Below are 56353 nucleotides of genomic sequence, written 5' to 3' on the forward strand. Positions count from 1 at the left end.
GCGCGTTTTCCCAGGCGCGCCAGGATCTGCCCGGGCTGACATTGGCGATGCTCAATGCCAGTGATTTCATTCGCGGTTGGGGTTGGCTGTGCCTCAGTGCTTTAATCGCGGGTTTCTGGGGCTGGCGTGTGTACCTGCGCAACCCGCTGGCGCGTCTGGGTTGGCATCGTCGCGTGTTGCGCCTGCCGCTGATCGGGCGTTTTGTACTTGGGCTCAATACCGCACGGTTTGCCTCGACCCTGGCGATTCTCGGCGGCGCCGGGGTGCCGCTGTTGCGTGCATTGGAAGCGGCACGCCAGACCTTGTCCAACGACTGCCTGAGCCAGTGCGTCAACGACGCCACTGCCAAGGTGCGCGAAGGCGTCAGCCTGGCCACGGCGCTGGCAGTCGAGAAAGTATTTCCACCACTGCTGATCCACCTGATCGCCAGCGGCGAAAAGACCGGCTCGCTGCCGCCGATGCTCGATCGCGCCGCGCAGACACTGTCCCGCGATATCGAGCGCCGGGCGATGGGTATGACCGCACTGCTGGAGCCACTGATGATCGTGGTGATGGGCGCGGTGGTGCTGGTGATCGTGATGGCGGTGCTGTTGCCGATCATCGAGATCAACCAACTGGTGCAGTAGCAAAAAAGCCCTCGTCACCGAGGGCTTTTCATTTCACGAAGGTGACACCGCTGCTTAGAGCTTACCGGCGCCGGCCTTGGCCTTGACGTCGGCGGCGACCTTATCGGCAGCCAGCGGAGTGTAGCTGTACGGTGGGGTCCAGCCGATGCTCGAACTCCACGAGCAGCTCAATGCGCTGCCGTTGAGGGTCGAGCCGGTGTCGCGGTAGACGCTGCCACCGTAATCGCCGGCGATCTTGTCGCAACCGCTGATACCGGCGATCTCGAAGGCGTTACGCTCGGAGAAGATCTTCGAGTTCTTGCCCACACCGTGAGCGTACGAGAACGGGTACACCTTATGGCTGGTGCTGCCCACATGGTAGTTGTTGTACAGATGCACCTGGCCGAAACGCACGCGCGGCGCACGGGCAGAGATATTCTCAAACAGGCTGTTGTGGATGGTGACCTTGAGCTTGCCGTCGTCGGTGGTGCGGCTGTCGCTGGAACCGATCAGGTTGTTCTTCTCGTGCGACTTGAACGCCGAGTACGAGATGGTCACGTAGTTGGCGCCGTTTTTTACATCCAGCGCGCCGTCGTGATGCTGCTTCGGACGGCCGTTGGCACTGCCGTTCTGGTCATCGGTACGGCGGCCATCGGTGAAGGTCACGTGATCGACCCACACGTTATTGGCGCCCTCGATGGTCAGGCCATCGTATTCCGAGTTCCAGTTGCCGGCGCTGCCGTCCGTGGGGTCCCACTTCGGCTCGGGATCCCAAGGGTTTTCGATGGTGATGTTGCGGATGATGACGTCGTTTTCCTTGGCATAGAAGAAACCCTCACGGATCTCGGCATTGCTGGTGGTACCGACGATGGTGGTTTTGCCAGGAATATCCAGGCGACCGCGTACCTTCATATCAGCAGTCGTCGTATAAGCCTTGCCTTCGCTGATATCGATGATGCCGGTGATCTTGATGATGCGGCCGTTGGTGCCCACCGACGCGCTCAGTGCGGTTTTCAGCTCCGCCGCGTTTTTTGCCGTGTAGATATTATTCGCCGCAGCTCGCGAGCCGCCCTTGGTGCCGCCGTTCTGAGTGGCCCAACCAGTGGTGGCCGAATCCAGCCAGATGTCCGCGGCATGCGCAGGAACGCTGGAAAACAGCAGGGCACCGATAACGGCACTGGCCAGTTTTGAGGCAGTGAAGGTTGAGGGGGTTGTCATGAGTAATCAGATCCTTGATTAACTTGAGTGTTTAAACGCGCACAGGCATGCGCGTTTCTCGAGCGGACGTCCTTGCCACTGGTGCAGCGAATCGAACGTCCGCTGCATGAGAAATACTATCATGCGTGTATTCGTTGTCGTACAACTGTTTGTAAAATTAACGAGTAAAAAGTTTTATTGACTAAAACAAAATATCGGATAATTATTCCTGTGCATCTGCTCCCATGCAGAGTCATCTTCAGGGTTATCCCGATGAGCCTTAAAACCCCGTCTGTACTGGCGACTCTTTACGTCGAGGCCAATGAGTCGTGCTTTGCAACCCCCGTGGCACCTGTGCTGATGCAGGGCTTCCCGGCCGAGCCGAATCACCGGGTAACGTGGCACAACTGGATGCGCGCGCCCTTCAGCCAGTGGGGGTTCCGTCATCTGGCGCGGCTGCGTCCCACGATTGATGTGGCGGCGGGTTCAAGGCCTGCCGGTCAGCTCAAGGAAGCGCCCACAGCGCTGGACCCGCTGTGTTTCGACAGCGAATGCGGGCTCAGCATCAGCGTGATCGAACACCTTGTGGCCAGCCAGACCGACGCTTTTTTAGTGATGCAGGGCGACACGGTGTTGTTCGAGCGCTACTTCAACGGCCAGCGCGCGGATGACCGGCACATCATGTTTTCGGTGACCAAGTCGCTGATCGGCACCCTCGGCGAACAACTGGTTTCCAACGGCATGCTCAAGCCTGAGCTGTCCGCCGCGTACTACGTGCCTGAGCTGGTGGGCAGTGCGTTTGGCGATGCCACCGTGCGCCAGTTGTTCGATATGGCCGTGGGCATCGACTACAGCGAGGTGTATGACGATCCCGCCTCCGAGAGTTCGCAGTACGGTTATGCCTGCGGTTTCCAGCCGGCACCGGCGCCATACGCCCAGTTTGAATCGCTGTACCAATACCTGCCGTCACTGAAAAAACGTGGCGCACACGGCGGCTTTTTCCATTACGTGACCGCCACCACCGAAGTCCTGGCATGGGTCATGGAACGTGCCTCGGGCCAGGCGTGCAGTCAGATGCTGGAACAGATCTGGGGGCGCTTGGGGTGCGAACGCGACGGTTATTTTATGGCCGATCCCTGGGGCCGTAACGTTGCCGGGGCGGGCTTCAGTGCCACCTTGAGAGACATGGCGCGCTTCGGTCGCCTGCTGGCCAACGACGGTCGCCAGGACGGGGTCGAGCTGTTGTCGCCCGAGACTGTGGCGCGTATCGCCGCCGGTTCTGATCCGGCGATCTACGCGCAAAATGCCGAGTTCTCCAGCTGGACGCCCGGTGCGTCCTATCGCAGCCAGTGGTACGTGTTCAACGACCACAGCCAGGCCCTGATGGCTGGGGGGATCCACGGCCAATACCTGTTTATCGATAAGCCGTCCGGCGTGGTGATCGTCAAGCAATCGTCGCTCACCGATGCAGTCAGCCCGTTCGATAACGACAGCGTGCGCATGCTGCGCGCGATCGCCGCCCACCTGAGTCGCTGACCCACGCCCAAAAAATAAGAGTCTTGCGTTCTATTCACCTGGCTTGCCCAGGTGTTGGCGGCGCTCTGCGTCGCCATTGACTGCCCTGTAACAACAATAATTCCACAGGAGCTTCTTATGGTTTTCACCAAGCGTTTTTCCCGAGCGCTGTTAGCGCTCGGCTTACCCTTGACCACCCACGTCGCGCTGGCGGGCTACACCTTTGAGGACGGCGATCTCAAGGGTGAAGTCAATCTCACCGTGGGCGGGGCGACGCTGTTTACCCGTGGCGTCAACTTCGGCAGCGGCCAGGTCGATGCGCGCAACGGAAAAAACGGCGGCGCCAGAATCAACTGGCAAGAGGTCTACGTAAAGCCGGGGGTCAAGCTTGAGTATGCGTTGCAACCGGATTTCAGCCTGCTCGCGGGCGGTTCCCTGGTGGCGGCGAGCACCTTCGGCGATGGCGATGCGGGAGGCTTCAGCCGCAGTTCCGACGGCAAGGTCGCAGCCGAAGAACTCTACGGCGGTTTTCGCGCCGGCGAGTGGAAGTTCACCGCCGGCCGCCAGAACTACATGATCGGTACGGGGTTCATCGTCATGGACGGTAACCTCGACCAGTACAAGGACGGCGCCTACTGGCTCGGCCCGCGAACTGCGTTCAAGGACTCAGCGATCCTGGCCTGGGATCATGACGCGCTGAAGTCCCAGGCCTTCACCTTGCGTACCGATGACGACTTGGGCGATTTCCGCATGACCGGCGTGAACGTGGATTACAACCTCGATGACCAGGTTACGCTCGGCGCCATGGCCATGAAGGTCAATGCCCTTGGCCCCCGGGGCAGCACGCTGCCGCGCCGTCGGGACGGGATGCAGGTGTACAACGTCAGGGCGCTCAACGCCAAGGTGCCCGGCGTCCAGGCGCTGACCCTGAATGCCGAATACGCGCTGGAGCGCGGCAGCGGCGAGGGTGTCGACTACGATGCCAACGCCTGGTATGCCCAGGCCGACTATGCCTTCACTACCTTGCCGCTGACGCCGATCATTGGCTACCGCTACGCGAGCTTTTCCGGCGACGACAACCTTACCGACAACCGCCAGAAAGCCTGGGATTCACTGAGCAAGGGCTTTGTCGACTGGAGCACGTGGCTGGTCGGGGATGTGGTCGGCAACTACCTGCTGTTCAACAGCAACGAAAACGTCCAGCAGGTCTCCCTCAAGACCCACCTCAACGACACCCTGACCCTCGGCGCGATTCACTACCAGTTCTGGCTGGACGAGAAAAACTATATGGGCACGCCGGTCAGCGATCGGCGCTTTGCTGACGAAAGTGTGGTTTTCCTCGACTGGACACCCACGCCGTCGTTCTATACGTCGCTGTCCTACAACTGGGTCAAGCCACTGGCCGCCGCCAAACAGGTGTTCGGCAACGACCAGATGTTCAGTGCGCTGGAACTGTATTTCACCTACCGCTATTAAGTGCTGCGAGCCATCGCGGCCGCGCTGGAGTGTTTTGATCATGAACAGATTTTTGCGTAACACCGTGCTGGGCACTGTCGCCTCGTTGCTCATCAGTGGTTTTTGCCTGGCTGAAGAACGCACCGTACGGATCTACAACTGGATCGAATACCTGCCACCCGAAGTGCTCAAGAGTTTCCAGGAAGAAACCGGCATTCGCCCGATTTACGATGTGTTCGACAGTGCCGAAACCATGGAGTCCAAGCTGCTGACGGGCAACTCCGGGTATGACGTGGTGTTCCCCGGCACCGCCAACCTGGGGCACTTGATCACGGCCGGGGCCGTGCAGCCGCTGGACCGCCAGCAGTTGCCGAACTGGCAGCACCTGGACCCGCAGTTCATGCAATCCCTGGAAGCCGTGGGTGACACCGGCAACCGCTACGCCGTGCCTTACCTATGGGGCACCACATTGATCGGCTACAACGTCGACAAGGTGCGCAAGGCCCTGGGTCCCGACGTGCAGATGAACAGCTGGGACATCATCTTCAAGGAAGAAAACCTCGCCAAGCTCGCCAGTTGTGGCGTGGGTTTCCTCGACGCCGGCAACGAGATCCTGCCGATTGCCTTGCACTACAAGGGCCTCGACCCCAATAGCCAAAAGCGTGAGGACTATGTGCAAGCCCAGGCCGTGATGATGAAGATTCGCCCTTACGTCACTTACTTCAATTCGTCGCGCTACGGCATGGACCTGGCCAACGGTGATATCTGTGTGGGCGTGGGCTGGTCCGGCGGTGTCGCATTGGCCACGCGACTGGCAGATGCCGCCGGCAAGGGCGTCAAGGTCGAGATGGCACTGCCCAAGGAAGGCGCGCCGATGTGGGCGGACGTGATGATGATCCCGGCCAAGGCACCCGACCTGGCGGAGGCCCATGCGTTCATCAATTACATCCTGCGCCCGGACGTGATTGCGCGCATCAGCAACAGGATCGGCTACCCCAACCCGAACAAGGACGCCACTGCGCTGGTGGACGCCAGCATCCGCAACGACCCCAACATGTATGTGCCGGAGGAAGCGCGCAAGACCCTGTTCGCCCTGGAACCGATTCCGGCCGCCGTGGAGCGCATCCGTACCCGCACCTGGACGGCCATCAAGAGCAACCGCTGATCAGTGTGGCCCGGTGCGTGCGCGTCGGGCCTGGAGCTTGCCATGACTGAACGGATTGACATTGCCCCCAACTTGCAGCGGGTGCTGACCCTTCGCGTCGCGATAGGGCCGGGCGTGATGCTGGGCGACAGCGTTGAAGGCCTGCGCTGCAATTACCCGATTGTGGGCGGGGATTTCGATGGGGTCGGCATCAGCGGCCAGGTCCTGGCGGGCGGAGAAGATTGCTTTCTTTTGCGCCCCGATGGCATCGGTCAACTGGATGCCCGCTACAGCGTGAGGACCGACGAAGGCGAGGTGATCAACATCCGTAACCGGGGTGTGCTGAGCATGACTGAGTACGGACGCCAACTGGAGCGCGACGGCCAATGGCCGATTCCTGAGACGGAGTACCGCTGCACCTGCACCCCGGTGTTTCAGGTGCCCAAGGGGCGGCTGGACTGGCTCACCCGTTCAAGTTTTATCGGCCTGGTGCATTACCCGGGCGCCGACCAGGTGGTGATTCGTTGCTATCGCTTTTACTGAGGCCCGGCCCTGGAAGCTGTCAGGCCTGCATGCCGTAGAACAGCAGCTCGGTGATACGCCTGACCTGGGTCGAGTGCGCGTCGATATCCGGGTGTTCCTGGTTCACCAGCCTGAACAGTTGCAGGTGCGAATAGTCGTTCAACAGGAACGCGGCCAATTCCACATCGAGTTGCGGGCGCAGCTTGCCGGCCCGTTGCAGTTCCCGCAGCAGTTCGCTGATTTGCGCCCTGAGCGCATCGTTCATGGCGCGATAACCGGCCGGCAGTTCATTGCTGCCGCCGAACAGGATCAGCGGCAGCAGTTCACGCCAGAGGCTGGGGTGCATGACTTCCAGGGCATAGCCGGTGAGCAGGCTTTCCAGGTGGCACAGCGCTTCGACCGGATCGTCGATTGTGTGGATCTCGCGGCGGGTGTCGCTGATTGCGCGCTGATCGGCGTGGTGCAGGATTTCCAGGATGATTTCCTGCTTGTTGCCGAAGTACTTGAACACCGTCGGCGGCGACACCCCGGCCTGGCTGGCGATCTGTTCGATGGTGGTGTTCTGGAAACCCTGGCGCTCAAACAGCTCGATCGCGGCCTTGCTGATAGCTTGCCGGCGTTCGGCTTTCTGACGTTCACGCAGTCCGCTCACAGGAGATCCTTGTCACGAGTAAAAAGAGGGGCGCTTATCGCCCCGGTATCCCTGCAAAATACTTAATTGGGTAAAGCTTTTAAAGCACTAATTGGCATTCAAGGGATTTGCCGCTGATGCTTCTTCAACCGGTAGGCAAATTGAGCGCGGCTGAGCCCCACAAGCCTGGCGGCGGCGGCCAGGTTGCCGGCGTTGCGTTGCAGGGCTTCATTGAGCAGGCGCGATTCAAGGCCTTCGATGGAAAACCCCGGTTCCAGTTGGCCAAGGGTGTCGAACAGTGCCAGGCACGGCGGCGGTGCGCTGTTGGACAGGCTGCCGTGGTCGTCGAGGCCGTAGGGATCGGCCGGCATCGGTTCGTTGCGAAACAGGTGCACCAGGTCAATGGGTTGGCCTTCGTCACTGGCGATCAGGCCGCGTTCGATCAGGTTTTGCAGTTCGCGCACATTGCCCGCGAAGTCATAGCGCAGCAACACCTTCAGGGCGCGCATGGTCAGGCCCGCCGGCGTTCGCGCGTATTCCTGGCAGAAGCGCGTGAGGAACGCATTGATCAACAGCGGGATGTCGTCCCGGCGTTCGCGCAGCGGGGGTAGGGCGATGGGGTAGACATTCAAGCGGTAGAACAGGTCTTCACGAAAGCTGCCGTCAGCCACGGCTTTACGCAGGTCGAGATTGGTGGCAGCCACCACGCGCACATCCACCTTGATACCGCGCACTCCGCCGACCCGTTCGATTTCCCGTTCCTGCAAGGCCCGCAGCAACTTGCTTTGCCCGGCCAGGCTGAGGCTGGTGATTTCATCCAGAAACAGCGTGCCGCCCTGGGCCCGTTCGAAACGTCCAGGCCGCGAGTGCGTCGCGCCGGTATAGGCGCCGCGTTCGACACCGAACAGTTCGGCCTCGATCAGGTTGTCCGGAATGGCGGCGCAATTGAGCGCCACGAACGGGCTGTCCTGGCGGCGGCTGAGCTGGTGCAACTGGCGCGCAAACATCTCCTTGCCGACCCCTGACTCGCCGCTGATCAGCACGGTCGCGGGCGTCAATGCGACCCGTTGCAAAGCTTGCATCGCGGCGTTGAAGGCTGCGCTGGCGCCCACCAACGGTTGCGGCTGAGTGACTCCGCCATTGCTGCGCAGCGGGCTGGCGGGCGTGGGGGCGACAGGGCCGGCGACGGCCTGGGACACATTCAGGTAACGCAGGTCCTGCTCGACGTCACCCCATTGCTCCGCGGTCTTGCCGATCACCCGGCAACAGCGGTGGCCCATGCCCCGGCATTCCACCTCGCGGAAAATCACCATTTGCCCGAACAGGCCACTGACAAAACCGATCGCATAGCCGGTTTCAGTCCAGCACACCGGGTCCTGGCCGATGCCGTAGGCGCCCACGTGTTCATCGGCCTCGCAGGAGTGGTGCCAGAGGAACTCGCCTTCATAGAACCCCGAGTCGGCATCGAACTTGAAGTGCAGCGGTTCAACCTTGGTCATGCCTTCCAGGGTGTGCAGGTGGGTCCCGGCGCGGAACACCGCGGCGGCATCGGCCTGTGGCCAGCGCTCGCGGATCAACCGCGCGTCCCGCGCGCCGGAGACATAACCGGTGCGGGTGAACAGGCCACGCGCCTGCTCCAGCCCCAGGCGCTCGATGACTTCCCGGCGCAGGGCACCGAACGACGAACCGTGCAGCAACACCATGCGTTGATCGTTGAGCCAGATACGCCCGTCTTCGGGCGAGAAGAACAGGCAGTCAGTCAGTTCCGCCGGGGTGGGCGAGCTGCTGTCACTGAGTTGGCGGCTGTCGCCGCGCGGATGGTAGGGCGCGCTGGCCACCCGGTCGTCGGGCAGCGCGCTGGGGGGATTAGTCATTGTTATGCCCCTGCAAAGCGAGTGATCGATATGAGTAACTGCTCAGATAGTTATTAAACATAACCTTATCAATTGAACAAGTGGCAGCGCTGCGGTTTTTGCAGTCGATTGGCGGGTGAGGTATGAGCGGTGTGTGCCAGGCCCCGTCCCAGAGCCCTCGATGCTTTATGTCAGCGTTGTTGCGTGCAAGCGGCACAGCCTTTGCTCAAGGCTTGATGCGGCGTTTGCACCCTGTGCAGGCGATGACAATTACAAGAACCGGGAGTTGCCATGTCAGTACCTGAAACCACCCACTTGCTACAGCGGGCCATTGCGTCCGAATGCCTGTTCAACGGCGACTGGATACCCGCCTCGGGGTCCGTGATCCCGGTGATCGAACCCGCCACCGGCGAACCCCTGATGCGCTGCGCCATGGCCAACCCGGCCGACATCGCCGTCGCCTGCCGCAGCGCGGCGTTGGCGCAGCCGGCCTGGGCAGCACTCGGCCCACGGGAGCGCGCCGAGGTGTTTCGCAAGGCGGCGGACCTGGCCCAGCAGTCCTTTGCCGAACTGGCGCTGTACGTCGCGCGGGAAACCGGCGGCGCGTTGTTCAAGGGTGAACACGAAGTGCGCGAAGCGATTGTGCTGCTGCATCAGGCGGCGGGGCTGTTGTCCCAACCTCACGGGCTGGTGCTGCCCAGTGCGGCCGGTCGCCTGTCCTATGCCCGGCGTCAGCCCCATGGCGTGGTCGGGGTGATTTCACCGTTCAATTTTCCGCTGGTGCTGTCGCTGCGCTCGGTGGCGCCGGCCCTGGCGGCGGGCAATGCGGTGGTGCTCAAGCCCGACCCGCAGACCCCGGTCAGCGGTGGTTTTCTCATCGCCCGGCTGTTCGAGGAGGCGGGTTTGCCCAAGGGCCTGCTGCAGGTGTTGCCCGGCGCCGCGCCGGCGGGTGAGGCGCTGTGCCGCGATCCGAATGTGCAGATGATTGCGTTCACCGGGTCGACGGCGGCGGGGCGCAAAGTCGCCGAAGTGGCCGGACGACACCTGAAAAAAGTCGCGCTGGAACTGGGCGGCAAAAACCCGCTGATCATTCTCGAAGACGCCGACCTCGACCTGGCCGCGAGCAATGCCGCCTGGGGCGCCTGGCTGCACCAGGGGCAAATCTGCATGGCCACCGGCTTGATTCTCGCCCATGAATCCATCGCCGAACGCCTCACGCGCAAGTTGGTGGACAAGGCCCGGGCGTTGACCGTGGGCAATGCCGCCCGCGGTGAAGCCGCGCTCGGCCCGTTGATCAACCAACGGCAATTGCAGCGCGTGCACGAGATCGTCAGCGACAGCCTGCAAGCGGGCGCACGGTTGGAGGCGGGTGGCGAATACGACCAATTGTTCTACCAGCCCACCGTGCTCAGCGGTGTGCGGCCAGGGATGCGCGCGTTTGAGGATGAAATCTTCGGGCCGGTGGCCACGGTGGTCAGTTTTGCCACGGACGACGAGGCCATCGAGCTGGCCAACCGCACCGAGTACGGCCTCTCGGCCGCCATCATTTCACCGTCGGTCGGGCGTGCCATGGCCATCGGCGAGCGGCTTGACTGCGGCCTGCTGCACATCAATGACCAGACCGTCGCCGACGAATGCATCAACCCCTTTGGTGGGCGAGGCGCTTCCGGTAATGGCGGCAGCGTAGGCGGGCCGGCCGATTGGGACGAGTACAGCCAGTGGCAGTGGGTCACGGTGAAGAACACTGCACCTGTCTATCCGTTCTGAGCCCTGGCTCATCGCTTTGATCCACCTATGCCTATACAAAAACAAGAGGGCTTGAACATGAACCTGCACAACAAAACCCTGGTCGTCACCGGCGTCGCCTCCGGCATTGGCGCCGAGCTGGCGCGGCTCGCGCGCTTCCAGGGTGCCACGGTGATCGGCGTTGATCGCCATGCACCGCAACTGACCCTGGATGGCTTCTTCCAGGCTGACCTGGGCGATCCGGCCAGCATCGATGCCCTGGTGGCACGCCTGCCGGCGCGGGTCGATGGGCTGTGCAACATCGCCGGCGTGCCCGGTACCGCGCCCGTGCAGGCGGTGGCCACGGTCAATTACCTGGGGTTGCGGCACCTGACTCAAGCGCTGCTGCCACGCATGGCGGCGGGCGGCAGCATCGTCAATGTCGCTTCGGTGCTCGGTGCGCAGTGGCCGCAACGCCTGGAGCTGCACAAGGCCCTGGCCGTGACGCAAAGCTTCGAGGCCGGGCAGCAATGGCTGGCGGCCAATCCGGTGGAGCAGGCCAGCTGTTATCAGTACTTCAAGGAGGCGCTGATCGTGTGGAGCTTCCAGCAATCCCAGGCCTGGTTTCGCGATCACGCGGTGCGTATCAACTGCGTGGCGCCGGGGCCGGTGTTTACCCCGATTCTCGACGATTTTGTCAGCATGCTCGGGCCGGAGCGGGTGGCCGCGGACAGCCAGCGCATGACCCGTCCGGCCCTGGCCGATGAGGTGGCGGCGGTGATCGCCTTCCTGTGCTCCGACGCCGCGCGCTGGGTCAACGGGGTCAATCTGCCGGTGGACGGTGGGTTGGCGGCGACCTACGTGTAGGGGTTGCTACAGCGGTAAGCCCCGGTGCGGATCCACCGTGCCGGGGGTCTTGAACAACAACAAAAATACAGGACATACAAGATGCTCAAGCCTATCTTGCGGGCGGCTGCGGCCGGGACCTTTATCGCACTGTCATCGACTGCACATGCTTACGACTTGCCCGGCCTCAACCTGGGCAGTACCAGTTTCTACGACGGCTCACCGGCACCCGCCGGCCCTGGGTGGTATTTGGAGGAATACCTGACGTACTCCCGGGCCAGCCGTTTCAATGATGCCAACGGCCACAAGCTGGCACTGCCCAACCAGGACGTGGAAGTGGTGGCGCCTACCACGCAGATCATCTACCTCGGCCAACCCTTGGCGAATGGCGCGATGCCCGGATTCACCCTGATCAACACCTCCCTGGCCCATGTGGATGTCGACGACGGGTTGAACAATGCGGCCCTGAGTTCTCGCGCCGGCTTTGGTGATGTGATTGTGGGGCCCTTCCTGCAACTGCCGACCCTGAGCCGTGCCGATGGCAGCCCGCTGTTGACCCAGCGTATCGAAGCCGATATCTCGGTGCCGGTGGGCGCCTATGACCGCAAGCGCTCGATCAACCCAGGCAGTAATTTCTGGTCATTCAACCCGTATTACGCGGCGACGTACTGGTTCAGCCCGAAGTGGTCGACGAGCGGGCGGTTCATGTACCTGTGGAATGGCAAGAACGATGATCCGCAGGCAGGCTTCGGGGATGTTTCCGATACCCAGGCCGGGCAGGCGTTGCATGCCAACCTGACCCTGCAATATGCCGTGAGCCAGCAACTGAGCGTGGGGGTTAACGGCTACTGGTTGAAGCAGATCACCGATACCCAGGTCGATGGGCACGCCGTGAGCGGGCGTCGGGAGAAGGTCTGGGCCATCGGCCCAGGCCTGGTCTACGGGTTCAGCAAGGAAGACGTGCTATCGGTAAATGCCTACTTCGAGCAGCAGGCGGAGAACCGCACGCAGGGCAACAAACTGGTGCTCAATTGGCTGCATAAGTTCTAGTGGGCGCCGTACGCACCATCACGCTGATGATGGTCAGTGCGGCAATCACCACCCCGGGGGAGGTCGCCAGCAGTACCCCGGCGGTGCCGGCGCCGGCGGCGAGCAGTTGCCCGGCCGCCAGCGGCCCGGCCACCGAACCCAGGCGGCCGACGGCCACCGCGGCACCGACACCGGTGGCGCGCACCGAGGTCGGGTAGGAGGGCGGTGCCGATGCGTACAGCACCAACTGCGCGGCCATCACGAACAGGCCGGCGGCAAAACCGGCGATGGCCATGGGCACGATGCCCACCGACAACCCGACCCCGGCCAACGCTGCGAGCAATCCGGCATACACGCCCAGCACCACTTTGACGGCATTGCAGCGGTCCAGCAGCACGCCACCGAGCAGCGAACCGAGGGCGCCGCCGATATTGAAGAGCATTTGCACCATGCCCGCCTGGGGCTTGCTGAAACCTTGCTCCAGCAACAGCGACGGCAGCCAGTTAAGCAGCATGTACATCACGGTCAGGGTGAAGAAATAGCTGAGCCACAAGGCCAGTGTGGTGCGGGCGCGACCTTCGCCGAACAGCGCCTGGCCGGTAGAAGGGCGGGCGCCGTGCGGAGTGTCGCGCTGTTGGCGAAAGGCGCTGGACTCCGGCAGCAGCAGGATCATCAACGGTACGGCGAGCAACGGCGCCAGGCCACCGATGATAAAGGTGGTCTGCCAGTGCTCACTGGAAAACATCGCCACCACCGCGGCCAATGCGCCACCCAGCGGCACCCCGCAGTACATCACGCTGATGGCCGTGCCCCGGTTGCGTTCGCTCACTGCTTCGGCGCACAGCGCGATCAGGTTGGGCAGTGCGGCGCCCAGGCCCAGGCCGGTGAGAAAGCGCACCAGCAACAGGCTGGCGTAGCTGTCGACAAACGCGGTGCTCAGGGAAAACAGCCCGAACAGCAGCACGGCACCCACCAGGATTTTCTTGCGTCCGATGCGGTCGGCGACCCAGCCGCCGAAGAACGCCCCCGGCAGCAGGCCGATGATGCCGACGCTGAACACCCAGCCGAGCATCTTCGGATCCAGGGCGAACGTTTGACGTAACCCGGCGGCGGCAGTGCCGGCGGCCTGCAGATCGAACCCTTCGATCAGCGCAACGATAAAGCACAACGCAATAGTCAGCGTCGAACGACGCGATGGACTGTCCATGGGCAAACCTCATTGTTGTTTTTGTTGTGGTGACGAGCGCGAGTGGCTGCTGGTGATTAAGATAACAAAGATAACTAAAAAATGAATCGTGGATTAATCTGCCCATAAAACATGAATAAATTCATGTAATTCATAGGCTTGTGATGTTGATCCATATGCAGCTAAAAAATAGATAGCTTTATTAATGTTCGATTATCGCTCAGTTGTGGTTGACGGGCACCGTCGGCTGTTTCCATTCTTGGCTCGCGAAGCCGACCGGGCCGAGCGTGTGCCACCCCAAAAACAACAACAAAAAATGGACATCGAACATGCCAGAACTCCCTATGGAACACGCCGTTGCAGCGGCGCCCGTCGCCTGTGTGTCGAACAATACCCCACGCCTGCTCATGGCATGCCTGGCCTTGAGCGTGCTGCCCACTTCGCTGTGGGCCGCAGGCTTTATCGACGACAGCCACGGCACCTTGACCTTGCGCAATTACTACCTGGACCGCGACTACAAGGACGACGGGGCGAAGACCGCCGCGCGGGAATGGGCCCAGGCGTTCATCCTCAACCTGGAATCGGGCTACACCCCGGGCCCGGTGGGCTTCGGCCTGGATGTGCGCGGGTTGATGGGGGTCAAGCTCGACTCGTCGCCGGACCGCAGCGGCACCGAGTTGCTGCCGGTGTCGGCCAGCGACAAGCGCGCCGCCGATGAGTACTCGCGCCTGGCCCCGACTGCCAAGCTGCGGTTTGCGCAAACGACAGTGAAGGCCGGCGATGTGTCGATCTTCCTGCCGTTCGCCTTTGCCAGTCCGTCGCGCCTGCTGCCGCAAACCTTTCGCGGCACCACCTTGAGCTCCAAGGACATCGAGGGCCTGACCTTCAACACCGGCTACATCGACCGCATCAACAAGCGCGACTCCACCGACTACCAGGCCATGACCATCGCTTCGCCCAACCGGCGTTTCAACGCCACCGCCACCACGTCGCACCTGGCGTATGTGGGCGGGGACTATCAGGTCAACAAAGACCTCAGCCTGCGCGTCTATCACTCCCAGGTCGCCGACCTCTACCAGCAGGACACCCTGGCGCTGTTGCACAACCTGCCGCTGGGCGATGGCGTGCTCACCAGCGACCTGCGCAGTTTTTTCAGCCGCGAGGATGGCAGTGCCCAGGCGGGCAACGTGGATAACCGCAACCTCTCGGCGCTGTTCGGCTACCGCCTCGGCGGCCATCGCGTCAGCCTTGGCTACATGCACTCAAGCGGGGAGACGGCCACACCCTATATCTCCGGCACCGAGTTGATGGGCATGAGCGAGCTGACCATGAGCTCGGACTTTCTCAACGCCAAGGAGCGCACCTGGCAGGCTATCTACGACTATGACTTCGCCGCAGCGGGTGTGCCGGGGTTGAAGACTCGGCTGCGCTATGTGCGCGGCGACAACATCGAACTGGCCGCTTTCAATGCCGAGGACCGCAAGGAGCGCGAGTTCCAGATGGAGTTGGGCTATGTGATCCAGGACGGCCCGCTGAAGAACGTCGGGTTCATGGCGCGCAAGTCGATCTACCGCAATGACTTCCCGAGCGGCGCGGCGTTTCGCGATGAAAACCAGACCCGTTTCCTGGTGCTCTACACCGTGGCGCTCTGGTAAGCCGCTCAGTCCTGGTAGACCTTCTTCAGCAGGCGCAGCAGCTCTTCACGTTCCTGGCCGTCGAGGGCGGCCGTGGCGTCCAGGTCACTCTGGGCGGCGATGGCCTTGAGTTCCTTGAGCAGGGTTTCGCCGCTCTTGCTGAGGAAGATCCCGTAGGAGCGCTTGTCCGGCTTGCAGCGTACGCGCACGGCGAGGGCGCGGCTTTCCAGCTTGTTCAGCAACGGCACTACCTGGGGCGGCTCGATGGCCAGTGCGCGAGCCAGGTCGGCCTGCATCAGCCCGGGGTTCTGCTCGATGATCGCCAGGGCCGAGAACTGTGCAGGGCGCAGGTCGTGGTCCGACAGCCGGCCGATCAGGTTCTGGAACAGCTTGAGCTGGGCGCGGCGCATGGCGTAGCCGATCAGATCGTCGAGGGCTGAATCCAGCGGCGGCCGTACCTCGTCGTTGTCGGGCAGGGCCTGGCTGGCGGCGGCGATGGTGGAAGGCTTGGCCATTGGCAGTGCAATCCTCAAAGGGTGGAGGTTAAGAAGGCTATCTAGTTTGCCGGGGTTAACGCGCCATGGCTATGCCGGCTTTTCACAACGCCTGGAAAACGCAGGTTTCATCGCGTAAAAATATTGGTTATCCGTATTAATAGTTAATTGACATAACTATATTTGCGGTTTAATTTCGAATCATCTTCAAACCCCAGAACAAGAGCGTACCGCCATGAGCAATTACGAAGGCCGTTGGACCACTGTCAAGGTTGAGATCGAAGAAGGCATCGCCTGGGTCATTCTCAATCGTCCGGAAAAACGCAACGCCATGAGCCCGACCCTGAACCGGGAAATGATCGACGTTCTTGAAACCCTCGAGCAGGACCCTGCCGCCGGCGTGCTGGTGCTGACTGGCGCGGGTGAAGCCTGGACCGCCGGCATGGACCTCAAGGAATACTTTCGCGAGGTGGACGCCGGCCCGGAAATCCTCCAGGAAAAAATCCGCCGCGAAGCCTCGCAATGGCAATGGAAACTGCTGCGCATGTACGCCAAACCCACCATCGCCATGGTCAATGGCTGGTGCTTCGGCGGTGGCTTCAGCCCGCTGGTGGCCTGCGACCTGGCGATCTGTGCGGATGAAGCCACCTTCGGCCTCTCGGAAATCAACTGGGGCATCCCGCCGGGCAACCTGGTGAGCAAGGCCATGGCCGACACCGTGGGCCATCGCCAATCGCTGTACTACATCATGACCGGCAAGACCTTTGGCGGGCAGAAAGCCGCCGAAATGGGCCTGGTCAACGAAAGCGTGCCGCTGGCTCAACTGCGCGACGTGACCATCGAACTGGCGCGCAACCTGCTGGAGAAAAACCCGGTGGTGCTGCGTGCCGCCAAGCATGGCTTCAAGCGCTGCCGCGAATTGACCTGGGAGCAGAACGAGGATTACCTCTACGCCAAGCTCGATCAGTCGCGCCTGCTCGACACCGAAGGCGGTCGCGAGCAGGGCATGAAGCAGTTCCTCGACGACAAGAGCATCAAGCCTGGCCTGCAGGCGTATAAACGCTGAAGGGCGCGGCCGCCTGGCCGCGCCGTTGTACCCTGCTTGAACGTATTCCCGATAAAGACAATAAAGAGGAATCACCATGCTGGACGTGCCCCTGTTGATCGGCGGCCAGTCGTGCCCCGCCCGTGACGGTCGAACCTTCGAGCGCCGCAACCCGGTGACCGGTGAAGTGGTCTCGCGGGTGGCTGCCGCCACCCTGGAAGATGCCGACGCCGCCGTAGCGGCCGCCCACGCCGCATTCCCCGCGTGGGCGGCGCTGGCGCCCAACGAACGCCGCACTCGGCTGCTCAAGGCAGCCGAGCAGTTGCAGGCCCGCAGCGCCGAATTCATTGCCGCCGCCGGCGAGACCGGCGCCATGGCCAACTGGTATGGCTTCAACGTGCGCCTGGCGGCCAATATGCTGCGCGAAGCGGCGTCGATGACCACCCAGATCACCGGTGAAGTGATCCCCTCCGATGTCCCCGGCAGTTTCGCCATGGCCTTGCGTCAACCTTGCGGCGTGGTGCTGGGTATCGCGCCGTGGAATGCCCCGGTGATCCTCGCCACACGTGCCATCGCCATGCCGTTGGCCTGCGGCAACACCGTGGTGCTCAAGGCCTCGGAGCTGAGCCCGGCGGTGCACCGCCTGATTGGCCAGGTGTTGCAGGACGCCGGCCTGGGCGATGGCGTGGTCAATGTCATCAGCAATGCCCCGGCGGATGCCGCTGCGATTGTCGAGCGCCTGATCGCCAACCCGGCCGTGCGCCGGGTCAACTTCACCGGCTCGACCCATGTGGGGCGGATTGTCGGCGAGCTCTCGGCGCGTCACCTCAAGCCGGCGTTGCTGGAACTGGGCGGCAAGGCGCCGTTGCTGGTGCTCGACGACGCCGACCTCGACGCGGCGGTGGCAGCGGCGGCCTTTGGCGCCTATTTCAACCAGGGCCAGATTTGCATGTCCACCGAGCGCCTGATTGTCGATGCCAAGGTCGCCGATGCGTTCACCGCCAAGCTCGCGGCCAAGGTCGCGACCCTGCGCGCGGGCGATCCCGTGGCGGCGGATTCGGTCCTGGGTTCCCTGGTGGATGCCGGCGCTGGCACACGCATCAAGGCCCTGATCGACGATGCCCTCGCCAAGGGCGCGCGGCTGGTGGTGGGTGGCCAACTGGACGGCAGCATCCTGCAGCCGACTCTGATCGATGGCGTTACCGAGCATATGCGCCTGTACCGCGAAGAATCCTTCGGCCCGGTGGCGGTGCTGCTGCGTGGTGACGGGGATGAAGCGTTGCTGCGCCTGGCCAACGACTCCGAGTTCGGCCTCTCGGCGGCGATCTTCAGCCGTGACACCGGGCGTGCACTGGCCCTGGCGCAGCGGGTCGAGTCGGGCATTTGCCATATCAACGGCCCGACCGTGCATGACGAGGCGCAGATGCCGTTTGGCGGGGTCAAGTCCAGCGGCTACGGCAGCTTTGGCGGCAAGGCCTCGATCGAGCACTTCACGCAATTGCGCTGGGTGACCTTGCAGAACGGGCCACGGCATTACCCGATCTGAGCAGGCGTCGCGACATAACAATAACAAGGCGGCGTTGATCCGCCTTGCTGGAGGACACCCTTGTGAGTTCCGAATTCAGACCGCAACCCCAGCCCGCACCGCGATACCGCGAGGTCTCCATTGGCCACGCAGCGGTGGCGGTCACTGAAGAACACGGCGTGCTGCATATGCGCTCCCTGGAGCCCCTGGCCGAGTTGCCGGCGCGCCTGCTCGATCGCCTGGTGCATTGGGCCCAGGTGCGCCCCGAGCAGACGTTTATCGCGGCACGCCAGGCCGGTGGTGATTGGCGCCGGGTCAGCTACCGCGAGATGCTCGACAGCGTGCGTGCGATTGCCCAGGGCCTGTTGAGTTACGGGCTCTCGGCGCACAAGCCGCTGGCCTTGCTGTCGGGCAATGACATCGAGCATTTGCAGGTCGCCCTCGGCGCGATGTACGCCGGTATTCCCTACTGCCCGGTATCGCCGGCGTATTCGTTGTTGTCCCAGGATTTCGCCAAGCTGCGGCATGTGTGCGACCTGCTGCAACCGGGGCTGGTGTTCGTCAGCGATGCGGCGGCTTACCAGCGCGCCATCGACGCTGTCTTGCCGGCCGAGACCCCGCTGATCAGCGTGCGCGGCCACCTGCCTGGGCGCACTCAGGTCAGCTTCGCCAGCCTGCTGGAAACGCCGGGCGGCGCTGAGGCCGACGCGGCGTTCCAGGCCACCGGCCCCGACAGCATCGCCAAGTTTCTCTTCACCTCGGGCTCGACCAAATTGCCCAAGGCCGTGGTCACCACCCAGCGCATGCTCTGCGCCAACCAGCAAATGCTGTTGCAGACATTTCCGGTGTTCGGTGAGGAACCGCCGGTACTGGTGGACTGGCTGCCGTGGAACCATACGTTTGGCGGTAGCCATAACGTCGGCATCGTGCTCTACAACGGCGGCACCTTTTACCTCGACGACGGCAAGCCCACGGTCCAGGGCTTTGCCGAGACCCTGCGCAACCTCAAGGAGGTTTCGCCCACGGCCTATTTGACGGTGCCCAAGGGCTGGGAAGAATTGGTCAACGCCCTGGAACAGGACGCCGAGTTGCGCGAACGGTTTTTTGCGCGGATGAAACTGTTCTTCTTCGCCGCCGCCGGCCTGTCGCAAAGTATCTGGGATCGCCTCGACCGCGTGGCTGAACAGCACTGCGGTGAACGTATCCGCATGATGGCCGGGCTGGGCATGACCGAAGCCGCGCCGTCCTGCACCTTCACCACCGGGCCGTTGTCCATGGCCGGCTATATCGGCTTGCCTGCGCCCGGCTGCGAGGTGCGCCTGGTGCCGTTGGACGGCAAGTTCGAAGGGCGCTTCCGCGGGCCGCACATCATGCCGGGGTACTGGCGGGCGCCGGAGCAAACCGCCGAGGTGTTCGACGACCAGGGTTTCTACTGTTCAGGTGACGCGATCAAGCTCGCCGACCCGCACCAGCCGCAATTGGGGCTGATGTTCGACGGGCGCATCGCCGAGGATTTCAAGTTGTCTTCCGGGGTGTTTGTCAGTGTCGGCCCGTTGCGCAATCGCGCGGTGCTCGATGGCGCGCCCTATGTGCAAGACCTGGTGATTGCTGCGCCGGACCGCGAATGCCTGGGCGCCCTGGTATTCCCCCGGCTCTACGAGTGCCGTCGGCTGGCCGGCTTGAGCGCCGACGCCAGCGACGCCGAGGTGCTGGCCAGCGCGCCGGTACGCCAGTGGTTCGGCGACTGGTTGCAGCGCCTCAACCGCGAGGCCACCGGCAATGCCAGTCGCCTGGAATGGATTGCCCTGCTCGACGAGCCAGCGTCCATCGATCGCGGGGAAATCACCGACAAAGGCTCGATCAACCAGCGCGCCGTGCTGCAATGGCGCGCGGCCAGGGTCGAGGCGCTGTATCGCGGTGAAGACCCTGCGATCCTGCGCGCCGGGCCCAAGCCTTGAACAGCGCCGGGCAGTACTCGGCGTTTGCCGATGCGGTGATTTTCGAGGCGGTGCGCACGCCGTGGGTCGACCTTGGCGGCGCACTGTCCCAGGTGTCGCCCATCGATCTGGGCATCAAGGTCGGCCGTGAAGTGTTGGCCCGGGCCGGCATCGACCCCCTGGCGGTGGACAGCGTGCTGGCCGGCTCCATGGCCCAGGCCAGTTTCGATGCCTACTTGCTGCCACGGCATATCGGCCTGTACAGCGGGGTGGCGCAAGCAGTCCCGGCACTGGGGGTGCAGCGCATCTGCGCCACCGGTTTCGAACTGCTGCGCCAGGCCGCTGAACAGGTGCGCGACGAGGTGCAACTGGCCCTGTGCGTGGCCAGTGAATCCATGTCGCGCAACCCGATTGCGGCCTACACCCATCGGGATGGGTTTCGACTCGGCGGCGAAGTGCAATTCAAGGATTTTCTCTGGGAGGCCCTGTACGACCCGGCCCCCGGCCTGGACATGATCGCCACCGCCGACAACCTGGCGCGCCGTTATGGCCTGAGCCGCAAGGCCGTGGACCGCCACGCCTGCGACAGCCATCAGCGCGCCTTGCAAGCGCAATGTGACGGCGCGTGGGCGGAAGAAATCGTCACGGTCGATAACCAGGTGTTCGAGCTTGAGGGGTACCAGCCCAGGGGCATCAGCTTGGCGCGTCGGGCGAGTGCCGTCAGCGCCGACAGCCACCCACGTCCCACCGACCTTAATGCCCTGGCACGCTTGCGCGCCGTGCATCCAGGCGGCGTGCAAACCGCCGGCAACAGTTGCGCGGTGGTCGATGGCGCGGCGGCGGCTTTGGTGGGGCGTGCCTCGGCCTGCACACGTCCGGCCCTGGCGCGGCTGCTGGCCAGCGCGGTGGTCGGCGTGGCCCCCGAGTTCATGGGCATCGGCCCGGCACCGGCGATCCGCCTGCTGCTGCAACGCAGCGGCTTGAACCTGAGTGACATCGGCCGCTTCGAGATCAACGAAGCCCAGGCCGCCCAGGTACTGGCGGTGGCCCATGAACTGGAGCTGGACAGCACCCGCCTCAACGTCCAGGGCGGCTCGCTTGCCCTGGGGCATCCCCTGGCCGCTACCGGCCTGCGCCTGGTGATGACCCTGGCCCGGCAACTGCGCCAGCACAACCTGCGCTACGGGATTGCCGCAGCGTGCGTGGGCGGCGGGCAGGGCATGGCGTTGCTGATCGAGAACCCTGCTTACCGCGCTTGATGGTTTTTCTTAGTCGATGAGGTGTCCCGATGTGGAGCTATGAGGCGCCCCTGGGCGATATGCAATTTGTCCTGGAACACTGGCTGCAGGCGCCCGATACCTGGCAGCGCCACCCGGCATTCGCGGCCCTGGACCTGCCGCTGGCGGTACAGGTGCTGGAGGAGGCGGCACGCTTCAGTCAGGGCGTGCTGGCGCCGTTGAATAGCAGCGGTGATCGCCAGGGCTGCCGCTGGCAGGCGGGCCGGGTCAGCACCCCGGACGGCTTCGTCGAGGCCTATCGCGCCTATGTCGAAGGGGGCTGGCCGGCGCTGGCGTGTGCCGAGGTACACGGCGGCCAGGGCTTGCCGCAACTGCTCGATGCGGCGCTGCAAGAGATGCTCTATGCCAGCAACCACGCCTGGGCCATGTACACCGGCATCGCCCACGGCGCCTACCTGTGCCTCAAGACCCACGCCGCTCCTTGGTTGCAGGCGCGCTACCTGCCCGACATTGTCAGTGGCCAGGCCTTGCCTACCATGTGCCTGACCGAGTCCCAGGCCGGCAGCGATGTCGGCTTGCTGCGCTGTCGCGCGCAGCCCCAGGCGGATGGCAGTTATCGCCTCAGCGGCAGCAAGCTGTTTATCTCCGGCGGCGAGCATGACCTCACGGCGAATATCCTGCACCTGGTGCTGGCGCGCCTGCCCGATGCGCCGCCGGGCAGCCGTGGTATTTCACTGTTCCTGGTGCCCAAGCAACTGGACGATGGCCAGGCCAATGGCGTGCACTGCGACGGCATCGAACACAAGATGGGCATCAAGGGCAGCGCCACCTGTTCCCTGGTGTTCGACGCCGCCCAGGGCTGGCTGATCGGCGAGGCCCATCGCGGCCTGGCTGCGATGTTCGTGATGATGAATTCGGCGCGCCTGCATGTGGGCCTGCAAGGCCTGGGGCATGTCGAGGCGGCCTGGCAGAACGCCCGCCAGTACGCCGCCGAGCGCTTGCAGATGCGTGCGCCATGCCGGCCGGAAGAGGTGGTCGCCCAGGCGGCTGACCCGATCCGTTATCATCCGGCCATGCGCCGCGTGTTGCTGGAGCTGCGCACGACCAGCGAGGGCATGCGCGCCATCGGGTATTGGGCGGCGCACCTGCTTGATCAGGCCGAGCATGACCAGGACTCGTCGGCCGCCCGCTTGGCGCCGCTGCTGACGCCCATCATCAAGGCGTTTTTCACCGAACAGGGCTTTCGCCAGGCCAGCCATGGGCTGCAGGTGTTCGGCGGTTACGGCTACGTCACCGAGTTCGCCATCGAGCAAACCCTGCGCGACAGTCGCATCGCGATGATCTACGAGGGCAGTAACGAGATCCAGGCCAATGACCTGTTGCTGCGCAAGGTGCTGGGGGATGAGGGGCGAGCCTTTGGCCTGCTGCTGGCCGAGTTGCGCGCCGAGGCCGGGCAGGGCGCGCAGTATGAGGAATGCGCAGGCTTTTCCGGCGCGTTGGCCAACCTGTGCGACGCGTTGGCCAGGGTGGTGCACGCCATCCGTGAACGCACCCACGAGGACAGTGAATACCCCTATCGGGCGGCGCCGGATTTCCTCCAGCTCTGTGGCGTCGCGTTGCTGGCCTTTGCCTGGGCGCGGGCCGCGCGGGTCTCCAGGGCCCTGCGCGAAGACGATCCGCTGCGTGCCGCCAAGCTGCAAAGCGCCGGGTTCTTTTTCGATTACCTGCCGTCGCGGCTGGCCCAGCACCTGGGCGCCATAGACGGGGCACGGGCAGCGCTGGCGTTCATCTGACGCGGCCAGGTGCTTGCGGTACTACTTGCGGTACCATGGCGGCTCACGTTTTCTGGAAGTTGCCTGGATGAGTAAACCCGGTCAATTGGTGCTGGTTGCACTGCGCAAGATGATTGCCAGCGGGGAGTTGGCGGCGGGCGAGCGGCTGATGGAGATTCCCACGGCGCAGCTGTTCGGCGTGTCGCGCATGCCCGTGCGCATGGCCTTTCGTACCCTCGAACAGGAAGGACTGCTGGTGCCGTTTGGCGGGCGCGGCTATCAGGTGCGTTCGGTCAGCCCCAGCGACATTGCCGGCGCCGTCGAAGTGCGCGGCGTGCTTGAGGGCCTGGCAGCGCGTCAGACCGCCGAGCTTGGTTTATCCGACGCGGCGCGTGCGGCGCTGGAGCGCTGCCTGGTGGAAGGCGACCAACTGTTCGAAAAGGGCTATGTGACCGAGGATGACCTTGAGGTCTATCACGACCTGAACATGCGCTTTCACCAGGTCATCGTCGAAGGCAGCCACAACCCGGCGATCGCCGACGCGCTGGCCCGCAATGATCACCTGCCGTTCGCCTCGGTGACGGCGCTGGCGGTGGATCGCGAGGACATGGCCCGCGAGTACCGACGCTTCAACTATGCCCACATGCAGCATCATTCGGTTTTCGATGCCCTGGTCAATCGCCAGGGCGCGCGGGCCGAAGCCATCATGCGCGAGCACGCCAATGCGACGTTGCGCTATGCCGAGATCTTCAGTTCAGCCACCGCCGCTGCGCGCATGAAGGTGATTTTGCCCGCGTCGTGAACCCTGTCAGATATCGAGTACCAGCAGCGGGGTTTTCGAGCGCGAGCAGCAGGGGGTGAACTGGTCATTCAGGGCCTGTTCCTGTTCGGTGAGGAACAGGTCGCGGTGCTCCGGTATGCCCTCCAGCACACGGGTCAGGCAGGTGCCGCAAATCCCTTGTTCGCAGGACACGGCAATCTCGATGCCATGGCTTTCCAGGACCTGGACCACGGTCTTGTCGGCGGGGATTTCGAAGACCTGGCCGCTGCTGCCGAGCTTTACCGAAAAGCCGCCGTCGAGGCTGCTGTCCACCGGTGCCGCGCTGAAGTATTCGCGGTGCAGGCAGTCTTCCTGCCAGCCCTGTGCGCGTGCGCTGTCGAGTACATGCTGCATGAACCCGCCAGGACCGCAGACATACAGGTGCACGTCATCGGCAGGCGCCGCCAGCACTTCGGCGATGTTCAACGCGGTGTGCGGCTGCTCATCGAAATGCAGGAACACCCGCTCGGCAAACGGCGACGCCTTGAGCCGCTGCACAAATGCCGCGCGCTCACTGGCGCGGGCGCAGTAATGCAGTTCGAAGTCGGCTCCCGCATGGGCCAGGCGCTCAGCCATGCACAGGATCGGGGTGATGCCGATGCCACCGGCAAACAGCAGGCTGCGACGCGCGTCGTGGACCAGGGGAAACAGGTTGCGTGGCTCGCTGATGGTCAGGCGGGTGCCCTCGTGGACCTGCTCGTGCAGGCTGCGCGAGCCGCCCCGGGAGGCCGGGTCCTTGAGCACGCCGATCAGGTAGCGATGACGTTCCTCGGGGTGATTGCACAGGGAATATTGCCGGATCACCCCATCGGGCAGGTGCAGGTCAATATGCGCGCCGGCACTGAAGGCCGGCAGCGGCTGGCCATCGACACTGGCCAGTTCATAGCTGCAAATGTCCTGGGCTTCGTTGTTACGGGATACCACCACCACATCGATCATGTTCAGTCCTCGCAAAGTTGTCGCGCTGTTCAGGCGGTGGTGGTGGCGATCAGTTGCGGTTCGAGGGCGCGTTCCTTGGCAATCAGTCGCTCCAGGATCTTGCGCGATTGCACGCCACCCGCGTCGATATTCAACTTGAGCAGGTTGCGCTGCGGATGGGCCAGCAGGTTCTGTTGCTGGCGTTCGAGCATCTCCAGGTCCTCGCTGAAAATCTTGCCCTGGCCCTCGCGAATGCTTGCCGTCAGTGCCTCATCGTGGGGGTTGAAGTTGCGCGCCATGCCCCAGAAGTACCAGATCGAAGTGTCGGTTTGCGGGGTGATGAAGTCGACCACGATGCTCGCAGCCTTGTGTTCGGGGGCGGCGTTATAGCCACCTTTGCCGGCGTGGGCCACGCCGACTTCGATGAGCACATGGCTGGGCGGGGTGAAGCGGCAGATCTGCCAGCGGTCCACCGGCACGTCATCGGCAAGGTTATTGCCGCGCAGGGCCATGCGCCAGAACGGCGGGGCCATGATGTTTTCCATGTGCCGGGCGGTGACCACTTCATCGCCGTCCACCGTGGTCACGGGCGGGGCTTCGTCGATTTCCTTCTGGCCGATGCTGGAGGCGTGCACATAGGTTTCGTGGGTCAGGTCCATCAGGTTGTCGATCATCAGGCGGTAGTCGCACTGGATATCGAACAGCCCGCCGCCATAGGCCCACTGGTCACTCACGGCCCATTCCAGGTGATGGATCAGCGCCGGGTCGGCCTGGCTCTGATCGCCGGGCCATACCCAGATGAAGCCGTAGCGTTCAACGGCGGCAAAGGTCTTGTTGCAGGGAAAACCACGTACCCGCTGGCCGGGCATTTCCACGGTCTTGCCGTCGCCGCCCATGACCAGGCCGTGGTAGCCGCAGACCAGGTTGCCGTTCTCGACATACCCCAGTGAAAGCGGCGCGCCGCGATGGGGGCAGAAGTCCTCGACCGCCACCACGGCGCCTTCCTGGCCACGATAAAACACCATCTTTTCGCCACAGATCTGTCGACCCAGCGGCTTGTGCGCGATTTCATCGGGGGTGCAGGCGACATACCATGTGTTTTTGGGGTACATGATGACTCTCCAGGCGCGGATTGTTTTTATTTAATGGATCCATTAAATGGCTGGCCTGATGGAGAGTCAATCTATTTTGGTTGATTTATTGGGCGATTATCGGATACTTACATATCAATGGATCCACTGGTTGGATTCAGTAGCGAATCATCACTGACTTCAACTCGGTGTAATCCTCGATGAAGGCGCTGCCGAACTCCCGGCCTACCCCCGAGGACTTGTTGCCGCCAAACGGCACCGCCGGGTCCAGCATCGTGTGCATGTTCACCCACACCGTGCCGGCCTCGATGGCGGGCACCATGCGCAAGGCTTTGCTGAGGTCGTTGGTCCACAGGCTGGCGCTCAAGCCGTAGGGTGTGTTGTTCATCAAGGCCAGCAGTTCTTCTTCGCTGTCGTACGGCAAGAACGTGGCAATGGGGCCGAAGGTCTCCTCGTTGAGCAGGGTGTCGTTGACGCTGTTGGCGAGGATGATCGTCGGCTCGACGTAACAGCCCGGACGGTCGATCAGGTTGCCACCGTGAATGATGCGGTTGTTTTCGGCACGGGCCTTGGCGAAGAACTCGCCGAGTTTGAGCTGGTGCTGGCGGTTGGTGACCGGGCCGAATTCGGTGCGCTCGTCCAGAGGCGAGCCGATGTTCAGCGTGCTCAGGCGCTGGGCCAGTTTGCCCATCACCGTTTCGATCTGCGAACGATGCACAAAGAAGCGTTCGGCGGCGGCGCAGATTTGCCCGGAGTGCAAAAAGCCCGCTTCGAGGATGCCGTTGACGGCCTTGTCCAGGTCCACATCGGGCAGGAACCCGGCCGAGTTCTTGCCGCCCAGCTCAAGGGTGGCCCGGGTCAGCCCGGCGCCCATGGCACTCTGGCCCACCGCAATTCCGGTCGGCACGGAGCCGGTGAACGACACCTTGTCGGTGCCGGGGTGTTCGATCAGGCCTTTGCCGACGCTGCCGCCGCCGGTCAATACGTTCAGCGCGCCGGCGGGAAGGCCGGCGTCAATCGCCAGCTCGGCGATGCGCAGAATGGTCAGCGGCGTGAACTCGCTGGGCTTGATGATGATGCTGCAACCGGTTACCAGCGCCGAGGCGAGTTTCCAGATGGCGATCATGGTCGAGAAATTCCACGGCACGATGCCGACCACCACTCCGACCGGCTCGCGCAGGGTGAACGCGGTGTAGCGCTCGCCGGCGAAGGAGGGCAGCGACGGGGTGATGGTCTGGCCGCTGATCTTGGTGGCCCAGCCGGCGTAGTAACGCAGGAAGTGCGCGGCCTGGTCGACTTCGAAGGCGCGGGAAATCTGGATGATCTTGCCCGACTGGCAGGTTTCGATCTGTGCCAGTTCTTCGCGGTGTTGCTCCAGCAGATCGGCCAGTTTGAACAGCACGTTGCCGCGCACCGCTGGTGCGACCTGCGACCACTGCTTGAAGCCTCGGCTCGCCGACGCCACAGCCGCGTCAATGTCGGCCGGGTCGGCGTCGGCGACATCGGCGATGACCTGGCCGGTGGCCGGGTTGATCACCTCCAACCGCTGGCTGGAATGGCTCTCGACGTAGCCACCGTCAATGAACAACCCATGGGTTCGACGGAGGAAGGCTTCAACCTGGGGCAGCAGTGGAATATCGCTCATGGGGTTTTTCCTGGTGGCAGACATTGAAAAGCCCGAGGTTAATCCCCGTGGCCGGAACGGGCTTGACTGTGGCTGCCCAGTGGCATGTCTGTGGCTGCCAGCGCCTGTACGCGGCGTATCAGCCTGAGCCTTTGAAAAGTACAATCTTGACTCTGGAAGGTGCATGTCCTGCCAGGAAGGCACGCTCCATACTGGCCCTGCATCCGGCGCCACGCCTTGATTTCTGGCGCTGCCCGGACATCCAATAATAAGCAGGGCCATCCATGAAAAAGCCAAACCCGCTCCTTGAAGACCTCAAGTCCATCCTGCCGACCATCGCCGCCAATGCCTTCGTGGCCGAGCAGGACCGCCAAGTGCCCGCCGAGAATATTGCGCTGCTCAAGAGCATCGGCATGCACCGTGTGTTTCAGCCGAAAGTGTTCGGCGGCATGGAGTTGTCGCTGCCGCAGTTTGCCGACTGCATCGCCTTGCTCGCCGGGGCCTGCGCCAGCACGGCCTGGGCCATGAGCCTGTTGTGTACCCACAGCCATCAATTGGCACTGTTCTCGGCCCAACTGCAGCAGGAGGTCTGGGGCGCTGACCCGGATGCCACTGCGAGCAGCAGCATCGCGCCGTTCGGGCGCACCGAGGAAGTCGAGGGCGGCGTGCTGTTCAGCGGAGAAATGGGCTGGAGCAGCGGCTGTGATCACGCCGATTGGGCGATCGTGGGTTTCCGCCGCAACAACGCCCAGGGCACCCAGGATTACTGCTTCGCGGTGCTGCCGCGCAGTGACTACCAGATCCGCGATGACTGGTTTGCCGCCGGCATGAAAGGCAGCGGCACCAAGACCTTGATCATCGACAAGGCCTGGGTGCCGGAACACCGCATCCAGAAAGCCAAGGACATGATGGAAGGCAAGTCCGCCGGCTTTGGGCTGTACTCCGACAGCAAGATTTTCTACTCACCGTACCGGCCTTATTTTGCCAGTGGCTTTTCCACCGTCAGCCTGGGCGTCGCCGAGCGAATGCTGGAGGTGTTCCGCGAAAAGACCAGGACCCGCGTGCGCGCCTACACCGGCGCGGCAGTCGGTGCCGCGACCCCGGCGCTGATGCGCCTGGCCGAGTCGACGCACCAGGTGGCCGCCGCGCGCGCCTTCCTCGAAAAAACCTGGGACGAACACGCCGAACACAGTGAGCAGCAGCGCTACCCCAGCCGCGAGACCCTGGCGTTCTGGCGCACCAACCAGGCCTACGCGACCAAGATGTGCATCCAGGCAGTGGACCGTCTGTTCGAAGCCGCCGGCGGCAACGCCTGGTTCGAGCACAACGAGATGCAGCGCCTGTTCCGCGACTCACACATGACCGGCGCCCATGCCTACACCGACTACGACGTCTGTGCACAGATCCTCGGCCGCGAGTTGATGGGCCTGGAGCCCGATCCGAGCATGATCTGAAGCTGCTTTTGAAAACAACAATCAGGGCTGCGCCTGACGCAGCCCGGGAGTCTTGCATGTCTGAATCGACCTTCGACCCACGCGCTTTTCGCCGGGCCCTGGGCAACTTTGCCACGGGCGTGACCGTGGTCACCGCCGCCGACGCCTCCGGCCGCAAGGTGGGCGTTACCGCCAATAGCTTCAACTCGGTGTCCCTGGACCCACCACTGGTGCTGTGGAGCATCGACAAACGCTCCAGCAGCCACGGGGTATTCGAGGAGGCCAGCCACTTCGCGGTCAACGTGCTGGCGGCGGACCAGATCGACCTGTCGAACAATTTTGCCCGGCCCAAGGACGACCGCTTCGCCGAGATCGCCTATGCACCGGGGGAGGGCGGGGCGCCGGTGTTCGTCGATTGTGCGGCACGTTTTCACTGCGAGAAATACCAGCAGGTGGATGGCGGCGATCACTGGATCATGATCGGCAAGGTGGTGGCCTTCGACGATTTCGGGCGCTCGCCGCTGCTCTACCACCAGGGCGCCTACTCCATGGTCCTGCCCCATACGCGCATGACCAGGCGCGACGAAAGCCAACCGCCGAGCAGCCACTTCCAGGGGCGCCTGAACCATAACCTGTATTACCTGATGACCCAGGCGGTACGCGCCTACCAGTCCAGCTACCAGCCCCGGCAACTGTCCACCGGCCTGCGCACCAGCGAGGCGCGGATGCTGATGGTGCTGGAGAACGATGCCCGCCTGAGCGCTGGCGACCTGCTGCGGGAAGTGGCGATGCCGGTGCGGGAAATCGACGACGCCGTGGCCAACCTCAAGCGCAAGGGGCTGGTCGACGATGATGAACACGGCGTACGCCTGACCGCTGCGGGCATTGAACAGACCGAAGACCTCTGGGCCATCGCACGGGAACAGCAGGACAAGGTGTTCGCCGAGTTCAGTCAGGACCAGATCGACACCTTCAAGACGGTGTTGAAGGGACTGATCAGCCACTGCTGACTGGCCAAAATCCGATGCCGGCAACGGCATCGGATTTTTTTGCGTCACGCTCAGCGGGCTTCGGCCAACTCATCGACTAAGCGCAACTGAAACGCCGCCAGCGCCGCGTTCGGTTGCTGCAACTGCACAAACTCAAGCATCGGGTCGCCGACCTGTGTCCTGACGCCCACCAATTCCTCAATGGTCGCCAGCCCGCAAAACGGTACATAGGCTTCGGAGTAGCCGCCTTCGTGCACCAGCACCAGGCGGCCCTGGCACAGGCGTTCGGCTGCTTGGCGTACAAGACGGGTCATGTGCCGGAACGAGTCACTGTGCAACAGCATTCGCGCCAGTGGGTCGACCGCGTTGGCGTCGTAGCCGCAGGCGACGATGATCAATTCCGGCTCGAAGCGCTCCAGCGCCGGAATCACGATACGCTCCATCGCGTGCAGATACGCCTCATGACCGCTGCCGGGAGGCAGCGGGATATTGATGTTCGCACCCAGCCCCGCGCCGCGCCCGCGATCCGCTTCACCGCTGTAACCTGCCGGGAAACAGCCGTCCTGATGCAGGGAAATCGTCAGCACGTCGCCGCGTTCTTCGAAGATCGATTGGGTGCCGTTGCCGTGGTGCACGTCCCAGTCGATCACCGCGACGTTGCCCAGGCCACGCCGTGCTTTTGCGGCTTCGATGGCGATGGCGATGTTGGCCAGGAAGCAGAAGCCCATGGCGTTGTCGGCGAGGCAGTGGTGACCGGGTGGGCGTGACAGAGAATAGGCATTGTCGACTTCGCCGGACAGCACCGCATCCACTGCTGCCATGGCCAGCCCGGCGGAGAGCCTGGCTATTTCATAACTGCCTGGCCCGATGGGCGCGTGGGGGCCCAATTCGCCGCCCCCGGCATCGCTCATCGCCTTGAAGCGTTGCAGGTAGTTGGGCGTGTGCACCCGCAGCAGGTCTTCATCGGTGGCCGCGTTGGCACTGCGCACCTGTAAGTGGCGGGTCAGACCGGAAACGTCCAGCAGGCTCTTCAAGCGACGCTTGGTTTCCGGTGACTCGGCGTGGCCGGCGGCGGCAGGCGGCTGCACCCACCCGCCCACCGGTAAGGTCAAGGCGTGCAACCCGGCGCTGTGCCAGAGGCTGAGTTCGTCGAAGAAAAATGCACTTTTTCGGCTCATCGTCTTTCCATTTTCGTTGGGGTAAAAGGGCCCGTCAGGCATTTGGGCGGCTGCTCAGCATCAACACCAGGGACAGCACGGTGATGCACGCCCCTGCGATCAGCAGTGATTGCAAGCCGCCGCTGGCTTCGATCATCCGGCCAGCCACGGTCGGGCCGATGGCCAGGCCGCCACCGATCACCAGGTTGGAGGTGTTCATCAATTTTCCGGAGCGGTCGAGGTCGGCCAGGCAGGCCAGGACCAGCGGCAGGATGAGGGTCCAGGTGAACTTGAAAAGCAGCGCCGCCAAGGCAAAACGCAGCATGTCGGGCTGGCCCAGCAGCAACAGCACGGCGCCTGCCATCAACGCGTACCCCAGCAGTAACAGCAACAGGCGTGGCAGACGGTCGCCGATCAGCGAGGTACAACCGGCCCCGACGATGCCCATCACCGTGGCGAGCGCCAGAATCTCGCCACTGGCCTCGGCAGAGAGGCCGGCATGGCTGCTGATGGAACCGATAAAGGTCCAGACACCGCTCAGGCTGACGTAGAAACTCAGCAGGCCCAGAATGCCCAGTGCGGCTTTCCACCGGGAGGCGAGGGCGATGCGCTCGGCGGCTTTTTCAGGCGCCGGGCTGCCCTGGGGAAAGTGCCGTGCCAGGGGCAGAAAGAGCGTCATCAAGGCGGCGAGGATCAGGTAGCAGGCTGACAACCCGTAGTGCTCGAACAGCTGGGGCAGGATGCTCAAACCGATCGCCCCGACCACCAGTTGCCCCATCACCCATAACCCGTAGACACGCCCGGGATGGGCCGTGGAGGCCGCACTGGACAGGCAGATGATCATCAACGAGCCACCGGCCAGGGCGCTGCAAAAGCGCAGTGCCAGGAGTATCGGGTAGTCGTGGGCCAGCATTGAAAGCAGGTTGGCGGCGATGAACAGCAACCCGGCCAGCAAGGCGGCGCGGCGCCAGTCGACACGCTTGAGCCACCACAGTGCCGGCAGGGTGGCCAGGCTCATGGCGCCGAGTTCGGTGGAGAACAGGTCCCCGATCTGCGACGGGCTCAACTGCCATTGCGTCGCCAGTTGCGCCGCCACGGCCGGTGCGGTCATCAGAATGGTCGGGGTGATGGCAGCGAACAGCACAATGGCGGCCAGCAATGCCAATGGGGATGAGGCGCGCGAACGTTCATCGGTCAGCGGTTGGGTCTGGGTGTTCATGGGCAAGCTCCGATGAGGGGGTTCAGAACACATGGACCAGGCGCAGCAGCGCGTCGGTACCGTGATAGCCGTTGTCGGTGGCGACGTTCTGCGAGAGGCCGAACATCAACTGGTTCTGTTTATCCAGCCAGTGACCAACCTCGAACCCCACTTGGGTGTAGCGCTTGTGGGTGTTGTCGATGCGCTGGTCATTGATCCGCAGTTCGCCGCCATCGGCGTGGATCAGTCGCAGTGCGCCGTAGGTGCCGGGTGTGAAGTCGTAGGAGGCAAAGGCTTGCAGGCGATACAGCGGGTCCTGTTTCAGGTCGCTGCCGAAGTAGTCGTCGTTCTTGCCATAGAGTTGGGCTTCGAGGTTGGCTTCCAGCACCCATTTTTCACCGATGCCCTGGGTGTAGTTGTAAACGAAGGTGGTACCCCAGCGATTGGCACCGGGCGACACATCGGGATTGTTACCATGGTATTCGCCCACAGGCAGGGTAATCAGGGTCAGTAGGCCGCTGTAGGTGCGCGAGGCCGGATCGTTGATGAAAAACACCGTGCCGCCGACCTGGGGATCACCGAAACCGCTTTCTGCGCTGCGTTGGCCGGCACCCGGCAGGCGGGCGTTGATGTCGGCGAAAGGCACGATGAACTGTGGGGTACAGAGGGTGCCGCAGAGGTCGGTGAAGAACACTTGGCGGTACGCCACGGCGTTAACCTTCAGGTCGGCCTTGCCGGTGCTGTCGGCCGGGCCGTGGAAGTCACTGGCGCGGCTTGCCGGCAGGTACAGCACGCCCAGGCTGGTACCCGAGGGGGCGCCGAAAAAGTCCCGGGCGTTGAGGTCGGCCGCACTGGCGTGCAGGCTCGACAGGCCGCCGAGCAGGGCCAGTGTGGTGGTGCGGGTGAAGGTGTGGATCATGGGCATGGCATCTCTTCTTTGAGGTGTTGTGTGGCGAACGGCTCGCCCGTGGGTGGCAGAGGGGACAAAAAAAGCGCAAAGGTGTCCCGTGGCCGTCAAAACGACAGCGAAAAAGTCAGCGCGGGTCAGTGGTGCAGATCAATCAGGCGGGGCGTGCAGCAAATGGGCGATTCGGGCTTTGTCCTTGACCCCGAGTTTGCTGTAGATGGCGCGGATGTGATGGCGCACGGTATTGGGCGACATGCCCAGGTCGCGGGCGACTTCCTTGTAGGTCTTGCCTTCGCCGAAACCCTGGGCCACCGCATTCTCCCGAGGGCTCAGTTGCATCAGCACCGTACGGCTGCGGGCGGCCAGCAGGAGCAGGTCGCCGACCGTCGAGGCCTCGACCTGCAGGTGCTTGCCGTCATAGCCCCCGGCGTCCATCGCGACCGGCAGGCAAGGGCCGGTCCAGTCCGGCCATTCGCTCAGCAGCAAGTCGACGAAGCCACGTTCCGTACAGTGCAGGGTGCCGCGCTGGTCGCACACGGCAAGTGCGAGATTGCGCGGGTGGGTGAGGGCTTCGCGCATGGCGACCAGGGTACGAATCTGATTGGCCGAGACCGCCGCCACCAGGTGCCGCATGAGGTTGTTCAGCAGCAGGCAGTCCTGCTCGGTAAAGCGTGGGGCGTCGGGCGCCCGGTAGAGCGTGAGGTGATCGCTGAGGTGGGTTTGCGGGTCGATGTACACGACGCACAGCAATTCACCGATCGCGTAGCACGAGCCGAGCCAGTTGAGCCCCGGGCCGTTGGCGGGGTTGCGCATGTCGACGATGACCGCCTGCCCCGGCACGTCGTTGACCCTGGCAATGGTCACATCGATATGACGAATCGATTGCCAATCGGCCAGGTAGCTGCGGGGCAGGTTGTAGAGGTAGGAGCTGTGTTCTTCCGGCAGGCCGTCAATCAGCGCAGCCCGGCCCCACCAGGCGCTGTCGAAGGGCAGTAGTTGGCGGATGCAGCTCAGCGCCGCTTCGTGGAAGTGTTCTATGTCTTTGTCCTGCGCCAGGCGTTGGAGCTCCAGTGTCATCGCGCTGAATGCCTCCAGCAGGCTGGCGTGACCATGATCATGACGGCTCATTCGTATGTACCTCTGTGCGACATTTTTATTGTTTTCGTCACGAAGTCATTAAGGGCCGGAACGTCGTTTTGACGTGGGCAGGGCCTGGAGACAAGTATCGACGGGTTGAAAGCCGATCACCATCCTACAGATGCACGATAGCGCCCGACGCAGGGTTTTTTTGGATGGCAGCCACGCGCAAAGGCCTTGCAGGCTCGTACAAGCAATCACGCTCGGTTTGCGATCAGATCCGGGGTTTCGACTCGATCAGAAAGGGCCAGGCCGATGTTCTTCAAGAAAAAACAGCCGATGCAGGACCTTGCCGCCGTCCTCAAGCAACTGCTGGCGGGAGAGGTGTTGGGAACCCAGGCACTGCACGCTTATCCGTCGGTGCAGGCCGACCTGGAGCAACTCGCCACACAACGTGCGCGGGCTGCGCGGCAGTTGCTGTTGCTCGAGGAATCAGCCCGCGATCAGGCTGCCGAAGGGGCGCGCAGCGAACAGGCACTTGCCGTGCTTCGCCGGCAACTGGAGCAGGCCGGGCAGCGTGAACAGGCGCTGGAAGCCGAGTTGCGTGAGCATGCGCAGCGCGCCCTTGCGCATCAACACGAGACGCAGATCTGGGAGCTGCTGCTCTGCACCATGACCGAAGGCTGCTGGGACATCACCGTGGTCAACGGTGACGTGCAGGATCCCGCCAGTCGCATGCGGATTTTCAATCAGTTCCGTCTGCTCCTGGGCTACGCGCCCCATGAGCTGCCCGATGGCTGGGACGCGCAGGTCAGCATCACCCACCCCGATGACCTGCCGAAGATCATGGCGATCTTCGATCGGGAAATCCTTGCGCCTCAGGGCAGCGGTGAGTACGTGTTTGAATACCGGATGCGCCACAAGACCCGTGGCTACATCTGGTGCCGCGAGCGTGGGCGAGCGGTGCGCGATGCCCAGGGGCGTTTGACGCGGGTGATCGGCGCGGTACGCGATATCAGCGACGAGCAGTCGGCGAAGACCACCCATCAACAGCTGCTCGCACACAATCAGGCCACCTACGGCCAGATCGCCACGGTGGTGAGTGTGATCAAGGGCATTGCCGACCAGACCAACCTGCTGGCCTTGAACGCCGCCATTGAAGCGGCCAGGGCCGGCGAGGTCGGGCGCGGGTTCTCGGTGGTGGCCGATGAGGTGCGCAAGCTGGCGGAAAACACCCGTCAGGCGACCCATCAGATCCAGACGATGCTGCATCAGCACGAACGCTAGGAGGGAGCTGCGTTGCGCAGCTCCTGAGGCCGGTCAGAAGGGCACGGCCACCGTCAACTGGCTGTAGAGGTTGGTGCCGTTGCCACCCACTTGGTTACCGCCGGAGTCGGCATCCTTTTTGGGTTGGTAGATGCCCACCAGCGGGCTGATGATCAGGTGGCTGTTGACCGCCCATTCGGCGTACAGGTCCAGCTCCCGGGCGTCGAGGTTCAGCGCGTCGTGTTTGCGCAGGGTATTGAAGTCGAAGTACAGCGCGCCGACCGTCAGGTTCTCCAGGGGCGTCGCCTTGAGGCCGACGTGATGGATGCCGGTATTGCTGTTGAACGGGCCGGCATAGTTGGAGGCGACTTCACCCTGGAACCAGGTGCCATAGCCGGTGCTGAGCCCGGTGAACAGCGGGTCCCATTTTTGCGAGTAGCGCGTGTAGCGGTAGGTCACTTTTGGCGACCAACCGACATCGGCGAAGGTGTAGCCGGCCTCGGCGTACCAGGCTTTTTCCGGCCCCGCGTCTTTGTCTTGCCAGGCGTATTCGAAGGCGAAGCTGGCGTTGTCGATACCGGCGCTGCCTTCGCCGCGCACGCTGTAAGTGTCCAGGCCCTCGCGCTGTTTCTGGAAGTCGCTGGCCCACTGGTCGGTGACGTTCATGCCGTGGACCCAGGTCAGCCCCAGCGTGCCGGCGGCGGCCGTGTAGTCGAGGGTGCCCGCCGCCAGTTCGGTTTCGGCCTGGGCGCGGTTGTCCGACTTGAGCCACAGCACCGAGCCGTGCAGGCCCTCTTGCCCGCCCAGGCGCAGCATCGCCGTGCGGTCGAAGGCGTGGCGTGCCGCGAGGTAATAGGCGCCGCCACGGTTCAGCGCACCGTCAGCCGGGCCTTTGCCGAGGTTGGGGCCGTCGTCGTTGATCAGGAACCCCCGGCCGATCTTGACCACCTGGCGCCCGATGGAAAAATCCACACCGTCCTTGCCCAGCGCCGGAAACAGATCGGCCGAGCGCCATCCCAGGTAGGCGTCTTCGATTTTGGTGGTGCGTTCGCTGCCATCGGTGTTGCCCGCCGCATCGCCGTCGCCCCAGGTGCCGGAGCTGACCCAATTGAGCGCGCCATACGCGGTGCCGTGCCCGGCCAGGCCCTGGTCGCCGCTCACCCCGTACTTGATGAAACCCTCGCGCCAGGTCGAGCCGCCCGCTGTGCCGTCGTAGTTGTGACGGCTGTTGAACAGGCCGTAGACCGCCAGGAAGTCCGCATTCAGGTGGGTGTCCTCGTCGGCGTATAGCTCATAGGCCTGGGCCGGTGAATGGCCGATCAACAGCGCGATACCCAGGCCGACGGCCAAGGATTGCGTGCGTATTTTCAAGGTGTGCTCCATTGTTATAGTCCCCAGCATGGTTAGGTCGAGGGCGCATTAAGATGACCCCAGGCGGAGGAAGTCTTTCACCTGCGTGCCACGCAATTGATCCTGCCCGCCAAGCCGTATGCCTTGGCAGGCAGCAACAAAAGCCACGGCAGACATGGGCAAGACGCTCGGTGCTCGGGAAGTGCACAGTGATTTTGCGCACGATGCCGTTTCGATCAGGGACTGGCTGGGGAGGGCTTTATCGCCGGCTCCTTGAACGGCTCGATGCATCCACTCAGAAATCCGCTTTCGAGGATCCGCACCATGTCGATCAATGACCGACTTACACAGCATTTGAAACGCGGCAGCGTCGGGTTTCCGACCGCGCTGGCCAGCACCATTGGCCTGATCATGGCCAGCCCGGTGATTCTCACCGCGACCATGGGCTTCGGTATCGGCGGCAGCGCCTTCGCGGTGGCCATGCTGATTGCGGTGGTGATGATGCTGGCCCAGGCAACCACCTTTGCCGAGGCCGCGTCGATCCTGCCGACCACCGGCTCGGTCTACGACTACATCAATTGCGGCATGGGTCGTTTCTTTGCGATCACCGGCACCCTGTCGGCGTACCTGATCGTGCACGTGTTCGCCGGCACCGCCGAGACGATTCTGTCCGGGGTCATGGCCCTGGTGAACTTCGAACACCTCAACACCCTGGCGGAGTCCGCCGGCGGCTCCTGGTTGCTGGGGGTGGGGTTTGTCGTGGTGTTCGGTGTTCTCAATGCCTTTGGCGTCAGCGCCTTCGGCAGGGCCGAGATCATCCTGACTTTCGGCATGTGGACCACCCTGATGGTGTTCGGCGTGCTCGGCCTGATCGCGGCCCCGGCGGTGCAGCTGGAGGGCTGGTTCGGCGTATCGCTGGTGGGTACCGACCTGGTCACCATTCTGTCGTTGGTGGGCATGGCCATGTTCATGTTCGTCGGTTGCGAGTTCGTCACGCCGTTGGCCCCGGACCTGCGCAACTCGGCCAAGGTCATGCCCAAGGCCATGATTTTCGGCTTGTTGAGCGTGGCGACCTGCATGTTCATCTATGGCGCGGCGATGAAGCGCCAGGTGGAAAACGTGGTGCTGGATGCCGCCACCGGCGTGCACCTGCTCGACACGCCCATGGCGATCCCACGCTTTGCCCAGCAGGTCATGGGCGATATTGGCCCGCTGTGGCTGGGGATCGGTTTCCTGTTCGCCGGTGCCGCCACCATCAATACGCTGATGGCGGGCGTGCCGAGGATTCTCTACGGCATGGCGGTGGACGGCGCGTTGCCCAAGGTCTTCACTTATTTGCACCCGCGCTTCAAGACGCCGCTGCTGTGCATCCTGGTGGCGATGCTGATTCCGTGCCTGTATGCCCTGTGGCTGGGCGGCAACACCGATAACATCATGCACCTGGTGCTGGCGGCGGTGTGTGCGTGGAGTTTCTCTTATCTGCTGGTGACGCTGTCGGTGGTGATCCTGCGCATTCGTCGTCCGGACCTGCCACGGGCCTATCGTTCGCCGTTCTTCCCGTTGCCACAGATCCTTTCCAGCGTCGGCATCTTGCTGGGCATGTGGTTCATTACCCCGCCGGGCATGAACCCTGCGGACATTTATGTGCCGTTCGGGGTGATGCTCGGGATCACGGCTTCATATGCGCTGTTCTGGACACTGGTGGTACAGAAGGTCAATCCATTCAAGCCGGCTTCGGTAGAAGAAGTGCTGGCCAAGGAGTTTTCCCATGAGCCTGGCAACCCTCACAACCCTTATCTCGAGCAGGCTGCAAAAGCTGTCTGAGCTGTTCAACGCCCAACGGGCCCCGTCCGGTTACCGGCCTGGGGTCACGCTTGAGTACGTGCGGCGCAACCTCGGGCTGGCGAGTTTCACCTCGACGGGGCCTGCCCAGGCAAGGTTTTGCCTGGACGACATCGGCCTTCAGGTCGACGTGGCCGAGCGCACCGAAGCGCAATTGCTGATGCACCTGGTGATGACCGAATTCAGGTTCACGGTGCCCGCCTCAGAGCAGGGCAGTGCGCGCTTTGAACTGCACCACAGCGGGTCGATCCGGCGCACGGGGCTGGCCTGCCGGCAACGGGCGGGAGCGCCGGATTTGCTGGCCAGGCTCCAGGCGGCCTTGAACGATGACCCCGACCTGCATCAAGCGTTGATGGGGCTGGACTTCAAGCGCCTGCACCTCGATTTGAGCGGGCAGCAATGGCACGTACGGCTTGAGCACATGGGCGGCAGCGAGGTGGTCAACCGCATGCCGGCGTTCCGGCGCTACATCCCCTTGAGCGGCGCGCAGCGGGCCGGGCTGCTCACGGTACTGGCGGGTTTGCAGCGGGTATTGGGCGCGCTCTGAGTCGAGCAATTGGCATCATTAGTGCTTCTACAGTCGGTATCACGTACTTGTTGCGCCTATATAGATAACATGTTAACTATTGGCCGACAAAAACAAGAAACCATTGTGGAGATGCCATGAGCACCTATCAGTCTGCGCACTATGGGTTGGAAACCTGGACTCGGGATCTGCGAGCGGCCTGCGGCCATTTCGACACGGAACTGGCCTTCAACCGCTCACTGTTCATCGGTGAGGTGTCCAAGCACTCCCGGGGCGGCCTGTCACTGGCCAACCTGCGCACCAACGCCGGCCTGATCAAACGCGAGCGGCCCAATGCCGATCACGATATGGACCAGCATTGCTTCCTGGTCAGCCAGCGCAGTGGCTATTGCCAGATCACCCAGAACGGCCAGGTCATTCAATTGGCCCCCGGCGATATGCTGCTGATGGACTCCACGGGTTCGATCGAGATCAGCCCGTTTGGCCTTATCGAACATGCCTCGCTGTCACTCTCGCGCAATGAAGTGTGCAAGCAGCTGGGCAGCGCCTCGAAAACCTTCGGCAAGATCTCTTCGAGCAAGGCCTGCGGGCGCATGCTCCACGTGTTGATGGACCAGCTGTGCCGCGAGGGCCTGGAGGGTCAGGATTCGATTGAAGAGGCCGAGGCGCTGCAAGCGGCGTTTGTCTCCCTGCTCGGTTCAGCCTTTGAACTGCATGACGCCCCAGGCGACAGCGGCGTGTCCTTGCAGGGCAGCAACCTGCGCAGTTATGTGCAGAAAGTCATCGACGAGTCCCTGACCCAACCCGGCCTGAGCCCGGTAGGCCTGGCCAGCCGCCTGAACATCTCGGTGCGGCATTTGTACCGCTTGTTTGAAGAACAGGACGACAGCGTCTGCCGCTACATCCAGCGTGCGCGGCTCAAACGCAGCGCGGACGACTTGACCAACCCGTTCCTCAAGAGCGAGTCGATCACCTCGATTGCCTACAAGTGGGGCTTCACCGATTCTGCGCACTTCAGCCGCTCGTTCAAGAAGCAATTCGAGCTGTCGCCCAAGGATTTTCGTTCCACTCATCTGCAGCAAGCGGTCGGTGCGGCATAGGGTATCGATGGATCAATGAAACCGCTCACCCTGTCGGCCCATAACATTTGCGCAGTCGCGGTCGAACACTTTGCCGCTTACGGCTACGACGCTTCATCGCTGAACGAAATCGCGGTCGGGGCGGGCATGCGCAAGGCCTCGCTGTACGCGCACTTTGTCAGCAAGGACGCGCTGTTTCAGACGGTCTTCGAGATTGCCCTGGCCCATGAACATCAGTACATCGCGCAGTGCTTCAAGGAAGAGGCCGGGCACCCCGGCGTGCCTGGGCAATTACACCTTGAGCGGTTGCGCGGGCGCTATGCGGGGTCGGCGCACCTGCGCTTCCTGTTGCGCACGGCCTACTTTCCGCCGGCGGATATTCGCAGCGTGATTACGGCAGGATTTGAGGGGTACCTGGCGAGCATTCGCGAGGATTTCCAGCGTGCCGCGCAAGGACGATACAGGATGGTACGGCCCGAGGCGCTCGAGGTGTTTTGTGACGCTTACCTGGGTATCGTCGACAGCCTGCATGTGGAGCTGATCTATTCGACGCCCCAGGGTTACGTCAAGCGGCTTGCGGCGTTGTCGCAGGTGTTCAGTGATTCACTGTCGCTGCTTGAAGGGGCGAGCGCTATTCAACGGATACACCGCCCCTCCCAGATTTGATCCGGTTTACATCCCGACAGAGGTCACTTCACCTCTGGCAACGTCGAGCCGCCGTCCACCACGATGGTCTGCCCGGTGATGTAGGTCGCCAGGTCGGAGGCCAGGAACAGCATCGCCCCGGCAATATCCTGAGCGGCACCGAGGCGTCCCAGGGGCACGCGGCTGGCGATGTCGGCATTGACCTGGCTGTCGCCCAGGTTATCCATGGCCGGCGTGGCAATCATCCCTGGCTCGACGCCGTTGACGCGCACCTGGTAAGTCGCCAGCTCCAGCGCGGCATTGCGGATAAAACCGTTGACCCCGGCCTTGGACGCCGCGTAGTGGCTGAGCCCCGCATAGGCAACCCGTGGCCCGGTGACCGATGAGGTGACCAGCACGCAGCCACCGCCCTGGCGTTGAAACATCGGCAAGGCGGCCTGGGTCAGCCAGAACAGGGCCGAGAGGTTGACCGCCAGCGTGCGTTCAAGAACGGCCGGGGTGATCTGCGCGAACGCTGTCAACGGAAAGTAGCCGGCGTTGTGCACCAAGATATCCAGGCGGCCCCAGTCCTGTTCTATAGCCTTGATGCCTTCGAACACCGCCGTCGCCTCGGCCAGGTCCAGCGCGATGGCCTCGACCCGGCAGCCGCGCGCACGCAAGCCCTCGGCCAATGCCTGGGCTTGTGCCAGGCGCAGGTCGGCGATCATGACGCGAGCGCCACGCCAGGCGAACGCCTCGACGATGGCCTGGCCGATACCCTGGGCGCCGCCGGTGACCAGCACGGTCTTGCCGCTGAAATCCAAGTCTTCAGGCATGTGCACGCTCCATATGGACGTAAGCCAGTGTGGGCACATCGACGATGCTCGAACCGCCATCGGCGACCACGCTGGCCCCGGTGATGATCGCGGCATCCGGGCTGGCCAGGAAGCGGCACACCTTGGCGATTTCCTCGGCGCTGGCGGGGCGCCGCAACGGCACGTCGGCGCATACGCGGGCATAGGCTTGCGGCAGGGTGTCGCCGTGGAAGCTCATCAACGGCTGCATTTCCTCGTCGGCCATGGGCGTGGTAACCCAGCCGGGACACACCGCGTTCACCCGCACACCGCGTGGGCCGTAATCCCGCGCCAGGGAGCGATTGAGCCCGAGCAGCGCATGCTTGGCAGTGGTGTAGCCGCATACTTCGGGTCCGGCGGCCAGGGAGGCGATGGAGCCGAGCAGCACGATATTGCCGGCGCTTTCGATCAGCAGCGGCAGGCAGGCGCGGGCGCTGTAGAACGCGCTGTCCAGATTGCTGCGCAAGGCCGCCTCCCAGGTGTGTGGGCTGGTCTGGGTGGCGCTGCCCACGCCATGCCCGCCGGCGCAGGCCAGCAGCACATCGAGGCGGCCGTAGCGCTGACCAATCTGCGCAACGAAACCCTCCCAGGTGGCCGGGCAGGCCGCATCGCCGACCAACACCAGGCCGCCGGTGTCCTGCGCAACCTGCTCCAGGGGCTCGCGGCGACGGCCGATGAGCACCAGATTGGCCCCTTCGGCGGCGTACAAGCGCGCGCAGGCGGCACCGATGCCCGTGCCGGCACCGGTGATGACAACGGTGCGTGGATCAGGCATCGGGATACTCCGTGCGGTTGAGCACTTGGCAGTAGGAGCTGACTGGAAAGTTCGACAGCTCATCGAACGACGCACCGGCATAGCCGAAGATCTTGCCGTCGCTGCGGTGCTGTTGCAGGTCGATCAGCACCAGGCCGAGGGTCGGGATGATCTTTTCGCGCCAGACGAACAGGTACAGCTGATCGGCGATCTTGTAGTAGTGGCAGCGATCGGTATCGCACAGGCCTTGCTCCACGCCCTTGAGGCATTGCCAGGCATAGAACTGATCGTTCAGGTAGATGTGCTCGTAGACTTCGCTGGGGCTGTAGCGATACAGATTGCGCAGGCCGGTCAGTTCCTGGGTGGGCGCGTGGGGGCATTGGCCCGGCTGCCAGGGTTGATCCAGGCTGCCGTGCAGGAAGTCCACGTCCACCGAGGTCAGGGCCTTGCCGGCCAGGGCGCGGCTGTAGAGGCCTTGCTCGGTTTGTTCGCGGTCCGGCATGCGCCCGATCACGGCGGTGAACGACGACGTGGTGGTGTCCAGCACCAGGCTGATCGACCAGGCCTGGCCGGCTTCATGCTTGATGAAGTCGACCAGGTACAGGCCCGGGCGGACCGAGGTGGCGCGGTAGGCGGCCGAACCGCTGGAGTGACCGTCGGCGGCGTGCCAGTGCAACTGCTCGGTGTCGAAGCGATGCTCGATCTGCCAGCCGTTGGCGAAGTGCAGGGTGAAGGCCTTGCCGTTGAGGTCGGCAAGGTTGGGCAGGATAAACGCGTCGGGGGCAAAACCATCGGCGAGGGCGCCTACGGTGATCCAGTCGGATGAAGTGGTCATTGCATGGCTCCGGTTGAGGGAATGGACACCCCGGATCATGCGGTTGGCAACCTGGCGCGCCTATCAACCAAAGGGTTGAGGCGGCTTAAAGAAACAGCGCGGCGACCAGTTCGGTACGACTGCTCACACCCGTTTTGCGAAACAGGTGGATCAAGTGGGTCTTGATGGTCGGCAGGCCGACATCCAGCTCCAGGGCCAGTTGCTTGTTGCTCGCACCCTGACGCAATAACCAGGCAATCTGGCGTTCCTTGGGCGTGAGACCGGCCAATGCATCGTCGCAGGGCTGCATATTGGCCACCGCCATTTGCAGCAATGCCTGCAAGGCATTGAGCTGAGCCAGTTGGTCGGGGGTAAACACCCCTTGCTCCGCCGTGCGCAGCAAGGAGATGGCCGCCTGGGGCTGGTCCGCGCGATGGGCCACGATCTCCACCACATCGACCACACCGTAGCGTTGCAGGAAGTCTTGATAGCGGCGGCTGTCACGCAGGGGCTGGCGGGCCATGGCGAACCCCAGCGGCACCACCGCCAGCCCGCTGGACAGGCAATTGCGCGGTTGCAACGGGTCGAATTGGCGGTAGTTGTCCAGGTAGTCGCGGTGCATCTCACCGCTCATGCCTTGCAGCCTGAAATCACGGGCCTGCAACTGGCGGTCCACGCAATAGAACGCTGCCTGGCTGGCGGGCACCAGTTGAGTGAAAGCCTGCAGGCAATGGCCGGCGACTTCCTGAGCGGGGATGGCGTGCATGGTCAGTCACCTGCGCCGTAAAAAACGCTGCCGGCCGAAGCCGGCAGAGGGGAGCGATCAGACTACCGCGAAATAGTGCTTCACAAAACTCTCGCTTACCACCTCCCACAGCACCGGCGTGCCCTTGGTCACGAACCAGCTGTCGCCGGCTTTGTAGCGGGTGCTCTGGCCAGTACTTTCGTCGGTCAGCACCACTTCACCGGTGACCACCGTGGCTTGTTCGGCGAACGGGTAGACCATGCGGAACTTGCCTTGGGTGGTGCCGAAATAGGCGCTGCTGACGGCGTCGGTCGGGGCGCCGAAGGTCATTTTGCCAAAGGCTTTGACTTCGCCTTCGAGGATCTCGGAGCCGAGGTCGGCAACGGTGCCCCAGGCATCGAGGTCCGATAATTGGATGTCTTTCTTCAGGGTGGTAACGGGCATGGCAGTTCTCCTGTGAATGAAACAGCGGGGCTCAACGGCGACCGTTGAAGTAGCCCGAAAGTTGATGAAGGCTTTTGCCGGCCGTGAGCAGCAGCGGGCGGATATGGTCCTTGCCCAGGATCTGCGCATGCTTGACCGCGCTGATCAGGTCGTAGCGCGACGAGCCTTCGCTCATGCCCTCGGCCAAGACCTTGCAGATGATGTGGCTGGGCGTGACCCCGAAGCCGGCGTAGCCCTGCACATAAAAGGCATTCGGGCGCCCGCTGAGCGTGCCGATCTGCGGGAACAGGTTGGCCCCGGTCGCCATCGGCCCGCCCCACGCCAGGTCGATCTTCACGTCCTTGAGGTAGGGGAAAATCTTCAGCATCAGGTTGCGGTTCCAGGCTTTGAGGTCCAGCGGGATGTGCTCGACGAAAGGCGTGGCGGCACCGAACAGCAAGCGGTTTTCGTTGGTGACCCGGTAGTAGTCGATCACCGGGCGAATATCGCTGTAGGCGCCGCGTATCGGGCTGATGCGGTTGATCATCTCGTCCGACAACGGCTCGGTCATCAACTGGAAGGCATAGGTATTGACGGTGGTCTTGTGCAGTTCCGGTTCCAGCTTGTTGAGGAAACTGTCGCAGGCCCACAGCAACTTGGAGGCTTTGACCGAGCCGCGGCCGGTGCGCACGGTGATGCGTTCGCCATAACTGACTTCCAGCGCCGGGCTGTGCTCAAAGATGCGCACACCGTGGCCCGCCAGGGCCTTGGCTTCGCCCAGCAGCAGGTTCAGCGAGTGCACGTGCCCGCCGCCCATGTGCAGCAGCGCGCTGGTATAGGCGTCGGAACCGATGATCTGCTTGACCTCGGACCCCGCCATAAAGCGGATTTCGTCCTTGGTGTTGATCGACTTGAAGTCCTTCTCCCAGGCGCGCAGGGTTTTTTCCTGGCGGGCGTTGAAGCCCATGTAGCCGTAGCCGTGGCAGAAATCGGCGTCGATCGCGTACTTGGCGATGCGATCCTTGATGATGCCGGCGCCCAGCTCGCTGATTTCAAAGATCTGGCGCAGGCCTTCGTCGCCGACTTGTTGCTTGATCTTCTCCAGGTCATGGCCGATCCCCGCCATGATCTGCCCGCCATTGCGGCCCGTGCCGCCGAAACCCAGGTAGCGCGCTTCGAGCACCACAATGTTGGTGATGCCTTTTTCGGCGAGTTCCAGTGCGGTGTTGATGCCGGAGAAACCGCCGCCAATCACCACCACATCGGCTTCCACGTCCTGTTCGAGGGTGGGGAAGCTGAGGTTGTATTTCTTGGTTGCCGAGTAGTAGGTCGGCGTTTCGATATTGATCATGGCGCAGCCTGGAAAAGTGAAGGGAAACGCACTGCAGAGCCGACACGAAGCTCTGTGCCTGTTGGGGTGTATTAAGTGCCTTCCGAGCGGTAGGTGTCTTGATTCTGTGTGCCGCCGCTCTTGACCGTGGCTGCCAATCATCAACCCTGAATCCGGCCGCGCGGTAAAGCCGCACACGGGCAACAATCGCAAATGCTAGAATGTTGTTAATCTGTTAACCAATTGCGACGCCGCCATCCATGTCCAAACCGCGCCAATCCCTGACCCTCACTTTGCTCCATGCGCGTGAAGCCGCCATGGGGTTTTTTCGCCCTTCGCTCAATCAACACGGGCTGACCGAGCAGCAATGGCGGGTCATTCGGATCCTCAGCCAGCATGAGGAGCTTGAGATCAACCGCCTGGCCGAGCTGGCGTGCATTCTCAAGCCGAGCATGACCGGGGTGCTGGTGCGCATGGAAGCGGCAGGCATGGTGGAGCGGCGCAAGGCGCAACAGGACCAACGCCGCGTGCTGGTGCGGCTGGCCGAGAAGGGGCAAGCCTGTTTCGACTCAATGAGCCAGAGCATGGAAGCCAATTACCAGCGCTTGCAGGCGGGGTTTGGCGAGGAGAAGTTGCAGACGTTGCTGACCTTGCTCAACGAACTGAAAACCCTCAAGCGCTAGTTAAACTACCCCCGTGGATACCGTCTTATCCAACACCGCGCAAATCCTACGAATGCCAACCCCCCACCAAGGTCTCCCCCCGTAGCAGCTGCCGAGCGCAAGCGAGGCTGCGTAGGCCGCGCTGCCGATTCAGGCTCGAGTCGCGGCCGACGCAGCCTCGCCGAGGCTCGACAGCTGCTACGAATGCCACGGTCTCCCCCCGTAGCAGCTGCCGAGCGCAAGCGAGGCTGCGTAGGCCGCGCTGCCGATTCAAGATCGAGTCGCGCTCTACGCAGCCTCGCCGAGGCTCGACAGCTGCTACGAATGCCACGGTCTACCCTCGTAGCAGCTGCCGAGCGCAAGCGAGGCTGCGTAGGCCGCGCTGCCGATTCAGGCTCGAGTCGCGGCCGACGCAGCCTCGCCGGGGCTCGGCAGCTGCTACGTTAGTAGACGCCGCCGGCCGCGCTGTCAGGCGCCGGTGAATCCTTGAAGGCCGCCGCCAGGCTTTGCAGCCCGCGCATCAGCACCGTGGTGTCGACGCCCACCGCCACGAACGCCGCGCCCAGTTCGATGTAGCGCCGCGCCAGTGCCTGGTCGGCGCTGAGAATGCCGGCGGCTTTGCCGGCGTTGCGGATGCGCGCGATGGCGTCTTCGATTGCCGCCTGCACCTCGGGGTGGCCGGGGTTGCCGCGATGGCCCATCGACGCGCTCAGGTCCGCCGGCCCGATAAACACCCCGTCGACGCCTTCCACCGCCGCAATCGCCTCCAGGTTGGCCAGGCCCTCGCGGTTTTCGATCTGCACCAGCAGGCACATCTGCTCATCGGCGTGGTCGAGGTAACCGGCAATGCTGTTCCAGCGTGAAGCCCTGGCCAGCGCACTGCCGACGCCGCGCACGCCCTTGGGCGGATAATGGATGGCTTTCACCAGCGTACGCGCCTGTTCTGCGCTCTCCACCATGGGCACCAGCAAGGTCTGTACGCCAATGTCGAGCACTTGCTTGATCAACGCGGTGTCGCCGATCACCGGGCGAATCACCGGCTGGCTGGGGTAGGGCGCCACGGCCTGGAGCTGGCCGAGCATGCCGCGCAGGTCGTTGGGCGCATGTTCGCCGTCGATCAGCAGCCAATCGAAACCGGCGTTGGCGGCCAGTTCCGCGCAATAGGCATCGGCCAGGCCCAGCCACAGGCCGATCTGGGCTTCCCCGCTGCGCAGGCGATGTTTGAAGGTGTTGACAGGCATGTCCATGAGCACTCTCCGGTTAAACGAATCGGCAGGCAATCGAACCCAGCATGTCGTAGTCGACATGGAAGGTATCGCCAGGGTTGGCCGCCACCGGACGGGTGAAGGAGCCACCCAGGATGATTTGTCCGGGTTGCAGGGTGACGTCATAGGCGGCCAGTTTATTCGCGAGCCAGGCCACGCCCTTGGCCGGGTGATTGAGCACGGCGGCGGAGACGCCGGACTCTTCGATCACGCCATTGCGGTAGAGCACCGCGGGTACCTTGCGCAAGTCGATCTCGGTGGGGCGCACGGCCCGCCCGCCCATGACCACGCCGGCGTTGGCGGCATTGTCGGAGATGGTGTCGAAGACCTTGCGGGTCGCCTTCGTGTGCGGGTCGACCTGCTGGATGCGTGCATCGATGATCTCCAGTGCCGGGATCACCCATTCGGTGGCGTCGAGCACGTCGAACACCGTCACGTTCGGGCCTTTCAGCGGTTTGCCCAGGATAAACGCCAGCTCCACCTCGACGCGCGGCACGATAAAGCGCTCGAAGGGGATGTCGGTGCCTTCATCGAAGAACATGTCGTCCAGCAGCGCACCGAAATCCGGCTCGGTGATATTGGACGAGACCTGCATGGCCCGGGAGGTCAGGCCGATCTTGTGGCCGACCAGCTTGCGCCCGTCCCTGATTTTCTGTTCCACCCAGGCGCGCTGGATGGCGTAGGCGTCTTCGAGGGTGATCGCCGGGTGATCGAGGGAAAACTGACGCACCTGTTCGCGTGAACGTTCGGCCTGGTCGAGGCGCGCGGCGGCTTGCAAAATGAGCGATTGATCAAGCATGGCAAGAGTCTCTTATTGAGGGTTGACGATGGCTGCCCGGGTGCGCAGCACCAGCAGGCCACCGAGAGCAATCAGCAGCGCCAGGACGTACAGGGCCAGGCTGGCGCTCTGGGTGGTGTCGCGCATCCAGCCGATCAGGTAGGGCGCGAAGAATGACGCGATGCTGCCGAACGAGCTGATCAGGGCGATCCCGGCGGCCTGGGTGTTATTGGAGAGGAACGCGGGAGGCAGTTGCCAGAACATCGGCAACGCCGCGCTGGCGCCCATGCCGGCGACGATCAGGCCGCCCAGCACCACGGCCGGGTTGGCGGGGGCGAGCCCGGCGATGGCAATGCCCACGGCCGACATCAGCAAGGGCACGCACAGGTGCCAGCGGCGTTCACGCTGGTGGTCGGATGAGCGCCCGCAGCCAATCATGAAAAAACACCCGGCCAGGTACGGCACCGCACTGAGCAGGCCGACCTTGCCGTCGCTGCCGATGCCGGCACCGTGGATCAGCGTCGGCATCCAGAACGCCAGGGTGTTGACCGCCAGCATCACCGCGAAGTACACCGCCACCAGCAGCCACACCTGTGGGTTGCGAAGAATCGCGGAGAACGAGGTGATGGATTTGCGGTGTTCTTCCTGGTGCAGTTGCTCGCGCAGGTGTTGCTTCTGTTCCGGCGCCAGCCACTTGACCGTCTCGAAGCTGTCCGGCAGGCACTTGAGCACCACCAGCCCGAGCAGAATCACGGGGGCGCCTTCGATGACGAACATCCATTGCCAGCCGCGCAGGCCGCCCAGGTCGTGGAAGTGTTCAAGGATGCCGCCGGAAAGCGGGCCGCCGATCACCCCGGCCATCGGTACTGCGATGGCAAACAGGGCGGTGACTTGCGCGCGACGCCCGGCCGGGTACCAGCGGTTCAGAAACACCAGGATGCCCGGGAAGAAACCGGCCTCGGCCACCCCCAGTAAAAAGCGCAGCACGTAGAAGCCCATGGCGCCGTCGATCAGGAACATGCAGGTCGACAGCACGCCCCACACCACCATCAGCGTGGCAATCCACCGCCTGGGGCCGACACGGTCCAGGGCCATGTTGCTGGGGACGCCAAACAACGCATAGGCCACGAAGAACAGGCCGGCGCCGAAGCCATAGACGGTGTCGCTGAAGTTCAAGTCCGCGCTCATCTGCATCTTGGCGAAGCCGATGTTGATGCGGTCGAGATGGGCGAAGAGGTAGCAGATCAGCAACAACGGCATCAGCCGCCAGGTGATGGTGCTGTGGGTACGGTCGCGTGCGACCTGGCCGAGGGGGGCGGCGGTATGGGCTGTGCTCATGGTTTTATACTTTTTATCTGAGAGGCCGAGGGTGTGAACGGGCAGGGTGCTTTAGCCGACCTGCGCCTTGAGGAACGCATGCACGTTGTTCTGCTTGAAGTTGAGCTGCTCGTGCAGTTCGATCATTTCAAATGACAAGGCCAGCAGGCGCTGGGCCTGAAGATCGGCGAAGTGCTGGGTGATGACCTCGAACAGGCGCTCGGCGACGTGCTGCCGTGTCGCCAGGTCGCGGCCATGGCCGACCTTCAACGTCATGTGCACGAACGCGTAGTCATGCTTGCCGTCGGCCATGCGCCAGGTGTCCAGGCGCACGCCACGGCTGCGGATGCCGCCCAGGGGAAACACGCCGCTGGCGCCCAGGCTGGCGTGGACTTTTTCAAACAGGCCCGGCAGGTCCGCCTGCTGTTCAATGTTGTCAGTGTATTCAGCGATGAAGTGAGGCATGAACGGCTCCTTCAGGCCGCGCGGGGATGCCGCGCGGCCATGCGGTCAAACAGGGAAAATGGCGTTGATCTGCCCGGTGCCCGAGCTGCCGAAGGGCGCGGTGATGATCTCGGCCGGCTTGTCGTAGTCCGGCCCGCCGAGCAAACCCAGGAGCATGGCGGTGTCGTGCATCTTGCCTTCGCCAAAGCAATGCTCGGCGTAGTCCGGGAGCATGGCGCAGAACTCTTTCCAGCGGCCCTGGCGCCACAGTTCCACCACATGCAGGTCGACCTGCTTGTCGAATTCACGGGTCCAGTTATGGATATTGGCTTCGGCATTGCGGTCGTCGGAGAAGCGGTGCGACAGCGAACCCGAGGCCAGCACCACGACTTTGCGGTCGCTCTTCTCGATGGCCCGGCGCACGGCGGCGCCGAAGGTGAAGCTGTCTTGCAGGCGATGCCAGGCACACCAGGCGGCAATCGAAACGACGTTGAAGGTCTGCTCGTCCGGTACGCCCATGTGCATGTAGCGCATCGGTACCAGGGTGCCGTATTCCAGCTCCAGGCTCGGGATGTTGTGGGCCAGGGTACGCACGTCGGCGGCATTGGCCTCGGCGGCGATCAGCTCGCCCAGCTCCGGGCAGCCGGGGTATTCGTACGCCATGTTCTTGATGAAGTGCGGCAGTTCGTTACTGGTGTAGATGCCCTTGAAGTGCTCGCCGCTGTTGACGTGATAGGCGCTGTTGACCAGCCAGTGCACGTCGAACACCACGGCGGTATCGGCGCCCAGCTCGCGGGCGCGCCGACCGATTTCCTTGTGCCCGGCAATCGCCGCTTCGCGGCAGCCGTGGTGCTTGCCAGGCAGCTCCGACAAATACATCGAGGGTACGTGGCAGATCTTTGCTGCCAGAACTACTTCGCCCATGATCATTCTCCTGAGTATTTATTCTTTTGTAGGAACGAGCTTGCTCGCGAAAAACATCAACGATAACGCAGCACTTCTGTTAGCCGGCGGCGCCTGCGGATTCTTCGCGAGCAAGCTCGCTCCTACAGGACGCGTTGTTGTGTCCGGGTTACACGCCCCAGCGTGGAATGTGATGGCTGCCCATCGAGATGCACACGTTCTTGATCTCGGCGAACACTTCGAAGCTGTACTGGCCGCCTTCACGGCCGGTGCCGGAGCCCTTCACGCCGCCGAACGGTTGGCGCAGGTCGCGCACGTTCTGGCTGTTGATGAACACCATGCCCGCTTCGATGCCATAGGCCAGACGATGCGCCTTGCCGATGTCCTGGGTCCAGATGTAAGACGCCAGGCCGTATTCGGTATCGTTGGCCAGTTGCAAGGCTTCGGCTTCGTCCTTGAACGGGATCAGGCACACCACCGGGCCGAAGATCTCTTCCTGGGCGATACGCATGCTGTTGTTCACATCAGCGAACACCGTGGGCTGGATAAACTGGCCTTTGCTCAGGTGCGCCGCCAGGTTGGCCGGACGCTCCAGGCCACCGGCGAGGAGGGTGGCGCCTTCTTCAAGGCCGATCTTGATGTAACCGGTGACCTTGTCGTAGTGGGCCTGGGTGATCATCGAGCCGACCTGGGTTTTCGGGTCCTGGGGGTCGCCGACGATCAGGCGTTTGGCGCGCGCGGCAAACTCGGCGACGAACTGCGGGTACACGCTTTCCTGGATAAAGATCCGGCTGCCGGCGGTGCAGCGTTCGCCGTTGAGCGAGAAGATGGTGAACAGCGCGGCGTCGAGGGCACGTTCCAGGTCGGCGTCTTCGAAGATCAGCACCGGCGACTTGCCGCCGAGTTCCATGGAATACTTTTTCAGCCCTGCGGTCTGCATGATTTTCTTGCCGGTGGCGGTGCCGCCGGTGAAGGAAATCGCGCGCACATCGGGGTGGCGCACCAGGGCGTCACCGGCGGTCGCGCCGTAACCCTGGATGACGTTGAGCACGCCTTTTGGAATCCCGGCCTCCACCGCCAGGCGCCCCAGTTCGTTGGCGGTCAGCGGCGACAGCTCGGACATTTTCAGCACCGCGGTATTGCCCAGAGCCAGGCATGGCGCGGTCTTCCAGGTGGCCGTCATGAACGGCACGTTCCACGGCGACACCAGCGCGCAGACACCCACCGGCTGGTACAGGGTGTAGTTGAGCATCTGGTCATCGACCGGGTAGCTGTGGCCGTCCATGCGCGTGCAGACTTCGGCGAAAAAATCGAAGTTGTGCGAGGCGCGGGGAATCAACACGTTTTTGGTCTGGTGAATCGGCAGGCCGGTGTCGAGGGTTTCCAGCTCAGCCAGGTGCGGCACGTTCTGTTCGATCAGTTCACCCAGCTTGCGCATCAAGCGCGCACGTTCCTTGGCCGGGGTGCCCGCCCATTTCGGGAAGGCTTCCTTGGCGGCGGCCACGGCTTGCGCGACTTCCTCGGCGCCACCGCTGGCTACTTCGCCGATGGCTTCGCCGGTGGCCGGGTTGTAGTTGACGAACACGTCTTTGCTTTCGACCTCACGGCCGTTGATCCAATGTTTGATCATGCTGCTCAAGCCTCTTTACGGGCGCTGAAGAACGCCGCTTCGCTGACAATTCGGTTAACCAGGCGGCCTACACCTTCGACTTCCACAATCACTTCATCGCCAGGCACGACGTCGGCCAGGCCTTCGGGCGTGCCGGTGGCGATCATGTCGCCGGGTTGCAAGGTCATAAAGCTGGACAGGTATTCGATCAGGTAGGGAATGTCGAAAATCATGTCCTGGGTGCTGCCTTCCTGGCGCAGCTCGCCGTTGATCCAGGTGCGCAGTTTCAGGTTGCTCGGGTCCGGCACATCGGCCACATCGACGATCCACGGGCCGACGGGCGTGGTGGCGTCGCGGTTTTTCACGCGCAGGTTGGGTCGGTAGTAGTTTTCCAGGTAGTCGCGAATGGCGTAGTCGTTGCACACGGTGTAGCCCGCCAGGTAATCCAGGGCGTCTTCGCGCTTGACGTTGCGCGCCGGCTTGCCGATGACGGCCACCAGCTCGCACTCGTAGTGCATGTAGGCGACGTTATCCGGGCGCCAGGTCACCTGGTTGTGGCCGGTGTACGTGCCCACGGACTTGATGAAGGCCAGGGGTTCGGTCGGCGGCTTGAAAGCCAGTTCAGCGGCGTGGTCGGCATAGTTCAGGCCCAGGGCGAACATGCTGCCGGTCGTCGGTGGCAGCCATTGCACCTGGTCTTCGGCCAGCAGGCGACCGTCGGCCAGGCGCACGGCGTTTTCAGCTTCGACCTGTACCGAATGGACTTCACCTTCAAAGCGAATACGGGCGTGTTTCATGAGAGCTCCTCTGCCTTGATGTGGTTGACCAGGCGGCCGAGGCCGCTGATCTCGACCTCCACGGTGTCGCCGGGCTGCACATCCACCCGGCCTTCGGGCGTGCCGGTGATCAGCACATCGCCCGCGTGCAGGGTCATGAATTCGCTGATCTCGGCGATCAGCAATGGAATATTGCGCACGAAGTTGGCCGTGGTGTTGTGCTGGCGAACCTCGCCGTTGACGTACAGGGTGATCGCGAGATTGTGCGGGTTCGACACCTGCCCTGTGGGTATCAGCTCGGGCCCGATGGCGCAGAACCCATCGCGGCATTTGGCTTTGACGGCGGGGCGGTAGTAGCTGTCTTCCGGCAGGCTGAACTCATTGACGAGGGTGTAGCCGGCCACGTAGTCGAGGGCTTCATCTACGCTGACGCGGCTGGCGCTCTTGCCCATCACCACCCCCAACGCCGGCCCAGGTTGCAGGCGTTCGCCCTGGCCGGGATGCACCACCTCGGCGCCGTGCTGGTTGCGGGTGTTGGGCGTCTTGATGAACAGCACCGGCTTGACCGGCGGTTTCTGGTACGGCGGCTGTTCGAATTCGGCGAGGCGCTGCTTGAGCAACCCCTGGTAGTTCAGCGCGACACCGAAAAGGGTGCCGGTCGCGATGTCATGCAAGGCACGGCTCATGGGTTCTCCTGGCAGGGCCATGGCGGCCTTGCATTTAGTTAATGTGTTAACAGTTATAATTAAGATGTTAACTATCGTCAAGGGTGTAGACTGTCCACGGGGTGCTTGCAGGGTGAGCACCGCTGCATCAGGGCAATCACAATAAAAACGAGTAGCGTGCGATGAGCGACCGTCAACCCATCCCGAACATCAACATTGGCCAGGTGTACGACCAGCGCTACAGCGACGCCGAAGTCCATTACGACAAGCTGGCCAACCTGGCGGATTTTTTCGGGCGCAACATGCCCGTTCACCGGCATGACCGGTTCTTCCAGGTTCACTACGTAAAAAGCGGCACCGTGCGCGTGTACCTGGACGACCAGCAATACGTCGAGTCCGGGCCGATGTTCTTCCTCACGCCACCCACGGTGCCGCACTCGTTTGTGACCGAGGCCGACAGTGACGGGCATGTGCTGACGGTGCGTCAGCAATTGGTGTGGCAACTGATCGAAGCCGACGCCAGCCTGGCGCCGGCCGGTGTGCAATTGCCGGCCGCGTGTGTCGCCCTGACGCAGTTGGCGCCGCAATACGCGGGCGATATCCGCCGCCTGGATTATCTGTTCGAGGAACTGCGCGAAGAGGTAAAAGCCCAGCGTTCCGGGCGCAGCGCAGCCCTGGATAGCCTGACGCGGTTGATCATGATCAGCCTGTTGCGGCTGTGTTCGAACTCGTTGAAAGCCACGCCCGCCCGCCACGAAGACTTGAAAATCTTCCACCGCTTCAACGAGCTGATCGAAGCGCACTACCAGCAACACTGGCCGTTGTCGCGGTATGCCCAGGGCATTGGGGTGACAGAAGCACGGCTCAATGATGTGTGCCGACGCATTGCCGACTTGCCGTCCAAGCGCCTGATCCTGGAGCGCCTGATGCAGGAAGCCAAGCGCCTGCTGCTGTTTACCGGCAGCTCGGCCAACGAGATCTGCTATCAGCTGGGGTTCAAGGACCCGGCCTATTTCAGTCGTTTTTTCCAGCGTTACGCCCAGCTCACTCCGGGGGAGTACCGCCAGCGCCAATCGGGGTTGCGTTGAGCCAGGCATAAGGTAGGTCTTGTTGATCTTGTGCGGATCATCATGAGCATCGCCGCGGTGCAACAGAATGGCTTTTACGCCGAACCGATTGTACTTTTCACAGCCCCCAGGCCGCTTGCAGCGGTTGGCCGGCGACACTAAGCTGCCGACTCGCCCATCCAATTGGTGCCGATATGGCCAACCCCAGACCTTCGCTGACCCTGACCCTGCTGCAAGCCCGTGAAGCCGCAATGGCGTTCTTCCGCCCGGCGCTGAACGAGCATGCACTGACCGAGCAACAGTGGCGGGTCATTCGGATCCTGCGCCAGCAGGGCGAACTCGAAAGCCACCAGCTCGCCCAGCAGGCCTGCATCCTGAAACCGAGCATGACCGGAGTGTTGACCCGCCTGGAGCGCGACGGCCTGGTGCGCCGGCAGAAGTCCAGCCAGGATCAGCGCCGGGTGTTCGTGGGCCTCACCGAGCGCGGCCAGCAGTGTTTCGTCTCCATGAGCGAAGGCATGGAAAGCAACTACCAGAAGATCGAAGAGCAGTTTGGCGCCGAGAAGATGGAGCAGTTGCTGGGCTTGCTCAATGAGCTGAAAAACATCAAGCCTTGAACGCGCCAATATTTCATTAATAGGTGAACATCTTTGCCCGTAGAGGGCATCGCGGGCGCACATCCTCACTATCCAT

51 protein-coding genes and 2 pseudogenes are annotated in these 56353 nt (G+C 63.1%); 26 read left to right on the forward strand and 27 right to left on the reverse strand.

Going from position 1 to position 56353, the window contains the following annotated elements:
* Positions 1–626, forward strand: a 626-nt coding sequence (locus Q8X51_RS18545; RefSeq protein ID WP_407694826.1) for a type II secretion system F family protein, incomplete at its 5' end; no start/stop codon positions are given.
* A 54-nt stretch (positions 627–680) separates the two neighbouring features.
* Here Q8X51_RS18545 and Q8X51_RS18550 read toward each other — a convergent pair.
* Positions 681–1823: a pectate lyase family protein gene (locus Q8X51_RS18550; protein WP_065926271.1), complete on the reverse strand. Its 1143-nt coding sequence runs from the start codon at positions 1821–1823 to the stop codon at positions 681–683.
* A gap of 252 nt (positions 1824–2075) precedes the next feature.
* Here Q8X51_RS18550 and Q8X51_RS18555 point away from each other — a divergent pair, with 252 nt between their 5' ends.
* The 4 genes from Q8X51_RS18555 (at position 2076) to Q8X51_RS18570 (ending at position 6459) form a co-directional block, all read left to right on the forward strand.
* The gene (locus Q8X51_RS18555) at positions 2076–3338 is read left to right on the forward strand and encodes a serine hydrolase domain-containing protein (RefSeq protein ID WP_137213005.1); all 1263 of its coding nucleotides are present in this window, start codon (positions 2076–2078) and stop codon (positions 3336–3338) included.
* Positions 3339–3455: 117 nt separating this feature from the next.
* The gene (locus tag Q8X51_RS18560) at positions 3456–4793 is read left to right on the forward strand and encodes an alginate export family protein (protein ID WP_407694825.1); all 1338 of its coding nucleotides are present in this window, start codon (positions 3456–3458) and stop codon (positions 4791–4793) included.
* A 40-nt stretch (positions 4794–4833) separates the two neighbouring features.
* On the forward strand, positions 4834–5937 hold the full coding sequence (locus Q8X51_RS18565) for a polyamine ABC transporter substrate-binding protein (protein ID WP_330215245.1): 1104 nt from the start codon (positions 4834–4836) through the stop codon (positions 5935–5937).
* A gap of 42 nt (positions 5938–5979) precedes the next feature.
* On the forward strand, positions 5980–6459 hold the full coding sequence (locus Q8X51_RS18570) for a DUF3237 domain-containing protein (RefSeq protein ID WP_074845859.1): 480 nt from the start codon (positions 5980–5982) through the stop codon (positions 6457–6459).
* Between the two features lie 19 nt (positions 6460–6478).
* Here Q8X51_RS18570 and Q8X51_RS18575 read toward each other — a convergent pair whose 3' ends face one another.
* Positions 6479–7090 carry a TetR/AcrR family transcriptional regulator gene (locus Q8X51_RS18575; RefSeq protein ID WP_065926266.1) on the reverse strand — a complete coding sequence of 204 codons (612 nt, stop codon included), beginning with the start codon at positions 7088–7090 and terminating at the stop codon, positions 6479–6481.
* A 98-nt stretch (positions 7091–7188) separates the two neighbouring features.
* Positions 7189–8943, reverse strand: coding sequence for a sigma 54-interacting transcriptional regulator (locus Q8X51_RS18580; RefSeq protein ID WP_407694824.1), 1755 nt, complete (start codon positions 8941–8943; stop codon positions 7189–7191).
* 270 nt (positions 8944–9213) lie between these two features.
* On the opposite strand from Q8X51_RS18580, the gene Q8X51_RS18585 reads away from it, so the two are divergent.
* The 3 genes from Q8X51_RS18585 to Q8X51_RS18595 all read left to right on the forward strand — a co-directional run bounded on the left by Q8X51_RS18585 (position 9214) and on the right by Q8X51_RS18595 (position 12543).
* Complete coding sequence (locus Q8X51_RS18585) at positions 9214–10689, forward strand: benzaldehyde dehydrogenase (protein ID WP_074845865.1); 1476 nt, start codon at positions 9214–9216, stop codon at positions 10687–10689.
* 57 nt (positions 10690–10746) lie between these two features.
* The gene (locus tag Q8X51_RS18590) at positions 10747–11514 is read left to right on the forward strand and encodes a coniferyl-alcohol dehydrogenase (RefSeq protein WP_137213002.1); all 768 of its coding nucleotides are present in this window, start codon (positions 10747–10749) and stop codon (positions 11512–11514) included.
* An 81-nt stretch (positions 11515–11595) separates the two neighbouring features.
* Entirely contained in the window at positions 11596–12543 is a 948-nt protein-coding gene (locus Q8X51_RS18595) for a SphA family protein (protein ID WP_065923819.1), read from the forward strand.
* Here the strand turns inward: Q8X51_RS18595 and mhpT are convergent.
* Positions 12521–13729 (reverse strand): 3-(3-hydroxy-phenyl)propionate transporter MhpT, encoded by a 1209-nt coding sequence (gene mhpT / locus Q8X51_RS18600; RefSeq protein ID WP_065947035.1) that lies wholly within the window; start codon positions 13727–13729, stop codon positions 12521–12523. The genes Q8X51_RS18595 and mhpT overlap by 23 nt on opposite strands.
* 308 nt (positions 13730–14037) lie before the next feature.
* On the opposite strand from mhpT, the gene Q8X51_RS18605 reads away from it, so the two are divergent.
* Positions 14038–15363 (forward strand): OprD family porin, encoded by a 1326-nt coding sequence (locus Q8X51_RS18605; protein ID WP_065923930.1) that lies wholly within the window; start codon positions 14038–14040, stop codon positions 15361–15363.
* A 5-nt stretch (positions 15364–15368) separates the two neighbouring features.
* Here Q8X51_RS18605 and Q8X51_RS18610 read toward each other — a convergent pair whose 3' ends face one another.
* On the reverse strand, positions 15369–15857 hold the full coding sequence (locus Q8X51_RS18610) for a MarR family winged helix-turn-helix transcriptional regulator (protein ID WP_065923931.1): 489 nt from the start codon (positions 15855–15857) through the stop codon (positions 15369–15371).
* Positions 15858–16071: 214 nt separating this feature from the next.
* Here Q8X51_RS18610 and Q8X51_RS18615 point away from each other — a divergent pair, with 214 nt between their 5' ends.
* The 6 genes from Q8X51_RS18615 (at position 16072) to Q8X51_RS18640 (ending at position 24155) form a co-directional block, all read left to right on the forward strand.
* On the forward strand, positions 16072–16902 hold the full coding sequence (locus Q8X51_RS18615) for a p-hydroxycinnamoyl CoA hydratase/lyase (protein WP_065923932.1): 831 nt from the start codon (positions 16072–16074) through the stop codon (positions 16900–16902).
* A gap of 76 nt (positions 16903–16978) precedes the next feature.
* Positions 16979–18427, forward strand: a complete 1449-nt coding sequence (locus tag Q8X51_RS18620) for an aldehyde dehydrogenase (protein ID WP_053139707.1) — start codon at positions 16979–16981, stop codon at positions 18425–18427.
* Positions 18428–18489: 62 nt separating this feature from the next.
* Positions 18490–20364 carry a feruloyl-CoA synthase gene (locus Q8X51_RS18625; protein WP_407694823.1) on the forward strand — a complete coding sequence of 625 codons (1875 nt, stop codon included), beginning with the start codon at positions 18490–18492 and terminating at the stop codon, positions 20362–20364.
* Entirely contained in the window at positions 20361–21602 is a 1242-nt protein-coding gene (locus tag Q8X51_RS18630; protein WP_407694822.1) for a thiolase family protein, read from the forward strand. The genes Q8X51_RS18625 and Q8X51_RS18630 overlap by 4 nt, the downstream gene beginning before the upstream one ends.
* 29 nt (positions 21603–21631) lie before the next feature.
* Complete coding sequence (locus Q8X51_RS18635; protein ID WP_407694821.1) at positions 21632–23374, forward strand: acyl-CoA dehydrogenase; 1743 nt, start codon at positions 21632–21634, stop codon at positions 23372–23374.
* A 67-nt stretch (positions 23375–23441) separates the two neighbouring features.
* Positions 23442–24155, forward strand: coding sequence for a GntR family transcriptional regulator (locus tag Q8X51_RS18640; RefSeq protein ID WP_065939635.1), 714 nt, complete (start codon positions 23442–23444; stop codon positions 24153–24155).
* A 6-nt stretch (positions 24156–24161) separates the two neighbouring features.
* On the opposite strand, the gene Q8X51_RS18645 is transcribed toward Q8X51_RS18640, so the two are convergent.
* The 3 genes from Q8X51_RS18645 to Q8X51_RS18655 form a co-directional block, all read right to left on the reverse strand.
* Entirely contained in the window at positions 24162–25112 is a 951-nt protein-coding gene (locus Q8X51_RS18645) for a PDR/VanB family oxidoreductase (protein ID WP_065923937.1), read from the reverse strand.
* 29 nt (positions 25113–25141) lie between these two features.
* Positions 25142–26203: an aromatic ring-hydroxylating oxygenase subunit alpha gene (locus Q8X51_RS18650; RefSeq protein ID WP_065948005.1), complete on the reverse strand. Its 1062-nt coding sequence runs from the start codon at positions 26201–26203 to the stop codon at positions 25142–25144.
* Between the two features lie 136 nt (positions 26204–26339).
* Entirely contained in the window at positions 26340–27827 is a 1488-nt protein-coding gene (locus Q8X51_RS18655) for an aldehyde dehydrogenase family protein (protein ID WP_407694820.1), read from the reverse strand.
* A 263-nt stretch (positions 27828–28090) separates the two neighbouring features.
* On the opposite strand from Q8X51_RS18655, the gene Q8X51_RS18660 reads away from it, so the two are divergent.
* On the forward strand, positions 28091–29260 hold the full coding sequence (locus tag Q8X51_RS18660; RefSeq protein ID WP_407694819.1) for a p-hydroxyphenylacetate 3-hydroxylase oxygenase component: 1170 nt from the start codon (positions 28091–28093) through the stop codon (positions 29258–29260).
* A 56-nt stretch (positions 29261–29316) separates the two neighbouring features.
* Positions 29317–30249, forward strand: coding sequence for a p-hydroxyphenylacetate 3-hydroxylase reductase component (locus tag Q8X51_RS18665; RefSeq protein ID WP_407694817.1), 933 nt, complete (start codon positions 29317–29319; stop codon positions 30247–30249).
* Between the two features lie 50 nt (positions 30250–30299).
* Here the strand turns inward: Q8X51_RS18665 and Q8X51_RS18670 are convergent, their stop codons facing one another.
* From Q8X51_RS18670 to Q8X51_RS18685, 4 genes are all read right to left on the reverse strand, one after another.
* The gene (locus Q8X51_RS18670) at positions 30300–31406 is read right to left on the reverse strand and encodes a class II histone deacetylase (RefSeq protein WP_065948002.1); all 1107 of its coding nucleotides are present in this window, start codon (positions 31404–31406) and stop codon (positions 30300–30302) included.
* Between the two features lie 34 nt (positions 31407–31440).
* Positions 31441–32604, reverse strand: a complete 1164-nt coding sequence (locus tag Q8X51_RS18675) for an MFS transporter (protein ID WP_407694816.1) — start codon at positions 32602–32604, stop codon at positions 31441–31443.
* 22 nt (positions 32605–32626) lie between these two features.
* Positions 32627–33508 (reverse strand): transporter, encoded by an 882-nt coding sequence (locus Q8X51_RS18680; RefSeq protein WP_137212996.1) that lies wholly within the window; start codon positions 33506–33508, stop codon positions 32627–32629.
* A gap of 132 nt (positions 33509–33640) precedes the next feature.
* The gene (locus Q8X51_RS18685) at positions 33641–34618 is read right to left on the reverse strand and encodes a helix-turn-helix transcriptional regulator (protein WP_065923943.1); all 978 of its coding nucleotides are present in this window, start codon (positions 34616–34618) and stop codon (positions 33641–33643) included.
* Between the two features lie 684 nt (positions 34619–35302).
* Between Q8X51_RS18685 and Q8X51_RS18690 the strand changes: the two are divergent.
* Both Q8X51_RS18690 and Q8X51_RS18695 read left to right on the forward strand, forming a co-directional pair.
* Positions 35303–35545, forward strand: a pseudogene (locus tag Q8X51_RS18690) (PAS domain-containing protein); the annotation flags it as partial.
* 15 nt (positions 35546–35560) lie between these two features.
* Positions 35561–35842: pseudogene (locus tag Q8X51_RS18695) on the forward strand (methyl-accepting chemotaxis protein); the annotation flags it as partial.
* Positions 35843–35887: 45 nt separating this feature from the next.
* Here the strand turns inward: Q8X51_RS18695 and Q8X51_RS18700 are convergent.
* Positions 35888–37216, reverse strand: coding sequence for a hypothetical protein (locus Q8X51_RS18700; RefSeq protein ID WP_407694815.1), 1329 nt, complete (start codon positions 37214–37216; stop codon positions 35888–35890).
* Positions 37217–37507: 291 nt separating this feature from the next.
* On the opposite strand from Q8X51_RS18700, the gene Q8X51_RS18705 reads away from it, so the two are divergent.
* The 4 genes from Q8X51_RS18705 (at position 37508) to Q8X51_RS18720 (ending at position 41296) form a co-directional block, all read left to right on the forward strand.
* Entirely contained in the window at positions 37508–39007 is a 1500-nt protein-coding gene (locus Q8X51_RS18705; protein WP_092359660.1) for an APC family permease, read from the forward strand.
* Entirely contained in the window at positions 38952–39572 is a 621-nt protein-coding gene (locus Q8X51_RS18710; RefSeq protein WP_407694814.1) for a DUF3156 family protein, read from the forward strand. The genes Q8X51_RS18705 and Q8X51_RS18710 overlap by 56 nt, the downstream gene beginning before the upstream one ends.
* 116 nt (positions 39573–39688) lie before the next feature.
* Complete coding sequence (feaR, locus tag Q8X51_RS18715) at positions 39689–40651, forward strand: transcriptional regulator FeaR (protein WP_027603480.1); 963 nt, start codon at positions 39689–39691, stop codon at positions 40649–40651.
* A gap of 15 nt (positions 40652–40666) precedes the next feature.
* Positions 40667–41296, forward strand: coding sequence for a TetR/AcrR family transcriptional regulator (locus Q8X51_RS18720; RefSeq protein WP_323146656.1), 630 nt, complete (start codon positions 40667–40669; stop codon positions 41294–41296).
* Between the two features lie 23 nt (positions 41297–41319).
* On the opposite strand, the gene Q8X51_RS18725 is transcribed toward Q8X51_RS18720, so the two are convergent.
* From Q8X51_RS18725 to Q8X51_RS18750, 6 genes are all read right to left on the reverse strand, one after another.
* Positions 41320–42090: an SDR family oxidoreductase gene (locus Q8X51_RS18725; RefSeq protein WP_065947997.1), complete on the reverse strand. Its 771-nt coding sequence runs from the start codon at positions 42088–42090 to the stop codon at positions 41320–41322.
* Complete coding sequence (locus tag Q8X51_RS18730; protein ID WP_137212994.1) at positions 42083–42883, reverse strand: SDR family NAD(P)-dependent oxidoreductase; 801 nt, start codon at positions 42881–42883, stop codon at positions 42083–42085. Before Q8X51_RS18730 ends, Q8X51_RS18725 begins: the two co-directional genes overlap by 8 nt.
* Positions 42876–43697, reverse strand: coding sequence for a molybdenum cofactor biosynthesis F family protein (locus Q8X51_RS18735; protein WP_065923951.1), 822 nt, complete (start codon positions 43695–43697; stop codon positions 42876–42878). The genes Q8X51_RS18730 and Q8X51_RS18735 overlap by 8 nt, the downstream gene beginning before the upstream one ends.
* Positions 43698–43782: 85 nt before the next feature.
* Entirely contained in the window at positions 43783–44442 is a 660-nt protein-coding gene (locus tag Q8X51_RS18740) for a response regulator transcription factor (RefSeq protein WP_065923952.1), read from the reverse strand.
* A 57-nt stretch (positions 44443–44499) separates the two neighbouring features.
* Complete coding sequence (locus tag Q8X51_RS18745; RefSeq protein ID WP_065923953.1) at positions 44500–44865, reverse strand: cupin domain-containing protein; 366 nt, start codon at positions 44863–44865, stop codon at positions 44500–44502.
* 31 nt (positions 44866–44896) lie between these two features.
* Positions 44897–46195 (reverse strand): NAD(P)/FAD-dependent oxidoreductase, encoded by a 1299-nt coding sequence (locus tag Q8X51_RS18750; protein WP_065923954.1) that lies wholly within the window; start codon positions 46193–46195, stop codon positions 44897–44899.
* Between the two features lie 239 nt (positions 46196–46434).
* Here Q8X51_RS18750 and hpaR (Q8X51_RS18755) point away from each other — a divergent pair, with 239 nt between their 5' ends.
* Entirely contained in the window at positions 46435–46857 is a 423-nt protein-coding gene (hpaR, locus tag Q8X51_RS18755; RefSeq protein WP_027603487.1) for a homoprotocatechuate degradation operon regulator HpaR, read from the forward strand.
* 422 nt (positions 46858–47279) lie between these two features.
* Here hpaR (Q8X51_RS18755) and hpaI read toward each other — a convergent pair whose 3' ends face one another.
* From hpaI to Q8X51_RS18795, 8 genes are all read right to left on the reverse strand, one after another.
* Entirely contained in the window at positions 47280–48083 is an 804-nt protein-coding gene (gene hpaI, locus Q8X51_RS18760; protein WP_065923955.1) for a 4-hydroxy-2-oxoheptanedioate aldolase, read from the reverse strand.
* Positions 48084–48096: 13 nt separating this feature from the next.
* Entirely contained in the window at positions 48097–48900 is an 804-nt protein-coding gene (gene hpaH, locus Q8X51_RS18765) for a 2-oxo-hept-4-ene-1,7-dioate hydratase (protein WP_065923956.1), read from the reverse strand.
* Between the two features lie 12 nt (positions 48901–48912).
* Positions 48913–50217 carry an MFS transporter gene (locus Q8X51_RS18770; protein WP_065923957.1) on the reverse strand — a complete coding sequence of 435 codons (1305 nt, stop codon included), beginning with the start codon at positions 50215–50217 and terminating at the stop codon, positions 48913–48915.
* 51 nt (positions 50218–50268) lie between these two features.
* Complete coding sequence (locus Q8X51_RS18775) at positions 50269–50661, reverse strand: 5-carboxymethyl-2-hydroxymuconate Delta-isomerase (RefSeq protein ID WP_065947992.1); 393 nt, start codon at positions 50659–50661, stop codon at positions 50269–50271.
* A gap of 45 nt (positions 50662–50706) precedes the next feature.
* Positions 50707–51564: a 3,4-dihydroxyphenylacetate 2,3-dioxygenase gene (gene hpaD, locus Q8X51_RS18780; protein ID WP_053139655.1), complete on the reverse strand. Its 858-nt coding sequence runs from the start codon at positions 51562–51564 to the stop codon at positions 50707–50709.
* A gap of 148 nt (positions 51565–51712) precedes the next feature.
* Positions 51713–53173, reverse strand: a complete 1461-nt coding sequence (gene hpaE / locus Q8X51_RS18785; protein WP_169899646.1) for a 5-carboxymethyl-2-hydroxymuconate semialdehyde dehydrogenase — start codon at positions 53171–53173, stop codon at positions 51713–51715.
* Positions 53174–53178: 5 nt separating this feature from the next.
* The gene (locus tag Q8X51_RS18790) at positions 53179–53949 is read right to left on the reverse strand and encodes a fumarylacetoacetate hydrolase family protein (RefSeq protein WP_323146652.1); all 771 of its coding nucleotides are present in this window, start codon (positions 53947–53949) and stop codon (positions 53179–53181) included.
* A complete protein-coding gene (locus Q8X51_RS18795) occupies positions 53946–54614 on the reverse strand; it encodes a fumarylacetoacetate hydrolase family protein (protein WP_065923961.1) in 669 nt (222 codons plus the stop codon). Before Q8X51_RS18795 ends, Q8X51_RS18790 begins: the two co-directional genes overlap by 4 nt.
* Before the next feature lie 161 nt (positions 54615–54775).
* On the opposite strand from Q8X51_RS18795, the gene hpaA reads away from it, so the two are divergent.
* Both hpaA and hpaR (Q8X51_RS18805) read left to right on the forward strand, forming a co-directional pair.
* A complete protein-coding gene (hpaA, locus tag Q8X51_RS18800; RefSeq protein ID WP_027603496.1) occupies positions 54776–55681 on the forward strand; it encodes a 4-hydroxyphenylacetate catabolism regulatory protein HpaA in 906 nt (301 codons plus the stop codon).
* 173 nt (positions 55682–55854) lie between these two features.
* Positions 55855–56277 carry a homoprotocatechuate degradation operon regulator HpaR gene (hpaR, locus tag Q8X51_RS18805; protein WP_407694813.1) on the forward strand — a complete coding sequence of 141 codons (423 nt, stop codon included), beginning with the start codon at positions 55855–55857 and terminating at the stop codon, positions 56275–56277.
* Positions 56278–56353 lie beyond the last annotated feature (76 nt).

It is taken from the genome of Pseudomonas sp. Yb2C2 (assembly GCF_052112325.1).
Lineage (GTDB): Bacteria > Pseudomonadota > Gammaproteobacteria > Pseudomonadales > Pseudomonadaceae > Aquipseudomonas > Aquipseudomonas marginalis.

Coding starts and splice junctions, on each gene's coding strand:
- Q8X51_RS18635 (WP_407694821.1), top strand. CDS start 21,632: ATGTGGAGCTATGAGGCGCCCCTGGGCGATATGCAATTTGTCCTGGAA.
- Q8X51_RS18730 (WP_137212994.1), bottom strand. CDS start 42,883: ATGCCTGATCCACGCACCGTTGTCATCACCGGTGCCGGCACGGGCATC.
- Q8X51_RS18680 (WP_137212996.1), bottom strand. CDS start 33,508: ATGCCCATGATCCACACCTTCACCCGCACCACCACACTGGCCCTGCTC.
- Q8X51_RS18700 (WP_407694815.1), bottom strand. CDS start 37,216: ATGGAGCACACCTTGAAAATACGCACGCAATCCTTGGCCGTCGGCCTG.
- Q8X51_RS18605 (WP_065923930.1), top strand. CDS start 14,038: ATGCCAGAACTCCCTATGGAACACGCCGTTGCAGCGGCGCCCGTCGCC.
- Q8X51_RS18650 (WP_065948005.1), bottom strand. CDS start 26,203: ATGTACCCCAAAAACACATGGTATGTCGCCTGCACCCCCGATGAAATC.
- Q8X51_RS18620 (WP_053139707.1), top strand. CDS start 16,979: ATGCTGGACGTGCCCCTGTTGATCGGCGGCCAGTCGTGCCCCGCCCGT.
- Q8X51_RS18585 (WP_074845865.1), top strand. CDS start 9,214: ATGTCAGTACCTGAAACCACCCACTTGCTACAGCGGGCCATTGCGTCC.
- Q8X51_RS18705 (WP_092359660.1), top strand. CDS start 37,508: ATGTCGATCAATGACCGACTTACACAGCATTTGAAACGCGGCAGCGTC.
- Q8X51_RS18750 (WP_065923954.1), bottom strand. CDS start 46,195: ATGATCAATATCGAAACGCCGACCTACTACTCGGCAACCAAGAAATAC.
- Q8X51_RS18770 (WP_065923957.1), bottom strand. CDS start 50,217: ATGAGCACAGCCCATACCGCCGCCCCCCTCGGCCAGGTCGCACGCGAC.
- Q8X51_RS18735 (WP_065923951.1), bottom strand. CDS start 43,697: ATGACCACTTCATCCGACTGGATCACCGTAGGCGCCCTCGCCGATGGT.
- Q8X51_RS18720 (WP_323146656.1), top strand. CDS start 40,667: ATGAAACCGCTCACCCTGTCGGCCCATAACATTTGCGCAGTCGCGGTC.
- hpaR (WP_027603487.1), top strand. CDS start 46,435: ATGTCCAAACCGCGCCAATCCCTGACCCTCACTTTGCTCCATGCGCGT.
- mhpT (WP_065947035.1), bottom strand. CDS start 13,729: ATGGACAGTCCATCGCGTCGTTCGACGCTGACTATTGCGTTGTGCTTT.
- hpaE (WP_169899646.1), bottom strand. CDS start 53,173: ATGATCAAACATTGGATCAACGGCCGTGAGGTCGAAAGCAAAGACGTG.
- Q8X51_RS18640 (WP_065939635.1), top strand. CDS start 23,442: ATGAGTAAACCCGGTCAATTGGTGCTGGTTGCACTGCGCAAGATGATT.
- Q8X51_RS18645 (WP_065923937.1), bottom strand. CDS start 25,112: ATGATCGATGTGGTGGTGGTATCCCGTAACAACGAAGCCCAGGACATT.
- Q8X51_RS18795 (WP_065923961.1), bottom strand. CDS start 54,614: ATGAGCCGTGCCTTGCATGACATCGCGACCGGCACCCTTTTCGGTGTC.
- Q8X51_RS18655 (WP_407694820.1), bottom strand. CDS start 27,827: ATGAGCGATATTCCACTGCTGCCCCAGGTTGAAGCCTTCCTCCGTCGA.
- Q8X51_RS18740 (WP_065923952.1), bottom strand. CDS start 44,442: ATGCACGCCATCCCCGCTCAGGAAGTCGCCGGCCATTGCCTGCAGGCT.
- Q8X51_RS18710 (WP_407694814.1), top strand. CDS start 38,952: ATGAGCCTGGCAACCCTCACAACCCTTATCTCGAGCAGGCTGCAAAAG.
- Q8X51_RS18790 (WP_323146652.1), bottom strand. CDS start 53,949: ATGAAACACGCCCGTATTCGCTTTGAAGGTGAAGTCCATTCGGTACAG.
- hpaD (WP_053139655.1), bottom strand. CDS start 51,564: ATGGGCGAAGTAGTTCTGGCAGCAAAGATCTGCCACGTACCCTCGATG.
- Q8X51_RS18560 (WP_407694825.1), top strand. CDS start 3,456: ATGGTTTTCACCAAGCGTTTTTCCCGAGCGCTGTTAGCGCTCGGCTTA.
- Q8X51_RS18660 (WP_407694819.1), top strand. CDS start 28,091: ATGAAAAAGCCAAACCCGCTCCTTGAAGACCTCAAGTCCATCCTGCCG.
- Q8X51_RS18610 (WP_065923931.1), bottom strand. CDS start 15,857: ATGGCCAAGCCTTCCACCATCGCCGCCGCCAGCCAGGCCCTGCCCGAC.
- Q8X51_RS18590 (WP_137213002.1), top strand. CDS start 10,747: ATGAACCTGCACAACAAAACCCTGGTCGTCACCGGCGTCGCCTCCGGC.
- Q8X51_RS18550 (WP_065926271.1), bottom strand. CDS start 1,823: ATGACAACCCCCTCAACCTTCACTGCCTCAAAACTGGCCAGTGCCGTT.
- Q8X51_RS18555 (WP_137213005.1), top strand. CDS start 2,076: ATGAGCCTTAAAACCCCGTCTGTACTGGCGACTCTTTACGTCGAGGCC.
- Q8X51_RS18595 (WP_065923819.1), top strand. CDS start 11,596: ATGCTCAAGCCTATCTTGCGGGCGGCTGCGGCCGGGACCTTTATCGCA.
- Q8X51_RS18570 (WP_074845859.1), top strand. CDS start 5,980: ATGACTGAACGGATTGACATTGCCCCCAACTTGCAGCGGGTGCTGACC.
- hpaA (WP_027603496.1), top strand. CDS start 54,776: ATGAGCGACCGTCAACCCATCCCGAACATCAACATTGGCCAGGTGTAC.
- Q8X51_RS18675 (WP_407694816.1), bottom strand. CDS start 32,604: ATGAACACCCAGACCCAACCGCTGACCGATGAACGTTCGCGCGCCTCA.
- Q8X51_RS18775 (WP_065947992.1), bottom strand. CDS start 50,661: ATGCCTCACTTCATCGCTGAATACACTGACAACATTGAACAGCAGGCG.
- Q8X51_RS18670 (WP_065948002.1), bottom strand. CDS start 31,406: ATGAGCCGAAAAAGTGCATTTTTCTTCGACGAACTCAGCCTCTGGCAC.
- Q8X51_RS18615 (WP_065923932.1), top strand. CDS start 16,072: ATGAGCAATTACGAAGGCCGTTGGACCACTGTCAAGGTTGAGATCGAA.
- feaR (WP_027603480.1), top strand. CDS start 39,689: ATGAGCACCTATCAGTCTGCGCACTATGGGTTGGAAACCTGGACTCGG.
- hpaH (WP_065923956.1), bottom strand. CDS start 48,900: ATGCTTGATCAATCGCTCATTTTGCAAGCCGCCGCGCGCCTCGACCAG.
- hpaI (WP_065923955.1), bottom strand. CDS start 48,083: ATGGACATGCCTGTCAACACCTTCAAACATCGCCTGCGCAGCGGGGAA.
- Q8X51_RS18685 (WP_065923943.1), bottom strand. CDS start 34,618: ATGAGCCGTCATGATCATGGTCACGCCAGCCTGCTGGAGGCATTCAGC.
- Q8X51_RS18745 (WP_065923953.1), bottom strand. CDS start 44,865: ATGCCCGTTACCACCCTGAAGAAAGACATCCAATTATCGGACCTCGAT.
- Q8X51_RS18725 (WP_065947997.1), bottom strand. CDS start 42,090: ATGCCTGAAGACTTGGATTTCAGCGGCAAGACCGTGCTGGTCACCGGC.
- Q8X51_RS18565 (WP_330215245.1), top strand. CDS start 4,834: ATGAACAGATTTTTGCGTAACACCGTGCTGGGCACTGTCGCCTCGTTG.
- Q8X51_RS18665 (WP_407694817.1), top strand. CDS start 29,317: ATGTCTGAATCGACCTTCGACCCACGCGCTTTTCGCCGGGCCCTGGGC.
- Q8X51_RS18580 (WP_407694824.1), bottom strand. CDS start 8,943: ATGACTAATCCCCCCAGCGCGCTGCCCGACGACCGGGTGGCCAGCGCG.
- hpaR (WP_407694813.1), top strand. CDS start 55,855: ATGGCCAACCCCAGACCTTCGCTGACCCTGACCCTGCTGCAAGCCCGT.